Source organism: Neobacillus niacini (genome assembly GCF_036961885.1).
Classification (GTDB): domain Bacteria; phylum Bacillota; class Bacilli; order Bacillales; family Cytobacillaceae; genus Neobacillus; species Neobacillus niacini_H.
The window spans coordinates 1-57,235 of the sequence record NZ_JBALNQ010000030.1 but is presented as its reverse complement, the minus strand read 5'-3'; the positions used below and the strand labels follow the sequence as shown (position 1 = coordinate 57,235).

57 protein-coding genes and 1 pseudogene are annotated in these 57,235 nt (G+C 37.4%); 22 read left to right on the top strand and 36 right to left on the bottom strand.

Annotated features, from left to right (window positions below; all coding sequences use genetic code 11):
• Positions 1 to 58: 58 nt before the first annotated feature.
• Positions 59 to 1,210 carry a glycoside hydrolase family 18 protein gene (locus V7124_RS14650; protein WP_335490282.1) on the bottom strand — a complete coding sequence of 384 codons (1,152 nt, stop codon included), beginning with the start codon at positions 1,208 to 1,210 and terminating at the stop codon, positions 59 to 61.
• 211 nt (positions 1,211 to 1,421) lie between these two features.
• Between V7124_RS14650 and V7124_RS14645 the strand changes: the two genes are divergently transcribed.
• From V7124_RS14645 to V7124_RS14630, 4 genes are all read left to right on the top strand, one after another.
• Positions 1,422 to 2,270, top strand: a complete 849-nt coding sequence (locus V7124_RS14645; RefSeq protein ID WP_335490279.1) for a metallophosphoesterase — start codon at positions 1,422 to 1,424, stop codon at positions 2,268 to 2,270.
• A 35-nt stretch (positions 2,271 to 2,305) separates the two neighbouring features.
• Positions 2,306 to 2,476, top strand: a complete 171-nt coding sequence (locus V7124_RS14640) for a hypothetical protein (RefSeq protein ID WP_335490276.1) — start codon at positions 2,306 to 2,308, stop codon at positions 2,474 to 2,476.
• A gap of 145 nt (positions 2,477 to 2,621) precedes the next feature.
• The gene (locus V7124_RS14635) at positions 2,622 to 3,530 is read left to right on the top strand and encodes a CBASS cGAMP-activated phospholipase (protein ID WP_335490273.1); all 909 of its coding nucleotides are present in this window, start codon (positions 2,622 to 2,624) and stop codon (positions 3,528 to 3,530) included.
• 28 nt (positions 3,531 to 3,558) lie between these two features.
• Positions 3,559 to 4,734, top strand: coding sequence for a DHH family phosphoesterase (locus V7124_RS14630; protein ID WP_335490270.1), 1,176 nt, complete (start codon positions 3,559 to 3,561; stop codon positions 4,732 to 4,734).
• 52 nt (positions 4,735 to 4,786) lie between these two features.
• Here the strand turns inward: V7124_RS14630 and V7124_RS14625 are convergent, their stop codons facing one another.
• The gene (locus V7124_RS14625) at positions 4,787 to 5,152 is read right to left on the bottom strand and encodes a carboxymuconolactone decarboxylase family protein (protein ID WP_335490267.1); all 366 of its coding nucleotides are present in this window, start codon (positions 5,150 to 5,152) and stop codon (positions 4,787 to 4,789) included.
• 172 nt (positions 5,153 to 5,324) lie between these two features.
• On the opposite strand from V7124_RS14625, the gene V7124_RS14620 reads away from it, so the two are divergent.
• The gene (locus V7124_RS14620) at positions 5,325 to 6,119 is read left to right on the top strand and encodes an alpha/beta fold hydrolase (protein ID WP_335490264.1); all 795 of its coding nucleotides are present in this window, start codon (positions 5,325 to 5,327) and stop codon (positions 6,117 to 6,119) included.
• Positions 6,120 to 6,148: 29 nt separating this feature from the next.
• On the opposite strand, the gene V7124_RS14615 is transcribed toward V7124_RS14620, so the two are convergent.
• Entirely contained in the window at positions 6,149 to 6,403 is a 255-nt protein-coding gene (locus tag V7124_RS14615) for a DUF2533 family protein (RefSeq protein ID WP_335490261.1), read from the bottom strand.
• Between the two features lie 45 nt (positions 6,404 to 6,448).
• Positions 6,449 to 6,745, bottom strand: coding sequence for a hypothetical protein (locus V7124_RS14610; protein ID WP_335490258.1), 297 nt, complete (start codon positions 6,743 to 6,745; stop codon positions 6,449 to 6,451).
• A gap of 152 nt (positions 6,746 to 6,897) precedes the next feature.
• On the opposite strand from V7124_RS14610, the gene V7124_RS14605 reads away from it, so the two are divergent.
• Positions 6,898 to 7,116: a DUF5342 family protein gene (locus V7124_RS14605; protein WP_335409820.1), complete on the top strand. Its 219-nt coding sequence runs from the start codon at positions 6,898 to 6,900 to the stop codon at positions 7,114 to 7,116.
• Positions 7,117 to 7,248: 132 nt separating this feature from the next.
• Here the strand turns inward: V7124_RS14605 and V7124_RS14600 are convergent, their stop codons facing one another.
• Positions 7,249 to 8,193, bottom strand: a complete 945-nt coding sequence (locus V7124_RS14600; RefSeq protein ID WP_335409823.1) for an urea transporter — start codon at positions 8,191 to 8,193, stop codon at positions 7,249 to 7,251.
• A gap of 172 nt (positions 8,194 to 8,365) precedes the next feature.
• Here V7124_RS14600 and V7124_RS14595 point away from each other — a divergent pair, with 172 nt between their 5' ends.
• The 9 genes from V7124_RS14595 to xerS all read left to right on the top strand — a co-directional run bounded on the left by V7124_RS14595 (position 8,366) and on the right by xerS (position 15,360).
• Positions 8,366 to 8,668, top strand: a complete 303-nt coding sequence (locus V7124_RS14595) for an urease subunit gamma (protein ID WP_335409825.1) — start codon at positions 8,366 to 8,368, stop codon at positions 8,666 to 8,668.
• A 23-nt stretch (positions 8,669 to 8,691) separates the two neighbouring features.
• Positions 8,692 to 9,015 carry an urease subunit beta gene (gene ureB, locus V7124_RS14590; RefSeq protein ID WP_335490255.1) on the top strand — a complete coding sequence of 108 codons (324 nt, stop codon included), beginning with the start codon at positions 8,692 to 8,694 and terminating at the stop codon, positions 9,013 to 9,015.
• Positions 9,012 to 10,724 (top strand): urease subunit alpha, encoded by a 1,713-nt coding sequence (gene ureC, locus V7124_RS14585; protein ID WP_335490252.1) that lies wholly within the window; start codon positions 9,012 to 9,014, stop codon positions 10,722 to 10,724. The genes ureB and ureC overlap by 4 nt, the downstream gene beginning before the upstream one ends.
• A gap of 10 nt (positions 10,725 to 10,734) precedes the next feature.
• Complete coding sequence (gene ureE, locus V7124_RS14580) at positions 10,735 to 11,190, top strand: urease accessory protein UreE (RefSeq protein ID WP_335490249.1); 456 nt, start codon at positions 10,735 to 10,737, stop codon at positions 11,188 to 11,190.
• Complete coding sequence (locus tag V7124_RS14575; protein ID WP_335490246.1) at positions 11,183 to 11,869, top strand: urease accessory protein UreF; 687 nt, start codon at positions 11,183 to 11,185, stop codon at positions 11,867 to 11,869. The genes ureE and V7124_RS14575 overlap by 8 nt, the downstream gene beginning before the upstream one ends.
• A 23-nt stretch (positions 11,870 to 11,892) precedes the next feature.
• Complete coding sequence (gene ureG, locus V7124_RS14570) at positions 11,893 to 12,504, top strand: urease accessory protein UreG (protein ID WP_335409834.1); 612 nt, start codon at positions 11,893 to 11,895, stop codon at positions 12,502 to 12,504.
• Positions 12,505 to 13,329, top strand: a complete 825-nt coding sequence (locus V7124_RS14565; protein WP_335490244.1) for an urease accessory protein UreD — start codon at positions 12,505 to 12,507, stop codon at positions 13,327 to 13,329.
• 65 nt (positions 13,330 to 13,394) lie between these two features.
• Entirely contained in the window at positions 13,395 to 14,066 is a 672-nt protein-coding gene (locus V7124_RS14560; RefSeq protein WP_335490241.1) for an urease accessory protein UreH domain-containing protein, read from the top strand.
• 205 nt (positions 14,067 to 14,271) lie between these two features.
• Positions 14,272 to 15,360 carry a tyrosine recombinase XerS gene (gene xerS, locus V7124_RS14555; RefSeq protein WP_335490238.1) on the top strand — a complete coding sequence of 363 codons (1,089 nt, stop codon included), beginning with the start codon at positions 14,272 to 14,274 and terminating at the stop codon, positions 15,358 to 15,360.
• Positions 15,361 to 15,516: 156 nt separating this feature from the next.
• Here xerS and V7124_RS14550 read toward each other — a convergent pair whose 3' ends face one another.
• The 7 genes from V7124_RS14550 to V7124_RS14520 all read right to left on the bottom strand — a co-directional run bounded on the left by V7124_RS14550 (position 15,517) and on the right by V7124_RS14520 (position 25,414).
• Positions 15,517 to 16,275, bottom strand: coding sequence for a hypothetical protein (locus tag V7124_RS14550; protein WP_335490235.1), 759 nt, complete (start codon positions 16,273 to 16,275; stop codon positions 15,517 to 15,519).
• A 97-nt stretch (positions 16,276 to 16,372) separates the two neighbouring features.
• Positions 16,373 to 18,811, bottom strand: coding sequence for a DNA topoisomerase IV subunit A (gene parC / locus V7124_RS14545; RefSeq protein ID WP_335490232.1), 2,439 nt, complete (start codon positions 18,809 to 18,811; stop codon positions 16,373 to 16,375).
• Complete coding sequence (gene parE, locus V7124_RS14540; RefSeq protein WP_335409846.1) at positions 18,808 to 20,787, bottom strand: DNA topoisomerase IV subunit B; 1,980 nt, start codon at positions 20,785 to 20,787, stop codon at positions 18,808 to 18,810. Before parE ends, parC begins: the two co-directional genes overlap by 4 nt.
• Positions 20,788 to 21,064: 277 nt before the next feature.
• Positions 21,065 to 21,478, bottom strand: a complete 414-nt coding sequence (locus tag V7124_RS14535; protein WP_335409849.1) for a CoA-binding protein — start codon at positions 21,476 to 21,478, stop codon at positions 21,065 to 21,067.
• Between the two features lie 119 nt (positions 21,479 to 21,597).
• Positions 21,598 to 22,509 carry a sensor histidine kinase gene (locus V7124_RS14530; protein WP_335490229.1) on the bottom strand — a complete coding sequence of 304 codons (912 nt, stop codon included), beginning with the start codon at positions 22,507 to 22,509 and terminating at the stop codon, positions 21,598 to 21,600.
• Positions 22,510 to 23,427, bottom strand: a complete 918-nt coding sequence (locus tag V7124_RS14525) for a GGDEF domain-containing protein (RefSeq protein WP_335490226.1) — start codon at positions 23,425 to 23,427, stop codon at positions 22,510 to 22,512.
• Positions 23,428 to 23,674: 247 nt separating this feature from the next.
• The gene (locus tag V7124_RS14520) at positions 23,675 to 25,414 is read right to left on the bottom strand and encodes a glycosyl hydrolase family 18 protein (RefSeq protein ID WP_335490223.1); all 1,740 of its coding nucleotides are present in this window, start codon (positions 25,412 to 25,414) and stop codon (positions 23,675 to 23,677) included.
• Between the two features lie 156 nt (positions 25,415 to 25,570).
• On the opposite strand from V7124_RS14520, the gene plsY reads away from it, so the two are divergent.
• The 3 genes from plsY to V7124_RS14505 all read left to right on the top strand — a co-directional run bounded on the left by plsY (position 25,571) and on the right by V7124_RS14505 (position 28,588).
• On the top strand, positions 25,571 to 26,155 hold the full coding sequence (gene plsY / locus V7124_RS14515; protein ID WP_335490219.1) for a glycerol-3-phosphate 1-O-acyltransferase PlsY: 585 nt from the start codon (positions 25,571 to 25,573) through the stop codon (positions 26,153 to 26,155).
• 453 nt (positions 26,156 to 26,608) lie between these two features.
• On the top strand, positions 26,609 to 27,760 hold the full coding sequence (locus tag V7124_RS14510) for a CapA family protein (RefSeq protein ID WP_335490216.1): 1,152 nt from the start codon (positions 26,609 to 26,611) through the stop codon (positions 27,758 to 27,760).
• A gap of 42 nt (positions 27,761 to 27,802) precedes the next feature.
• Positions 27,803 to 28,588 (top strand): CPBP family intramembrane glutamic endopeptidase, encoded by a 786-nt coding sequence (locus V7124_RS14505; RefSeq protein ID WP_335490213.1) that lies wholly within the window; start codon positions 27,803 to 27,805, stop codon positions 28,586 to 28,588.
• 523 nt (positions 28,589 to 29,111) lie between these two features.
• Here the strand turns inward: V7124_RS14505 and V7124_RS14500 are convergent.
• The 21 genes from V7124_RS14500 to acnA form a co-directional block, all read right to left on the bottom strand.
• On the bottom strand, positions 29,112 to 29,897 hold the full coding sequence (locus V7124_RS14500) for an SDR family oxidoreductase (protein WP_335409863.1): 786 nt from the start codon (positions 29,895 to 29,897) through the stop codon (positions 29,112 to 29,114).
• 364 nt (positions 29,898 to 30,261) lie between these two features.
• Positions 30,262 to 30,507, bottom strand: a complete 246-nt coding sequence (locus V7124_RS14495) for a hypothetical protein (protein WP_335490210.1) — start codon at positions 30,505 to 30,507, stop codon at positions 30,262 to 30,264.
• A gap of 402 nt (positions 30,508 to 30,909) precedes the next feature.
• Positions 30,910 to 31,200, bottom strand: coding sequence for a hypothetical protein (locus tag V7124_RS14490; RefSeq protein WP_335490207.1), 291 nt, complete (start codon positions 31,198 to 31,200; stop codon positions 30,910 to 30,912).
• Positions 31,201 to 31,230: 30 nt separating this feature from the next.
• Entirely contained in the window at positions 31,231 to 31,659 is a 429-nt protein-coding gene (locus V7124_RS14485) for an acyl-CoA thioesterase (protein WP_335416560.1), read from the bottom strand.
• Positions 31,660 to 31,689: 30 nt separating this feature from the next.
• Positions 31,690 to 34,017, bottom strand: a complete 2,328-nt coding sequence (locus V7124_RS14480; RefSeq protein WP_438825561.1) for an AAA family ATPase — start codon at positions 34,015 to 34,017, stop codon at positions 31,690 to 31,692.
• A gap of 320 nt (positions 34,018 to 34,337) precedes the next feature.
• Positions 34,338 to 34,553 carry a small acid-soluble spore protein Tlp gene (gene tlp / locus V7124_RS14475; RefSeq protein WP_335416556.1) on the bottom strand — a complete coding sequence of 72 codons (216 nt, stop codon included), beginning with the start codon at positions 34,551 to 34,553 and terminating at the stop codon, positions 34,338 to 34,340.
• A gap of 114 nt (positions 34,554 to 34,667) precedes the next feature.
• Positions 34,668 to 35,483 (bottom strand): ABC transporter ATP-binding protein, encoded by an 816-nt coding sequence (locus tag V7124_RS14470; protein WP_335490202.1) that lies wholly within the window; start codon positions 35,481 to 35,483, stop codon positions 34,668 to 34,670.
• A 3-nt stretch (positions 35,484 to 35,486) separates the two neighbouring features.
• Complete coding sequence (locus V7124_RS14465; protein ID WP_335490199.1) at positions 35,487 to 36,515, bottom strand: taurine ABC transporter substrate-binding protein; 1,029 nt, start codon at positions 36,513 to 36,515, stop codon at positions 35,487 to 35,489.
• Positions 36,516 to 36,533: 18 nt separating this feature from the next.
• Positions 36,534 to 37,406 carry an ABC transporter permease gene (locus V7124_RS14460; protein ID WP_335490285.1) on the bottom strand — a complete coding sequence of 291 codons (873 nt, stop codon included), beginning with the start codon at positions 37,404 to 37,406 and terminating at the stop codon, positions 36,534 to 36,536.
• A gap of 306 nt (positions 37,407 to 37,712) precedes the next feature.
• On the bottom strand, positions 37,713 to 39,134 hold the full coding sequence (locus V7124_RS14455) for an amino acid permease (protein ID WP_335416544.1): 1,422 nt from the start codon (positions 39,132 to 39,134) through the stop codon (positions 37,713 to 37,715).
• A gap of 112 nt (positions 39,135 to 39,246) precedes the next feature.
• Positions 39,247 to 41,016, bottom strand: coding sequence for a sulfoacetaldehyde acetyltransferase (xsc, locus tag V7124_RS14450; protein ID WP_335490196.1), 1,770 nt, complete (start codon positions 41,014 to 41,016; stop codon positions 39,247 to 39,249).
• Positions 41,017 to 41,070: 54 nt separating this feature from the next.
• Complete coding sequence (locus tag V7124_RS14445; RefSeq protein WP_335490194.1) at positions 41,071 to 42,432, bottom strand: aminotransferase; 1,362 nt, start codon at positions 42,430 to 42,432, stop codon at positions 41,071 to 41,073.
• A 14-nt stretch (positions 42,433 to 42,446) separates the two neighbouring features.
• The gene (gene ald / locus V7124_RS14440; RefSeq protein ID WP_335490191.1) at positions 42,447 to 43,580 is read right to left on the bottom strand and encodes an alanine dehydrogenase; all 1,134 of its coding nucleotides are present in this window, start codon (positions 43,578 to 43,580) and stop codon (positions 42,447 to 42,449) included.
• Between the two features lie 243 nt (positions 43,581 to 43,823).
• Complete coding sequence (locus tag V7124_RS14435) at positions 43,824 to 44,546, bottom strand: GntR family transcriptional regulator (protein WP_335490188.1); 723 nt, start codon at positions 44,544 to 44,546, stop codon at positions 43,824 to 43,826.
• A gap of 401 nt (positions 44,547 to 44,947) precedes the next feature.
• Positions 44,948 to 45,091 (bottom strand): acid-soluble spore protein N, encoded by a 144-nt coding sequence (locus tag V7124_RS14430; protein ID WP_335416534.1) that lies wholly within the window; start codon positions 45,089 to 45,091, stop codon positions 44,948 to 44,950.
• 67 nt (positions 45,092 to 45,158) lie between these two features.
• On the bottom strand, positions 45,159 to 45,290 hold the full coding sequence (locus V7124_RS14425) for an FbpB family small basic protein (protein WP_034672833.1): 132 nt from the start codon (positions 45,288 to 45,290) through the stop codon (positions 45,159 to 45,161).
• Between the two features lie 135 nt (positions 45,291 to 45,425).
• Entirely contained in the window at positions 45,426 to 45,959 is a 534-nt protein-coding gene (locus V7124_RS14420) for a redoxin domain-containing protein (protein WP_335416527.1), read from the bottom strand.
• Between the two features lie 154 nt (positions 45,960 to 46,113).
• Complete coding sequence (gene abc-f / locus V7124_RS14415) at positions 46,114 to 47,805, bottom strand: ribosomal protection-like ABC-F family protein (protein WP_335490185.1); 1,692 nt, start codon at positions 47,803 to 47,805, stop codon at positions 46,114 to 46,116.
• A 251-nt stretch (positions 47,806 to 48,056) separates the two neighbouring features.
• Entirely contained in the window at positions 48,057 to 49,061 is a 1,005-nt protein-coding gene (locus V7124_RS14410) for a phosphotransferase enzyme family protein (RefSeq protein WP_335490182.1), read from the bottom strand.
• On the bottom strand, positions 49,062 to 49,427 hold the full coding sequence (locus tag V7124_RS14405) for a DUF1992 domain-containing protein (RefSeq protein ID WP_335416521.1): 366 nt from the start codon (positions 49,425 to 49,427) through the stop codon (positions 49,062 to 49,064).
• A 105-nt stretch (positions 49,428 to 49,532) separates the two neighbouring features.
• Positions 49,533 to 52,244, bottom strand: a complete 2,712-nt coding sequence (acnA, locus tag V7124_RS14400) for an aconitate hydratase AcnA (RefSeq protein WP_335490179.1) — start codon at positions 52,242 to 52,244, stop codon at positions 49,533 to 49,535.
• Positions 52,245 to 52,594: 350 nt separating this feature from the next.
• Here acnA and sspO point away from each other — a divergent pair, with 350 nt between their 5' ends.
• On the top strand, positions 52,595 to 52,744 hold the full coding sequence (gene sspO, locus V7124_RS14395; RefSeq protein ID WP_335490176.1) for a small acid-soluble spore protein O: 150 nt from the start codon (positions 52,595 to 52,597) through the stop codon (positions 52,742 to 52,744).
• Between the two features lie 42 nt (positions 52,745 to 52,786).
• Here sspO and V7124_RS14390 read toward each other — a convergent pair whose 3' ends face one another.
• Complete coding sequence (locus tag V7124_RS14390) at positions 52,787 to 53,065, bottom strand: hypothetical protein (protein ID WP_335490173.1); 279 nt, start codon at positions 53,063 to 53,065, stop codon at positions 52,787 to 52,789.
• Between the two features lie 117 nt (positions 53,066 to 53,182).
• Between V7124_RS14390 and V7124_RS14385 the strand changes: the two genes are divergently transcribed.
• Complete coding sequence (locus V7124_RS14385) at positions 53,183 to 53,323, top strand: small acid-soluble spore protein P (protein ID WP_165903014.1); 141 nt, start codon at positions 53,183 to 53,185, stop codon at positions 53,321 to 53,323.
• Positions 53,324 to 53,636: 313 nt separating this feature from the next.
• On the opposite strand, the gene selA is transcribed toward V7124_RS14385, so the two are convergent.
• Positions 53,637 to 55,043 (bottom strand): L-seryl-tRNA(Sec) selenium transferase, encoded by a 1,407-nt coding sequence (gene selA, locus V7124_RS14380; RefSeq protein ID WP_335490171.1) that lies wholly within the window; start codon positions 55,041 to 55,043, stop codon positions 53,637 to 53,639.
• A gap of 98 nt (positions 55,044 to 55,141) precedes the next feature.
• Between selA and V7124_RS14375 the strand changes: the two genes are divergently transcribed.
• Positions 55,142 to 55,534, top strand: coding sequence for an Hsp20/alpha crystallin family protein (locus V7124_RS14375; RefSeq protein ID WP_335490168.1), 393 nt, complete (start codon positions 55,142 to 55,144; stop codon positions 55,532 to 55,534).
• Positions 55,535 to 55,625: 91 nt separating this feature from the next.
• Here the strand turns inward: V7124_RS14375 and V7124_RS14370 are convergent.
• A pseudogene (locus tag V7124_RS14370) lies at positions 55,626 to 55,811 on the bottom strand (Rdx family protein); the annotation flags it as partial.
• Positions 55,812 to 56,021: 210 nt separating this feature from the next.
• On the opposite strand from V7124_RS14370, the gene selD reads away from it, so the two are divergent.
• Entirely contained in the window at positions 56,022 to 57,074 is a 1,053-nt protein-coding gene (gene selD, locus V7124_RS14365) for a selenide, water dikinase SelD (RefSeq protein WP_335490165.1), read from the top strand.
• Positions 57,075 to 57,235: the final 161 nt, after the last annotated feature.

The window sequence follows — 57,235 nt, the reverse complement described above, 5'->3', positions numbered from 1 at the left end:
TTTTAAGAAAAGCACCTCAAAACGGAACCCTTTACTCAAATTAGTGTACAGCCTTTTATTATTTATTTGCTACAGCATCTGTTGATTTAACAAGTTCATTAAATATTACCGAGGTCAAACTGTGCTCGCCTTTACTGTCATGCCCGGCCTCCCACAGCATCATTCCACCAAACCCGTGCTCAAGTGCTAAATTGGTTTTCTTTTGAATGGTAGTAACACCATTGTAATGATAGATGGTTCCATTCATACTTACGGTGTCGTTAGCAGCATTTGCTGGATCCTGGTTAATGATAGCTGCATATGAAACCTGCTTAATCGCTGGGTCTTCTGGCTGTGCATAAAATGGTACACCTAAAACAAGCTTTTCTTTTGGCAAATTATTTTCATCAAAAAGTGTTGCCCAATAGTTTACTATGTTCTCCGTAAAAGGATAAGGAGATAGATTAGCCGCATTGTAGCCGCCATCCCACTGACCATCATAAGCCATAATATTTACATGATCGACATATTGAAACATCGAGGGTTCAAAAACAACAAAGCCCATTTCGGTGCCTGTCACCGCATGAATTTTCGCATAAACAGCAATGGATAGTTCTTTTCCTTTAGGATGAAGCTGACTGCTTAGCTCCGACGTAAATGCAGTTAAGTTAGCAGCGTCTGCTTTTGAACGAGGATGTTCAAAATCGATATCAATGCCATCAAGCTGTTCACGGTCAACAATACTGGTAAGCTCATTTACAAGTCGTGTCCTCGAGTCAGGATTGCTGATGGCAGCTTTAAATGGCTCATAGGATTCCCCGCCATTTATATGAAACCAGCCGCCTACGGCTAACATAACTTTTGTATTGTGCTCCTTAGCATTTGTAACCATGGTTCGTAAATTATTGATGGCAGAATCGCCATTTAGCAGTATACCTCCATCTGAAGTTGGATGAGCAAATGAGAAGATTACGTGTGTTAGCTTGGAATAATCCACGACATTAGGATCCCGAAAATCCTGAACATATCCCATTAATACTTTTGCTTCCTCTATACTTTCTGGAGGTATATCTTTTTCCTCAGGATTTTTTTCCGATCTTGGTGATTCATCTATTTTTATTGGTTTAGAGTTTTGTTCAGATTTACTTTTTGAATATAATACTCCTGTAAAAATCCCCCCAATAAAGGTAAAAAGGACTACTAGGGTTAGGAGGACTGTTCGTTTTTTCATAGATTGTATTCCTCCCTATATTATTGTTATACTATAAAATTGTATCAAAATTGAAAGGACGTGGCGCTGGTAATATCAGCCTTGCGAATTAATGGTAATTTTCGAGTCTCAATTTGTTGTTAATGTCTAATTAGAGTAGGCTATTTTAATGTAAAGGAGATTTACTTCTGTGTGGGCTGTTGGAATAGGAATTATTTTGCTATATAATTTATTGATTTTTTATATTGGCTATAATATTTGGGTTTGGTTTAAAAACATTAGTAGTGATCGAAAGAGTATCAAAATTATTTTCTGGGTAGTATTGGTTATTTTTGCTTATTCCTTTATTTTTTCGCGTTGGTTGGATGAAAGCATATTTTTCACTTGGCTAGGTGCTATCTGGCTATCGTTGTTTTACTTTTTACTATTACTCTTGCCCGTCGCTAATATAGCTGTTTATTTAAGAAGGTTTACAAATATAGAGAAAGAAAAGTTTATTATATGGACCGGTTATACGCTTATTGTTGTAATTATTTGTTCATTCTTCTTCGGAATGTTTAATGCCTATAGTCCTCAAGACAAAACCTATCAGATTCATATACCTAAGCAGGTAGAAGGGAAGAAAAGCTTAAAAATTATTATGGCATCCGATATGCATTTTGGAGATTTATCTGGAGCAGGACAGGCAAAAAAACTGGTAGCTTACATAAATGGTCAGAAGCCTGATCTTGTCCTATTTCCAGGAGATATTATTGATGATGATGTAACTCCTTTTCTTGAAGAAGGAATACCAGATATTCTGAAGCAAATTGATGCACCTGTCTATGCTTCTCTTGGAAATCATGACCGTGATGAAGCAGACCTTGTTAAGATATTTAACAACAGCGGCATGAAAGTTTTAGATGATGATGTTTTGAACCTTCCTGAGGGGATTACTCTGGTCGGTAGAAAAGATAAAGGATATCAAGACGTTTTAAGAGCGGAGTTATCTACATTAATGAAGCAGGTAGATTTATCAAAACCAGTCTTTCTTCTTGAACATCAACCATATGATTTAGATATAGCTGAAAAAACGGGGTAGACCTGATCCTCTCGGGTCACACACATCGAGGACAAGTGGCTCCAGGTAATCTCATAACCAATAGGATCTTCGAAAATGATTGGGGCTACTTAAAAAAAGGTGAGCTGCAGTCGATTGTTTCATCAGGATATGGTGTCTGGGGATTGCCGCTTCGAATAGGTACACGTTCGGAAATTGTAAAAATCAACGTTACGTTTGAACCGTAAAAAGTAAAAAAATCCATCTTATCAGAGATGGATTTTTATTTGATAGTGATAACGAGATGCCTTATTCGTGTTATGGACGCTTTGTATTTAATTAATACTTAGGGGCAAACTTAACAAAATCAAGGTAAAAATTAGGTGAATTTTAATGAAAATACTATGTATAGATGGCGGTGGGATACGAGGGATTTTTGCGATAGCCATCTTACAAGCACTAGAAGAAGAAGTCGGGCATCCAGTAGGTAAATTGTTTGATGTTGTGGCCGGGACAAGTACTGGAGCCATTATCGCTGCTTCCGTTTCACTAAATAAAAAAATGAAGGAAGTTCATGAAAGCTACATGCTATATGGAGAAAAGATTTTTAAAAGACAAGCAAAGGTGGGTCTTTTTAAAAGTGTCTATAGTGATCGTTCCTTAAGACATCTTTTAAAAAAATCATTTGGTGATTTAGAACTGAAGGATATATTCACACCTCTGCTTATCCCAGCTGTAGACATTACACATGGAAAACCTTTTATACACCGCACTAACTTTGGAAACCAAGAAAATGGTGATTTATCGATAAAGCTTTGGGATGCCGTTCTTTCTTCTTGTTCGGCACCTGTCTATTTTCCACCAAACAAAATTGGAGAGGAATACTTATCAATTGATGGGGGATTATGGGCAAATAATCCTTCGTTAGTTGGTCTTACCGAAGCCATTCATTATTTCCAAAAAGGAATGGAAGAAATCCAAATCCTATCAATAGGAACAGGCTTACAAAATATTGATTTCACACTGGACAAGGATAAGTATTGGGGGATTAATCAATGGCTGCCCTTTAATATCCCATCAATGAAGGTTACACCGAAACTACTTGATTTGGCACTTCATCTTTCTTCAGAATCGGTATCCTATCATTGCCAGCTTCTCCTTAAGGAACACTATCTTCGAATTAATGAAGAACTAGGTGAGGAAGTTCCATTTGATGATGTGCGGTACATGGATGTCTTGAGTGAACTAGGAAGAAAAGTATATTACAATCAGAAAGAGAATATCTTGAATTTTATTAGGTAGGAATAGACTATTTTAAGAGGTGGAGAATTTGTACAAGCTGTTGTCTCACAATGATCTAGATGGGGTTGGATGTGGAATTCTAGCAAAACTAGCTTTTGGTGATGATGTGAACGTTCGCTACAATTCAATTACTGGTTTAAATCGTGAGGTTGAATGGTTTCTAGAAAACGATGATAGGAATACATTTTTATTTATCACAGATCTGTCTGTAAATGAAAAAAATGAACGTAGTCTTAATGAGTTTTATGGTAATGGGGGTAAAGTACAGTTGATCGACCATCATAAAACAGCTCTTCATTATAACGAGTATGAGTGGGGTCATGTAGTTGTTGAGGATAAACAAGGAAAATTAACTTCAGCCACATCCTTATTTTATGAATACCTGCTTTCACACCAGCTAATAGAGCCCTCAGAGACAATTACAGAATTTGTCGAGCTGGTTAGACAATATGATACGTGGGAATGGGAAAAAAATGAGAACCAAGAAGCTCAACGTTTGAATGCCTTGTTTTATCTTATTTCCATTGATGAATTTGAAGAAAAAATGATCTCACGCCTTCCAACAATCGAGCATTTTCATTTTGATGAATTTGAAAAGAGAATTTTGGATATGGAAGAAGATAAAATTGATCGCTATATTCGCAGGAAAAGGAGGGAGCTGGTCCAAACACAAATTGATGGACTATTTGCGGGTGTGGTTTATGCCGAATCCTATCATTCTGAACTTGGAAATGAGCTTGGTAAAGAATACCCTCATCTTGATTATATTGCAATTTTAAATATTGGCGGAAAAAGAATGGGATTTCGAACAATCCATGATCATGTTGATGTGTCTGCAGTAGCTAGTCAATATGGCGGGGGCGGACATACAAAAGCCTCTGGCTGTTCTTTAACGGAGGAAGCATATAAACAATTTGTTACTGAAACCTTTCATTTAGAATCAGTCCCGGAGGATGCGAGACGAAACAGATATAATCTAAAGGGCTCTTCGTTCGGAACTTTGTACAAAAATAGAGAGGGAGAGATTTTTCTCCTGTATAAAATTAATGATCAAGAATGGGCTGTTGAACAGAATCATCAAGAATTAGGGGAAACCTTTGCAAGTTTTGAAGAAGGCGAGAGCTTTTTAAAAAGATACCATGAAGTTTGGCTGGTAAAAGACGATGAATTTGTTCAATATTTAATGGACCATATTAAAAAATAAAAATAATCCACCTATAACGTAAGGTTTTAGGTGGATTTATTATGCACGACTATTATTGTTTCAGTTGATTTAGATCCTCGATACATTCCTGCACAAGTGTAACCGCCTGGCTCATTGCAGCACCGCCACCAAATGCTGCTGTTACTCCAACAGCTTCGAGGATTTCCTGCTCAGAACAGCCTTGGTCAAGACAGCCTTTTGTATGATAGATGATACAATATTCATCTTGTGAATAAAGACTAATTCCTAGAGCAATCAACTGCTTTTCTCTTTGTGAAAGTGCACCATCTTTAAAGCATTCCTCGGTAAATGCGTTAAAGTGCTTAGCAAATTCCGGCATCTTCTGAGTAAAAACACCTAAACCCGCTTTATACTCGTGAAGAGCAGCTTCAGTAGAATTTCTTGCCTCGAATTCCATTTATCGTTCAGCTCCATTCCAATATTCATTAAACAAACTTTATTATAAGCAAGTTAAGTGATACTTAACCAAATTAATTCTGAAGTTTTTTTAAATATAGGGCATAATAAAATAAAAAGTGGAAAAGTAATATATATGAGTATTACCTGAGTGAAAGAATGGAGGAGAAAACATGGGGGAAAATACGATTAAATTGAATGGGCTAGCTGTGTCTTATTTGGAAGAAGGCACGGGAAGCCCGATTGTCCTTCTACATGGCTTTTGTGGAAACAAAGAATATTGGGAGAATCTGATTACTACCTTATCAAAATCTTCCCGAGTGATTGCTCTAGACCTTCCAGGACATGGAGAATCCTCTAACCTTGAGGGAAACATCACGATTGAAGATATCGCAGATCATATTAAGATGCTATTAGATTATTTGAATGTAAAACAAGTAACCATGTTCGGGCATTCCCTAGGTGGTTATATTGCCCTTGCTTTTGCAGAGAAGTATAGTCAAATGTTAAACGGATTTTCATTAATTCATTCTACTGCTTTCCCGGATTCAGAAGAAGCGAAAAAGGGAAGGGAGGCAGGTGTTAAAAAGGTTGAGAAGGAAGGGATTCCTGCATTTATTGATGGACTCGTACCAAAACTTTTCTCACCTGAAAACGTAGAGAAAAATCATACTGCTATTCAAACAGCAAAGGAAATAGGTTATAACACATCTTCACAGGGTGCCATGAAAACACTGATTGCGATGAAAAATCGCCCAGATCGTAATTTCGTTTTAGAGAGTGCAATAATTCCAGTCCTTTTAATCGCTGGTGAACATGATCAAATTATCCCTTCTGAAAAGACATTTTCTATTAGCAAACCAACTATTAAACAAGTCCTACTAAAAGATTCAGGGCATATGAGTATGTATGAAAATCCAACTGCGCTAATCAATAACATGAAGGACTTTTTGGATACCTTGAAATAATCATTAAAAAATCCACCCATTGGTGGATTTTATTTATTAGAGTTTACATATTCCTTTACCATTTCAACTGTAACATTTTTTTTGATTGGTATAATTCTTAAGTTAATTTTATTCATTTTATTGGTTACTTCATTTATTTTATCAGTTGAAAAAGGTTTACCTTGTTTACATAATTCAATGGCTTCTTCAATAAATTGCTCACGCTGCTGATCCCAGGCTAAAAATTGCTGATAACTTTTATTTTGGTTTTCAGCATGTTTCATTAAATCTTTATGTACGCTCATGATTTCACTCCTCAAATTGTTAACTGTTATAATAATAACATATTGTTATTTCATTTTTGCGATTTCCTCTGTCACAACAAATGCAAGATCATCATTTCCAAACAAAGATAAAACACCTAGAAGTGTTTCGTCACCAATTTCACCAGCTTCTTCTTTAGGTACAACTAATTCCAATGCTTCTTTTAATGCGCTGTTTGACACCTGAGCAGGGTAGGCACGTAAATACAATTCCTCCGGATTTAAATCATGATTGACGCACCATTGCGCAAATACGAGAATCATCATTTTTTCCTCACCTTGATAGCGTTGAATAATTTTTTCTTCTAATTGTTTTTGATCCATTAAGAATTCTCCTTTAAAAACATCATAATTTTATTATATAGGAAATCTAGGTTAAATTAGGTGTTTAATAACTAAGGGTGCTAAATAAATTATTATATTTAAGACATTTTAGGAGAAACTTTAAAGAGTAAATATGTTAGGGGGGATTCATAGTGTTTCAAGATTTTGAAGTAAAACAGATGTTTGAGGATCAGATTCATGAACGTCAGCAGTTTACGCTTAATATTCAAGGTGAAAACTATCAAGGGATTTTCCATGACGGCGAAATCCACTGGTTTAATCCACATCCTAAAGACGATTTAGACGATGGTCATTTAAGAGCTGTAGAATCAAAGGTTCAAGAGTTAATGTCAAATTACGTACAACCGTGAAACAAAGAAAACACAAGTGTTAACTAAAAAAACGACTTATAAATTCAGATTGTGAATTTTAAGTCGTTTTTTTGTGGATGAGTAGAATAGTAACCGAGGTTTTTCTTTGTAATTGAAATTCCATCCAACTCTTTACATTTTAGTGAAAACCTTTCTCGCTCCTAGGAAAAGCCAGGTACAGAGCACGAACGGCATTGTGAGGGTCGGAATTCCATATGGCAAAAGCCAGGTACTTATGCTGGCTGTAAGCGGGACTGTCAAACAAGCAGCAAGGATTCCGGTTAAAAGGGCATATCGATTATCATTCGTCTTATATACCAGGGCTACAGCTAACGCAGTTAAAATGGCATTGTAGCCATAGAGCCCCATTAATATTAAAGAATGTTCTCCTCCAAGTCCGTATGACGTAAATAAAGCAACAGCATTTCCTATAACTGCATAAAGGCCAAATCTCCATCCAGCCCAAAAAACAGCAATGAAAAGCAAAATTCCGGATAAGATATTATCCAGGAAGAATATTTGCCCAATGCCATTAAAGATCCCCTCTGTCCAATTTACCTTACCCGCAATATTTAGCTCCCATTGCCTCAGGCTTTGAGGTATTAGAGTGTTACTTAACTGGAATGCTTTTAATCGATAAGAACTCAGGAGCATAAACCAGGTAAGGATGATAAAAGGAAATGTTAGGATTGGTATTGCTGTGTTTTTTAAAAAATGCACCATAGCAGCTGAAAATATGGCCGCAATAGCTGCTCCAAATAAAGCGATGATCCACTTTGAGGGTCCGGTTAAAAACAAAGTTAATGCCATACCAGTTAACACGGAGTTATAACCGTATAGACCAGTACTTACACTATTTTCATGTGCACCTCCTATTTTTCCGATAAGCGTCCCGATAACGGAAGATAACAGCGTAATGATTCCCAAAGAATAAGAGGAAATGGAAATCGCTAGTAAAATAATGGCTCCAGAAACGGCACGATCTATAAAAATAACTTGAGAAATCCCTTTAAGGGAAGCCAAAATCAATGAAAAAAATGCACTTTTTGACTTAGAAGTATCTTTGCTTATTTCCATGAAAATCTCCTCTCTTTAATGTGGTAAATAGAATATTAGTGGGAATAGGTTGTTTAAAGGTAAGGAAAATGGGAAGGCTAGATGTGTTCGATTTATTTCAAGAATCTATTTTAGTTTTACCTATTCAACTAAAGAACCAGTTGGTAATTACATGAAAATGAGGAGGCTTATGATGCAATTATTACCACGTGAAATTGATAAGCTAATAATTGTCGTAGCAGCGGATCTTGCTAAACGACGAAAAGAAAGAGGCTTAAAATTAAATCATCCAGAAGCCGTTGCACTTATTACCTATGAAGTCTTAGAAGGTGCAAGGGATGGAAGAACAGTTGCTGAATTAATGGAATATGGTGCAACTATTTTAACGAGGGATGATGTTATGGAAGGTATTCCAGAGATGATAGATGATATTCAGGTAGAAGCCACTTTTCCTGATGGAACAAAATTAGTAACGGTACATAGTCCAGTTAGATAAAATGCGATTGGGGGCATGAAAAAATGGAGCCAGGTCAACAATTTTTAAAGGAAGAAGAAATTGTTTGTAATGCAGGTAAAATCGTTTCGACTATTTCAGTAACAAATACCGGGGATCGTCCTGTCCAAATAGGATCTCACTTTCACTTTTATGAAGTAAATGAAGCCCTTCAATTTAGTAGAGAAGAGGCCTTCGGGAAACGGTTGAATATTCCAGCGGGTGCTGCGGTTCGATTTGAGCCTGGGGATGAAAAAAAGATTGATTTAATTGATTTTGGCGGAGAACGTCGTGTTTATGGATTTAACAATAAAACAGATGGTTCCGTGGAAAGAGGGGGTAACCAATGAGTTTTAAAATGCCAAGAAAGCAATATTCCCAAATGTATGGACCAACGACAGGCGATTCCATCCGATTGGCGGATACAGATTTAATTATTCAAATTGAAAAGGATTATACAACCTATGGTGAGGAAGTCGTTTTTGGCGGCGGGAAAGTGATTCGTGATGGAATGGGACAACATCCACTTGTAACCAGAGGAGACGGAATACCAGATGTGGTAATCACGAATGCGATCATTTTGGATTACACAGGAATTTTTAAAGCCGATATTGGGATCCGTGACGGTAAAATTGCCGCAATTGGGAAAGCCGGGAATCCTTTAGTGATGGATGGAGTCGACATTGTTATCGGGGCCTCTACAGAAATTATTGCTGGTGAAGGAATGATTGTGACAGCCGGTGGAATTGATACGCATGTTCATTTTATTAATCCAGCTCAAATTGATGTAGCACTTACTGCTGGTCTAACCACTCTCATTGGAGGGGGAACGGGTCCTACTGCGGGATCAAGGGCCACAACGGTAACCCCAGGAGAGTGGAATATCCATCGAATGCTAGAAGCGGCAGAGGGACTGCCGATTAACGTTGGTTTCACTGGGAAAGGACATGCGGCAGCTGAAGAGCCGTTGGCGGAACAAGTAAGAGCAGGGGTAATCGGGTTAAAGGTTCATGAAGACTGGGGGGCTACTGCTTCGGCTATCGACCACGCACTCCGGGTGGCTGATCAATATGATGTACAGGTTGCCCTTCATGCAGACACCTTAAATGAAGGTGGATTTGTGGAAAATACGATGGCAGCTATAAAAGATCGAGTGATACATATGTATCATACAGAGGGTGCAGGGGGAGGGCATGCCCCGGATTTAATTAAATCGGCCAGTTACATGAATGTTCTTCCATCCTCCACGAACCCAACATTGCCATATACCATAAATACGATCGATGAACATTTAGATATGCTCATGGTTTGTCATCATTTAAACCCATCGGTACCAGAAGATATTGCCTTTGCTGATTCTAGAATTAGACGTGAAACCATTGCTGCTGAAGATATTCTGCAGGACATGGGCGTATTTAGCATGGTCAGCTCAGATGCACAGGCAATGGGACGAATTGGGGAGGTCGTATTACGCACTTGGCAAACGGCAGATAAAATGAAAAAACAAAGAGGATCGATGCAAGGGGACAGCAAGCTTTCTGATAATAATCGTGTGAAGCGTTTTGTGGCTAAATATACGATTAATCCTGCCATTACCCATGGGATTTCTGATCATGTTGGTTCGGTGGAAGTAGGGAAAATTGCAGATCTTGTCTTGTGGTCACCTGCTTTCTTTGGGGTAAAGCCTGAACTTGTTCTTAAGAATGGATTTGTTGTGCAAGGCTTAATGGGAGATGCCAATGCCTCCATTCCGACACCACAGCCGATCATTTATCGTCCGATGTATGCGACCATGGGAAAAGCTTTACTGAAGAGTTCCATTACGTTTATCTCTCAAGCTGCCTTTGATGGGAAAGTTCATGAGAAATTAGGCTTAGAAAAAATGATTCTTCCTGTTCATGGCATCCGGAAATTAACAAAAAAAGATATGAAGCTTAATTCAGAAACCCCGGAAATAACCGTTGATCCGCAAACATATGAGGTAAGAGTAAACGGAGAACATATAACTTGTGACCCTGTCGACAAAGTTCCGATGGGACAACGCTATTTCTTATTTTGAGGTGAATTTTATGATCATTGAAAATATAGTAACGAATATTGAACAGATGGAGAAGGAGGAACTAATTAAGCGTCATAAGGAAAAAGTTTACTTGGAAAGTGCCGATTTAGTAAAAAGGATTCAAAGGGTGACTACCGACCATGGCAAAGAAATTGGTATCCGGTTAAAAAATCCGCGTGACCTAGTAGCGGGTGATGTTTTATTTATGGATGATAAAAATATGATTATAATTGATGTCGTATCGGATGATCTACTCGTGATCAGTCCACGCTCGTTAAAAGAAATGGGGACCATTGCCCATCAATTGGGAAACCGTCATCTACCGGCCCAATTCGAAGAAGATGAGATGCTCGTCCAATATGATTACCTTGTCGAGGAATTATTACAGGAATTGCAAATTCCTTTTAAACGAGAGGATCGGAAAGTGAAACAAGCATTTCGTCATATTGGGCATAGTCATGTCTAATCAAATTTTATCTTTATTCCAATTATGTGATTCTAACTTTCCAACCGGTGCTTTTAGCCATTCGTATGGATTAGAAAGCTATATTCAAGAAAACAAAGTGTATGATCAAGCAACATTTGCACAATGGCTTCATGTGTATTTAAATGAGCAGCTCGTCTATTCAGATGGGCTTGCTTCTCGTCTTGTGTATGAAGCATTAGAAGATGAAGCGTTTGAAAAGTTATGGAGAGTAGATCGTATGCTGATGGTCCAAAGTTTGCCGCGCGAAACGAGGGAAGGTTCACAAAGAATGGGTGAGCGCATGTTAAATCTTGTGGAATCTTTATATGATTTTCCGGTCCTAACTTTATATAGGGAACGAATTAAAAAGAAGAAATCTTTTGGACACCCATCTATTGTTTTTACCATGGTTGGGCACCATCTTGGAGTTTCTAAATCAACTACCACCCTCTATTATTTGTATTCTACCGTTTCCAGTTTAGTTCAAAATGCCGTTCGGGCGATCCCATTAGGCCAGACAGCCGGGCAAAAAACGATACAGGAATTTCAGGGTTATTTAGTTCAAGCGATGGAAAAAATTCAAGGATTAGATGAAGAGGATTTTGGAATTACGTCACCAGGGCTTGAGTTAGCTCAAATGAAGCATGAGCGTGTGAATATTCGTATTTTCATGTCCTAGTATATTGGAAAGGAAGTGTCATGATGGAACCGATTAAGATTGGTGTAGGCGGACCGGTTGGGGCCGGAAAAACAATGCTAATTGAAAAGCTGACGCGTCATTTAGAAGATGAAATCAGCATGGCAGTTGTTACGAATGATATTTACACGAAAGAAGATGCAAAGTTTTTAATTCAGAATGGTGTTTTGCCTGCAGACCGTATCATTGGTGTTGAAACAGGGGGCTGCCCTCATACAGCGATTCGTGAAGATGCCTCGATGAATTTTGCGGCTATCGATGAATTAATAGAGAAGCATTCAGATGTTGAACTTATTTTTGTTGAAAGCGGCGGGGATAATCTTGCGGCTACATTCAGCCCAGAGCTTGTTGATTTCTCTATTTATATTATTGATGTGGCGCAAGGTGAAAAAATTCCGCGTAAAGGTGGGCAGGGGATGATTAAATCAGATTTATTCATTATTAATAAAACCGATTTAGCCCCTTATGTTGGTGCAAGTTTAGAAGTGATGGAGTCGGACACAAAGGTTTTTCGTGGGAATAAACCATTTGTTTTTACCAATTTAAAAGATAATACGGGACTTGATCAGGTAATTGACTGGATTAAGAGAAATGCACTCTTAAAAGGATTGGATTAAATGAAAGACTGGACAGGAGTCTTGAAGTTAGACGTAGAAAATAGAAAAGGTAAGACTGTCGCAAAGAATGTATATTTTCAGGGCGCATTAAAAGTTATGCGTCCGGTTTATCATGACGAATCCGGACAAGCGTGTTTTTATATTTTAAACCCTGGGGGAGGATATTTAGACGGAGACCGCTATTCTCTGCGTATTTCATTGGAAAACCAGGCCAGATTAACCTTAACCACACAATCCGCGACAAAGGTATATAAAACACCTACTACTCATGCATATCAGGAAACAGAAATTTTTCTTCAGGAGGGCTGTTATCTTGAGTATTTGCCGGATCCGCTTATTGCTTATCAACAAGCGAGGTATAAACAAAAAAATGTCATCCACATGGTTAAAGGTGCTACGTTACTTTATTCCGATATTATTACCCCAGGGTGGTCTGCTGATGGAAAAAGGTTCAGCTATGAAAATCTTCAATTAATCAATGAAATCTATATGGATGATGAACTTGTGGTATATGATCATATTAGATTGAACCCGGGTGCTCAAAATATTGAGGGTATTGGTTTTATGCAAGGCTATACGCATCTGGGTTCCATGCTAGTCGTTGAGGAACGAACAACCCCAGATCTTTTGGATCGGTTATATCATGCCCTAAATTTAAATACACATGCATGTGATATTGGACTGTCCTTACTGCCTGTAAAAGGATTCACCTTAAGAGTATTAGCAAATTCTACGCAAACAATTGAACGAATATTTACGGAGTGTCATCATATCATTAGTGAAGAATGGTTTAAAATAAGCCCAAGTTTTCTTCGAAAATATTAATGTTCAAAGACAGAAGGTAATGTAGGCTGTATTAACAAGAAGAGAGAGAAGGCAGGGGGAGTTAGATGGAGGTTTCATTGATCACAATATTGGCGCTAGGATTCATATTGGGAATTAAACATGCAATTGAACCTGATCACGTAATTGCAGTATCTACGATAGCGTCTAAAAGCAAAAATTTATGGCATTCTTCACTTGCGGGAGTGTATTGGGGAATTGGGCATACTGCTACTCTTTTTATCATTGGTTTTATTTTCATAGTAATGAAAAATGAAATTTCCGACAAATGGTCGATGTCGTTGGAATTTTTAGTAGGCATCATGCTTGCGTATTTAGGAACAACCAGTATTCTAAGGTATAGTGGAAACAAAAAACATTCTCATCTGGAGCCATCTGAAGCAACTAATTTGAATAAAAGGGAGGTATCCTATTTCAAATCCTTATTCATTGGCATTGTTCATGGACTAGCAGGGAGCGCAGCCATGGTTTTACTAACCATGAGCTCAGTTAATTCCCTCTGGCAGGGCGGTGTATATCTTTTGATATTTGGTCTAGGAACGATTACTGGTATGTTACTTTTTACAACCGTTTTGGGCCTTCCATTTGTACTAAGTAAGAATCGCTTTACATTAAATCGCTCACTTATCATGACAACGGGCGTAATTAGTATCGTGTTTGGAATCTACTATATGTATAATTTAGGATTTAGTGAAGGGTTATTTAAACTATGGATTTAAGCATGTAATATTATTTACTAAAAGGTGCCATACTTCAGACAGGAGTATGGCTTTTTTGTTAACTTTAAAATAGCGGTGGGATAAGGGGGAGTTTAATGAACAATTAGAGCTATAATTATTTTAAATCTTCATCTGAACAAAACTGCGTAAAATATAAATTTGACGCAATTAAGTTGAAATAGTAATATAGTAGTGAGGTGTTTATATGGTAAATAAGGCAAACCAAACAAATTATAAAAAACTCCAGGTCTTACTTCAAGAACTACCCTGGTATGTTGATGAATACATTAATCATAAATTACGAAAGCTTTCCATAGCATCACTTTATAATTACTGCCATGATTATAAAATTTTTTTCAATTGGATGATCAGCGAACAATTATGGGATGGCAACATCAAAGATATCCCCATGGAGCGTTTGGAGCAATTAACAGTTATAGAGGTTGATGGCTTTTTAAACTTTCTTCACTACCAATTAGATAATAAAGAACTTACTATTAATCGGAAATTATCCGCTTTGAAATCACTTTTCAATTACTTACAAAATATTGCTGAAACTTCTGATTTTAAACCATATATTAATCGGAATGTAATGGCGAAAATTGAATTTAATGAAGTTAAAGATAGTATAGAAACGAAAGCAACAAAAATGGAAGGAAAAATTCTGCTTGGTGATGAATATGAGAAATTCCGCTTATTTATTGCCAATGATTATGGTGAATTAAACAAAAAAAACAAGCGGTTGTATAATTTTTATCAATTAAATAGAGAACGTGATACAGCAATTGTATCGTTAATCCTAGGATCGGGCCTCCGGCTTTCGGAATTGGTGGGGATTGATTTAGACGATATTGATTTTAGTAAGTATTGTGTGCGCGTTATCCGTAAAGGAAATAAAGAACAATTCGTTTATTTTAGCCAGGTGGCCATGGCAGATTTACAAGATTATTTAGCTGTAAGAACCGCCAAATATAACGTTGATAAAAATGAAAAGGCATTATTTGTTGGTGGACCGACTGGCCCAAAAGTAACCTCACAAAGACTAAAAGCTCGAGCCGTTGAATATTTGATTGAAAAATACGCTACAGCGTTTGGAAAGCCATCGTTATCCGTACATAAACTAAGACATTCCTTTGCAACCAGATACCACGCTGAGATTAACGATGTACCAAAATTACGAAGACAACTAGGTCATTCATCCATTCAAACAACGATGATTTATACACATATTAAGAATGATGATTTAAAAATTGCTGTCGATAAAATGGATATGCCAAAGGAACAGACAGAATAAGGATGAAGGCTGCCCTTGGGTAGCTTCTTTTTAATCATTTAGTTTACATAATATAATTATGGTCAAAAAAATAATAAAAATTCCATTCTGTCTCAAATACTAAGTATACTTAAGATAATGAGACGGAATGGAATTTTCTATTCAAACTGTCTGTCTCTAGCTTTCCTTATTCGTCTTAACATTTACCGTACTGAAATTCCATTTTCCATTGCCATATTTCCAGATAGTCTCAACCAAAGCAATATGATCGGCATTGGCAATTCCATTTATTTTTTGGACCCCTTTTAAAATGATCTCTCCAGTGGATATTTTAACTGGCTTAAGCGAGTTAAATGAATTTACAGTTAATTCCATCGGTTCATTTAACTTTCCTTTATAGTATAATCCTAGTTTTTTATAATATTTTTTCCGATCCTTTAAATCAAATAAATAGGTTTTTCCTGTTTGACCGATTGTTATTTTCGCTTTATATCCGTCTTCGTACGTGCTCTCTATTTCTAAAGGGTCAGGGATTGCTAACTTTTTGCTGATGAAATCCTTAAATGTATATAAATAATTTTGTGTGATCCCCCCACTTTCACCTGTTAGAACATTAGCAAATATATCCTTCACACCGTCCTGGTTTAAGTCCACCAGCTTAAGTGAAGCTTTAGAACCGCTCTCAAGTGGCATGGTGTACTGTTTTTCATCAGTTGAAGAGATATCAATATATATTTCTTTTAAATAATCATCATTACCTTCATAAGGAACACCTTTTAGCTCAATACTCTCGGTGATTCCATCTCCAGTCACATCACTTTCATGTTTAGAAATCGTAACAATTTTGTCTCTTTCTTCGAAAGCATGAACACCGGTTATAGCAGTTACAGACATGAGAAAAAATACAATACCAACTAGTAGTAATTCTTTTTTCATCCTATTCCCCTCCAAAATCTGATACAGGTAGTATGCCCAAATTTTAGTAAAAACATGAAAAAGACTCCCATCATTTCGGGAGTCTTTAAAAAATATTTTATTCAGTCTCTTTCTTTGGACCTTCTACCTTCCAAATATTCGTTACTTTACCATTTACAGTTTCATCTAGGACGAAAGAACCGTTCGAGTAACGGTCATTTAAGCGAATATCAGAAGTTTGAAGTGTTTCAACTTGACCTTTTTCACTTTGAATCAATACTGTATCTTGGTCATGCGCAACCACAAAACCGATAACACGATGCGGATTTGATTTAAGCTCTCGTAATATAACTACCCCACGCTTGGCACGAGTTGTTTTTTCGAATTCCTTAAGTCTCATACGCTTTACTGAACCACGTTGTGTAGCAATCACAATGGTTTCCTTACTATCTGGAGTTATAAGTTTCCCACCGACGACAACATCGCCATCCTTTAAATTGATACCTTTAACACCTGCTGCCCGAACACCGACAATACTTATTTCTTCTTCATGAAACCATAATGCATAACCAAAATGGGAGATTAGGAATATATCTTTTGTACCATCTGTTAAATGAACCTGAATAACCTGATCATCATCTTTCAGATTAACACCCACTAATGGCTTCGAATATCGTTGTGCCTTGTATTGTTTTAGTTCTGTTTTCTTAACCATTCCATTTTTCGTTACAAAAACGAGATAAGCATTTATCTCAAAATCCTTCACAGGAATTACTTGAATAATATCTTCATCACGTTCAATTGGAATGATATTTGCAATATGCTGCCCTAGGTCCTTCCAGCGGATATCAGGTAATTCGTGAACTGGACAGTATAAGTAATTACCTTTATTAGTAAAGAGCAATACAACATCCTTAGTATTCACATCAAGCTGTGATAGTAAGCGGTCGGAATCCTTCATTGCTAGGTCTTGACCATTAGAAGCTGCAAAAGAACGCTGGCTTGTCCGCTTGACATAGCCCTCTTTTGTGACCGTTACAATGACATCTTCACTTGGGACCGTCACTTCAAGATTAATTTTCAATTCTTCAATCTCTGCCTCAATTTTTGAACGACGCTCATCTGCGAAACGCTTTTTTACATCTTTTAAATCTTTTTTTATGGTAGAAATAAGCTTCTTTTCACTTAATAAAATGGCGGTCCACTCTTCAATTTTTGAAGCTAATTCTGCCGCCTCATTCTGTAATGCAGTAATATCTGTATTGGTTAAGCGGTAAAGCTGCAAAGAAACAATTGCTTCTGCTTGGGCTTCAGTAAATGCAAACTTTGCAATTAAATTGTCCTTTGCATTTCTTTTATCCTTGGAAGCCCGAATCGTCGTAATAACTTGATCGAGGATTGAAAGTGCCTTCATTAACCCTTCAACGATATGCTGACGTTCCTTTGCTTTGTTGAGCTCAAACTGGGTCCTTCTCGTAATAACTTCCTTTTGGTGTTCAATATAAGCATCCAATAATTCACGAATACCTAATAATTTGGGACGTTTTTGAGAGATTGCGACCATATTAAAATTGTATGTCACTTGCAAATCACTATTTTTATATAAGAAATTTAAGACACCTTGTGCATCCGCATCTTTCTTTAATTCAATAACAATTCTTAGTCCTGTTCGGTCTGTTTCATCACGGACCTCTGACATACCTTCAACCTTGCGATCAAAGCGGAATTCATCAATTTTTTTAACAAGATTTGCTTTATTGATTTCATATGGGATTTCCGTAATGACAATCTGCTGTTTGCCCCCACGTACATCCTCTATATTTGCTTTACTGCGAACAATAATTTTTCCTTTACCCGTTTCATACGCCTTTTTTATCCCATCGATTCCTTGGATAATCCCTCCAGTCGGAAAATCAGGTCCCTTAATAACGGTCATGATATCATCTACTGATGAGTTAGGATGGTCCATTCTCAAGATAACACCGTCAATAACCTCCCCAAGATGGTGAGGTGGAATATCAGTTGCATATCCTGCTGATATTCCGGTTGAGCCATTTACCAACAAGTTCGGGAACATGGCTGGTAAAACGGTTGGTTCCTTTGATGTATCATCGAAGTTTGGAATAAAATCTACTGTTTGCTTTTCAATATCGCGAAGTAATTCAGAGGAAATTGCCGATAACCGTGCTTCTGTATAACGCATCGCTGCAGGAGGATCTCCATCAACACTACCGTTATTTCCATGCATTTGTATCAGTACATTTCTAACCTTCCAATCCTGGCTCATCCGCACCATTGCTTCATATACGGATGAATCTCCATGTGGATGGTAGTTACCAATTACATTACCAACCGTTTTTGCTGCTTTTCTAAAACCTTTTTCAAAGGTATTACCTTCAACATGCATCGCATACAATATTCTTCGTTGTACTGGTTTTAAGCCGTCCCTTGCATCTGGAAGGGCACGTTCTTGAATAATATACTTACTATATCTTCCAAAACGATCACCGATTACATCCTCTAGAGGTAAGTCACGGAATTTCTCATTTGTGCTCATTCTTCAGATACCTCCCCGGAAATCGTAATATTTTCATTTGCAAGGATCGTGTCATCTTCCTCTAAACCAAATGCTACATTACCTTCAATCCATTTTCTTCGCGGTTCAACTTTATCACCCATTAAAGTGGTAATCCGGCGTTCTGCTCTAGCTGCATCATCTATTTTTACACGGATTAACGTTCGTGTCTCAGGGTTCATCGTTGTATCCCATAGCTGGTCTGCATTCATCTCACCAAGACCTTTATAGCGTTGAATAATATAGCCTTTGCCGACCTTCTGAATGGCACCCTGAAGTTCATCATCATTCCAAGCATATTCAATGATTTCCTTTTTCCCCGAACCTTTACTTACTTTATATAAAGGCGGTAATGCGATAAACACTTTACCAGCTTCAATAAGCGGCTTCATATAACGATAGAAGAACGTTAACAGTAACACTTGAATATGAGCACCATCTGTATCAGCATCGGTCATAATGATAACTTTATCATAATTACAATCTTCCACATTAAAATCAGATCCGACTCCAGCGCCAACGGTATGAATGATCGTATTGATTTCTTCATTCTTAAAAATATCGGCTAGCTTCGCTTTTTCAGTATTAATCACTTTACCACGTAGTGGCAGGACTGCTTGAAAACGACGGTCACGCCCTTGCTTAGCAGAGCCTCCTGCAGAGTCACCCTCAACTAAATAGATCTCATTTCTTTGCGGATTTCTTGATTGTGCAGGTGTTAGCTTCCCAGATAAAAGAGCATCTGAGCGCTTTCGCTTTTTACCGCTTCTTGCGTCCTCGCGTGCTTTCCGTGCAGCTTCTCGGGCCTGATAAGCTTTAATGGATTTTTTAATCAACAGCGAGCTAATATTGGGGTTCTCTTCAAGGAAATAGGTAAGGTGTTCAGAGACGACTGCGTCTACGGAAGACCTGGCTTCACTCGTTCCTAATTTACTCTTTGTTTGACCTTCAAACTGTAATAAATCCTCTGGTATTCTAACAGAAATAATCGCAGATAAGCCTTCTCGGATATCTGCCCCTTCAAGATTCTTTTCCTTTTCTTTTAAAAGAGCGACCTTCCGTGCGTATTCATTGATAACACGAGTCATTGCTGTTCGTGACCCAACTTCATGTGTGCCCCCATCTTTCGTGCGGACATTGTTTACAAATGAAAGCATGTTTTCTGAATAGCCATCATTAAATTGAAAGGCAAATTCAACTTCCATCCCATTATGAGTTCCTTCGAAACTAATTACTGGGTGAAGCACCTCTTTATCTTCATTTAAGTATGAAACAAAGGCTTCAATTCCATTTTGATAATAAAAAACCTCATGAAAATCATTTCGGTCATCGATGATTTCAATTTTTAATCCTTTTAAAAGAAAGGCAGATTCTCTTAACCTTTCACATAAGGTTTCAAAATTATAGGTTGTGCTAGAAAAGATGGTTGTATCTGGTTTAAAGTGAATCGTTGTACCTGTTTGATTGGTTTTACCGATTTTCTCTAATGTAGTAACCGGTTTACCTCCGTTTTCAAATCGTTGTTCATAAACAAAGCCATCTCTTTTTATGGTTACAGTTAACCACTCAGATAAAGCATTAACAACAGAGGCACCAACACCATGTAAACCACCGCTGGTTTTATAGCCGCCTTGACCGAATTTACCACCAGCATGGAGTATCGTTAAAATGACTTCTGGAGTCGGTTTGCCCATTTTATGCATGCCAGTTGGCATTCCGCGTCCTCTATCCATTACGCTGATTGAATTATCTTTATGGATTTTAACGATGATTTGGTCCCCGAATCCACCTAGAGCCTCATCGACAGAGTTGTCAACAATCTCGAATACAAGATGGTGTAATCCGCGCGTATCAGTGCTCCCGATGTACATTCCTGGTCGCTTCCTGACGGCCTCCAGTCCCTCTAGTACCTGTATGGCATCATCATTGTATTCAAAAGCCTTTTGATTACTTGCCACTAAAATACCCCTTTCATTCCCTACAAAAAGAAAAAAACATTCTTATTTGCTATCTTTTAAGTATATTTATCATTCGTATCAAAGTATATTCTATATTTAGAACGAATGTTTGCCGCTTATAATTGTACCACATAAAATCGCAGGCCTATGCTTTATTTTAGCGATTTATTTAGATTTGGCAAATGTCTAATTTAAAACAACCTATATTTGTAACACAATTTTGAGTGAAAAAATAAAAAAAAACTGCCAACCTTTAGCAGCTTTTTTCACTATATTATTATTTTGTTAAAGAGTGAGCGACTTTTATACAAAGATCCATAATGACTGTATATCCTTTATCCTTCAGGAACGTATAAGCTTCCTCGTTCACTAAACCCTGCTGAGCCCAAAAAACATCAGCATCAATTTCATCAAATTCTTTCGCGACATCAAACAATTGCTCTGAACGACGGAAAACATTGACGATATCAATATGCCCCTCGATATCTTTTAAAGAAGCAACCGCTTTCACTCCAAGGACTTCATCAATCACTGGATTAACTGGGATGATTTCATATCCGGCTTTTTGCATAACCTCTGAAACCATATAAGAGGTTCTGTCTGGTTTGTCACTTAAACCAACTACTGCAATACGTTTAGCTTTTTTTAAAATAGCGCCTATTTCTTCCAGGGTTGGATTTTCAACTGCCATGAAACGAACACTTCCTTTATTTCCTTAATTTTACTTCCCCTTTACTATACCATATTTTAATTGGCAGTAAAAAAAAATGCTCCCGATTTTCGGGAGCAAAGTTTATAGGTAAATTTATATTAGGGATATATATGTTCAACTTTAGGGACTGCTAGACTGAGCCTTGCACCTTCATCTGTATTTTCAACTTCAACCCTGCCATTCATATTTTCTATAATCATTTTTGTCATGTACAAACCAATCCCAGTTCCATTGTGCTTGGTTGTAAAATACGGTTCGAACAATTTTGGCAGTGAATCTGGAGCAATTCCGCCAGCATTATCAATAAAGTCCACGACTAAAAGGCTATCCTTTGAACGGATCATAATATCTATACTTCGATTTTTGATTTTGTTCGAAACAAAGGCGTCTCGTGCATTCATTAAAATATTTAGAACAACTTGACTATATTCATTTGGAAAACCAAAGGCCAAATGCTGTTCTCGAATCTCAAAATTAACATGGATGTTATGCTCCTTGAGGCTTGGGGAAAAAATCATCAGCGCATCTTCGATCGAATCAGAAACAGAAAAGCTGCTTTTCTCATTGTTTGGTTGATAAAATTTTCGAAAATCTTTGATCGTTCGTGACATTTGTTTAATCTGAATCATGCTTTCATGTGTGAACTGATCAATATATTGGTCGTTAATCTCTCCAAACTGTATTGCTTCTTTAACGTCTTGGATTAAGAGCGATAGACTATTGAGCGGCTGTTGCCAAAGATGGCCAATACTAGTGATCAATTCGCCCATTGCCGCAAGTTTTGAATGTTGAAAAAGGGTATGATCCTTCTGTCTATTTTTTGCTACTTCTTCATTAACTCTGTGTTCTAATGAACTTATCGCAGTCTCAAATTTTTCTTCTAATTCCCGGTAGTTCTCTTCACTTTTTTTAAGCTGTTTCACAAGTTGACTACTTTTACTACTATACTTTAATAAAAAAATAATGAGGATCCCAATAACGAGGACGATGGAAAAATAAAAACCTATCACTTATTTACCACCTTTTTCTTCCGAAAAAACTGTTACACAGTTATTTCCATTTTGTTTAGATTTAAAAAGCGCTTCTTCTGCTTCCAAAATAAGCTCTGCTTTCTTCTTATCAGGAGAAAACTCAGTTATACCAAAACTACAGGTTACAGTACCTATTTTAGGAAAAGCAAAACTATTTATTAAAGATAGGATCGATTCACCAAGTACAGATGCTCCTCGACTATTTGTTTCTGGTGTCAAAAGAATAAACTCTTCCCCACCCCAGCGCGCAAAGATATCACTTTCACGAATCCTTTGTTGAACGATTGTTGAAATGGTAGCGAGAACTTCATCACCTTTTTGGTGTCCAAGATAAGTATTAATCTTTTTAAAACAGTCAACCTCAAAAAGAAGAATTGAAAATGGACGACTATATCGTTCTGATCTACTTATCTCTCTCGACAATATCTCCTCAAATATAAACCGATTTATACATTTTGTTAAAGGATCAATATTCGATAACTTCTTATTCAATTGAATCTGATAAACAGATTTTTGGATGGCTAGTAAAAACTGTTCAAGATCAATAGGTTTTAAGATAAAATGATTGACGCTATTTTCAATTGATTGAATAAAAATTTGATTATCATCATGAACCGTAGTAACAATAATTTGCACCTTGTCACTAAGCATCCGAATCTTTTCAATCATGGCTAAACCGTCCATTTGATTCATTTTAATATCTACGATAATTAAATCTGGGAAATGCTGATTATATAACTGAAAGCCTTCTTCACCGTCAATAGCAACATGAACATCTGAAAAACGGCGTTTTAGAACCCGTAATAATTTTTCGCGTGTAAACATTTCATCTTCTACATATAAGACCTTTACATCTTGGTATTGATAGCTTTCGGATTGTGGTACCGTTATGGCCATGATTCTCACCTCTTTAATATAGTTTTTTTTAAATAGAACAGAACATAGCCGACCAATACTACAATCAACGTCGGAATTTGTTTCGGTTTATTAAATTATATTTCCTCGGGGCAATTTTTTTCAATCGATAAAACAAGGATTTGAAAATTCTACATATCTTTGTAATAAATTAGACTTTAATTGTTCTTAAATTTGACAGAATATTAAAATGAAAGCGAATCCAATAAAAATAGACCAGGAAACTGGTCTATTTCTGTGTTACTGCCTTGTTAGGGTCCATATTTATTGCTGTCCAAGCAGACTGATCTCCGAAAAACCTTGACCAGGAAGCCACTCCAGCTAATTGGTAATTAGCTGCAAGAGTCGCACGTTTATTCAATGACAATTCATCCTCTATCCAAACTTTATAGGTTGCCTTCTCATCGTCTGCATAATATTCAGTATAGTTTTGACCGCTTTCTTCATCATAAATCGGCTGCAGACCTTTTTCAGAAAGCCACTCTTTCATTTTAGCCATTGACATAGACTGTGAGCTTACCTCAGTCGTTCCATCTTCTTTTAGTTGCTCTTTCCAAAGCCTTGTATATAGGGGAACACCGAGTATCAGTTTTTCTTTCGGAACTTCTTTTAACAAGTTTTGCAGGTTCGTTTCTACCCACGGAAGACTTGAAACACTTCCAGCTACGGGAGATGAGCCCGGATGTTCATCATAAGCCATAATGATAAGGTAATCCACAATGCCTGCAAGCTTGTTTCTTTCATAAAAGGATGACCAATTATTGTTGTCGCCCGCATAAAAGGTAATGTCCATCGAAACAACTAATCCCGCTTCATGTAAATATGGTGTTGCTTCTCTCATGAGTTGAGTAACGAGTGGTCCATCTTCTGGATAGACATTTTCAATATCAAAGTTTATCCCTTGTAATTGATACATTTGACTGAAATGAAGCAGCTGTCTAATGATGGTTTGACGTGTTTCAAAGTCTTTTAATGCCTCATGCGTCATGATAGGGTCGAAGGAATTTGAAAATAATCCCCATACCTGATACCCCTTTGACTGTGCCCATTTACTATAATCTAGTGATGCTAAATTTTTAATGCTTCCATCATTTCCTGACAAAGAGAACCAAGTTGGTGAAACGACATTCACACCCAGCATATCTGGTATTTGGGTATGGTCTGGATTTTTTGTATAAACCGCCTCCCAGGTAAGTTGAACCGGTCCATTAATCTTTGGAACAGCGACTGTATTACTTTGATGTGAAATCGAAATCGATATTTCATTGTTTTTCTCAACATATTTCTTGTTGATGTACCCACTAATTCCATTTTCTTTTCTTACTAAATAAAAATCCGCTTTCTCACCTTCAATCATCACAGCTTCGCGGTTTGACATCTCCGCTGTATAAGGTGCTTTCAGGGATGGCTCCGTTCGTAATCTCAGGTTCTCTGGATGTACTTCTTCCTCGATTATTGTACCTTTAGTATAGCGATCTCCGTCCTTTTGAATCCAAACGGCTCCTGTTTCTTCTAAAATCTTAAATTGAATCGGATAATAGGCCAGCAGTGGGTCAATTGCTACAAATAGTTGCCCTTCTTTTAAAATAATTGGTGAAATCTGCAGTTGCACTGGCTTTTGATTCACAAAGAACGTTAGGGAGTCTGTAGGCATTTGGATTACTTTATCTGCTGTGGTAATAATGATAGACTTGGATTTTTCATCAAAAATAATCGTCTTATCTATGTGTTGTTGCATAAATGATAGCGGCAGAAATATCGTATTCCCATCGAGTAATGCATTCCCTTGCTGTGTTCCTTCAAAAAGAATCGGATTTTTATCATTGAAATAAGTTATTTTTTCCTTAGAGGCAAACGGATATAATAAAAAAAGAATAGAGGATGCAATGATTATAATGCCTATCATCAATCCTCCTAGGATCCATTTTGGTGATAAAGATTTATTTTTATAGTGTTCAATTTGGGCCATTGTTCTTCCTCCTCTTCTCTATCGTACGGTATCAACGAAAAATTGAGAAGGTATTTTTTATCAGATTTTGGATTAGATAAAAGCAGTAGTAGTGTTTTTTCACGATTACATGGTAAAATAGAGGACGTGCATTATTTATAAAAGGAGAAATCATTGATGGTTCAAATTATTTTAGTCTTGTTCGCAGCCTACTTGCTTGGCTCGATCCCTTCAGGTTTAATCATTGGAAAAGTTTTTTATAAAACAGATATACGACAGCATGGGAGTGGAAATTTAGGGGGAACGAACACTTTTCGAACACTGGGAGTAAAAGCTGGAATTGCTGTAACCTTGGCTGATATTCTAAAAGGAACATTAGCTGCTTCTTTACCGGTAATTTTTGGGCTTGATATCAATCCTTTACTAGCTGGAGTATTGGCCGTTATCGGACACACCTATCCCATCTTTGCAGGATTTAGAGGTGGTAAAGCAGTGGCTACATCTGGAGGCGTTTTATTATTTTGTGCCCCACTCATGTTCCTTACAGTTTTCCTAGTCTTTTTTGCCAGTCTTTACGTAACAAAATATGTATCTTTGTCTTCGATGCTTGGAGGTATTTGTGCAGTCATTTATGCTGCCATTGACGGAGACATTCCGCTCCTCATAGCAGTCACACTGTTGGCTTCATTTGTGATTTATCGTCATCGAGCGAATATAAACCGGATCATGAATAAAACTGAACCAAAAATTAAATGGCTTTAAGGAATCCTACTGGGTTCTCTTAAAGCCATTTTTATATCTTTATTAGCTTAAATGCCCCTTTTCCCTGCAGGTCTCTTGTATAATCAAGCTTTGTTTTTTCAAAGTATGAATAATCCTGTTCATGTATAATGATCTTAATCCCATTAAATTCAAATAGCTGATCCCCAGTAATTTTCCGCTCTTCCAGAGACAGATTAAGTTTTGGACCGCCTCAACCAATCCCCATACTTAAACGTAAGAATAGTTCTTCAGTTGGATACTGCTTCTCTCTTGTAATTATATCCATTAAAATTCCATTAGCATTCTCTGTTATTTGGAACATAAAACTACACCCCTAATATATTTTTTACAAAAACTGTAGGAAAAAGTCGAAAAATAGTACATATATATATTATAGTAAAAGTAGCGGTGTTTGAAATATTTTGCCTTATACTTGAACATGAAGGAGAAGCTATGAAAAAGAAATTCATTATTCCATCTTTAGTTATCATTACTATTTGTTTAGTTGTTACTGCCGTACTCCTAATCCAGCAGCAGAAAAACAAGGTTACAGCAGCAAAAATACATTCCACAAAGGACCATGCTGAAAGAGTGCAGCCTGTTTTAACCAGGACATTAACTGAGAAGCTGACGATCGGTGCCATTGGCGACATCCTAATCCATGATACTGTGTATCAAGATGCCTTTGATGGAACAACATATAATTTCAATCCCATTTTTGAAAATGTTAAGAGTAAATTGGAATCTCCTGATGTACTAACTGCCAATCAGGAAAGCATGCTAGGTGGGATAGATATTGGTGTTTCTAGCTACCCTATGTTTAATAGTCCCCATGAAGTAGCAGATGCGCTGGTTAATACAGGGGTTGATATTGTTTCTCTTGCTAACAATCATACATTAGACAAGGGTGAAAGAGGAATTTTATCGGCAACAGATTATTTAAATAGCATTGGACTTCCACATGTCGGGAGTTTCTTAAATAAAGAAGATCGGCAAAAACTAAGAATTATTAATAAAAATGGAATAAAATTAGCCTTTTTATCCTATACATACGGTACCAATGGGATCCCTATTCCTGATGGTAAAGACTTTCTCGTAAATCTAATAAATCGTGATATCATGAGTGAAGAGGTAAAACGTGCTAAAAAAGAAGCTGACGTGGTAGTTATGAGTATTCATTGGGGGAATGAGTATCAGCGTATTCCTACCAACGACCAAAAGGACTTGGCCACTTTTCTTGCCAATGAAGGAGTAGATATTATCTTTGGGTCTCATCCACACGTCCTGCAGCCTATGGAATGGATTAAAACAGAAGATGGCCGAAAGTCATTCGTTATTTATTCTTTGGGTAACTTCATCTCCGGGCAAGTAAGGGACTTTAAGGATATCGGCGGCATGGCAACAGTTGAAATCACCAAAAATATTACTCAATCAGGCAAGACCATTGAGCTGTCCAATCCGGCTTTTTATCCTACCTATGTTTCAAGTCAGAGGTCTAGAAATTATCAAGTTGTACCTCTGGAAAATGCCAGTTCCTTTGGACTCACAAATGCCTCAACAAAATACCAGGAAATTCAAGATCATATGACCCAATGGCTCCGTTAATTCGGGGCCTTTTTATCGCGACTTTTGGAAGGATGTTTCGGTATGAAACAAAAGAATAATCAAGGTTTCTATTTATCATTACTATTTATCGTCTTAATCTATCTTTTTACGAGAAGTTATTATAGTCCTTTCTTTTTGATTCTGCTGGGCTTATTCCTGTACCTAGCTTTTCTAAAGGAAGAAAATCGACTTTTTGCATGGGTGATGATTTCTTTCTTTGGAGGGAATATGATCCTTGTTTATCTCGATAAATTCATTCAAGGCATTCAAGTTGATCCCTTTTTAAACGTTATCATTTATCAGCTTTTATTTATCATCCCTATCCTTCTGATCTGTTATGTAATCAGAAAGTTTAATAAAAAAATTAGCTTGTTTTTAAAAAAACCCGAACTTATTAAAAGGATTCAATTGCCTTTTGCAGTAAATACAATCTATTTATCTATCATCATTATTGGAATTATTTCTGTGCTCCTCCTATTAATGTTGATAACAATGGATGTTAGAATGGATGTCTCGCATATTCTTTCGCTTTTTTTATTCGCGCTTATTCATGCCCTCCTACAGGAAGTGATATGGAGAGGGATACTTTTAACACAAATGATTAAGATAACCAATGAAACTTATGCAATTCTATTCACAAGCATTGCCTTTGCCTTTAATACAACGATATTTGGTTTTTCTGTAGCTCTCATTCTGTTATACCTAGTTTTAGGAATTTTATTTGGCTTTTTAACAACTAAATATAAAAGTGTGCTACCAGCTATTCTTGCACACACATTCGTGTTAATCTTGTTTTTCTTCATGGGCTTGCTTCAACTTCCTATTTAAATGATAAAAAGCACACCTAGAAAAATAATAACGGGTTTACTTGTGAGGTGTAAAACGTCAAATTACCGACCTAATCACGCAGTAAATAGCATAACTTTCACAACACAAATCACAGTATATTTCACAATCAAAAAGGCTCAGAGTCATTTCCAACTCTAAGCCTTTTTTTGTATTATCTTATTTCACTAAAGTACCCTTTACTTTAATAATATTTCTTCACAATCTTGCAGGTGATAAACATTTGGGAGATTTTATGTTGGCTCATATAAAAAAATATCGTCTTTATTATATTCAACACTACTGAAGAACATTTTTAATTCAATTTCTCTCTTTTCGGTGAAGGTTCTTTTGAGAGAAAAATAAAACTTAGCAGTTGAAGGATATTTCAATGTGGGTAATAAAATTTGATTAAATTAGTCATCCTCTGCTAACACCAAATGCAAAAAGGAGAAAAGGGCTTTCTCTCTTTTCCCTTTTTTTCAACAGCACCATTCCACAGGTTAAAAGAACTGGATGAAGTGTCCTATATATCCATCTCCCACCACTTTTGTTCTTCTTGCTTCATCTGTTTCTCCGTTTGTTGAGGATAGGCGGTTCGGAATTTATGTTGGTCAGCTGGGATGATTTCTACCAGTTTTGCAATTAAATCTTCCGGATCATACTGGTCCTTTAACCCCTCTTCCGCCTTTTTAATATCCTCTTTTTTCGTGAAGCTTTTCCCTTCATCGTACCATTTCCATAACTCTTCTGCCGCCCGATCATTAAAGCCTGTCTTGAAGGCACCAGGGTTAATAGTAGCAACTTTTACTCCGAATCCTTGAAGTTCCAACATTAAGGTATGGGCAATTGCTTCAATCGCGTGCTTTGTAGCGGCATATGTACCGTTGTATGGAGCTGCCAATATTCCAGAAATTGAACTCATAAAAACGATTTTCCCGCTTCCCTTTTCAACCATCTTCCGTGCAGCTATCTGTACTGTTTCCAAGGTTGCGAAAACATTTACCTCAAAAAGTGCCCGAAAACGGTCCATCGGCACTTCCCCAAGTGGCCCTCGTTCATTGATGGCAGCATTTGCAACAAATACGTCAAAATCATACTTCTCCATCTGTTCCAAATCTAAAGGATTCGTAATGTCCACTTTAATCACATCTATATTCAGTCCTAGATCATTTGCTTCCCGCAGAAGGTCTGTCTTTTGAGAAGTCAGTTCTGTAGTTGCAATCACACGATGTCCTTTTTTGGAAAGACCTATAGCTGCACCTCGGCCAAGCCCGGTGCCTGCACCAGTAATGAATATTGTTTTGCCCATGTTAAATTCCTCCATTTGAAATAGCATGCCAATTTATTTTTCCCAATAGCAGTAAGGGCATACCAAACATGGGCAGCTATACCTATTCTTACAGGATCAATGATGTCGTGACTGCCTCGTTAGTGGGAACAAAAAAAAGCAGCTAACGCAGCCATATTATATTCACACATAAATTATTTGCTGGGCTCTTCCACAACAGTGAACAAGCATAGATGCAATATGATTTAACTAAACTGCACTGTACTTCAATTAGAAAAGCCACCGAAAAAGGCAGCCAGTTCTTTAGTAAAAGCACCCGTTTAATAACCTTTCCTTTTTTAAAGGCACGATAATAAAGACATTTTAAAATACTTACTGCTTTATTTTAACCAGCTATTCCCTTAGCTAATAATAATAAATATACAAAGACTAGCACCATTCCATTAGCTAAAACACCAATTATACTTGATAACCATCTCTTAGAAATAACAGCAAAAATTATTCCGAGTAACGAAAAAGAACCTAGAAGTATAATTGCTAAAGACAAATTTGCATTTGGTCCTCTAACAATAAAAAATGTAATTATGCTAATCAATGCCATTAGGATGGATAAAACTCCAAACTTATTCATACATAATTCCCCCTATCCCTATTTTAAAATATTAGAACGATTGGAAACACTTTAAGTTTCGATTTTTATTGAACTAACGTTAGCGTAAGAACATCTTTTCACAAACTTTCCAATATCTATAATATGATTTTAACATAAATATCCAATAGCCTTCGTGATTGCAACACAATTCACTCACTAAATCACAAAGAATTCGCACACCCTCCAATAATTATTTCATACCCTGTGATTTACTATGTGAATTAGGGGGGACGGACGAAAGAAACTCGTCGAAATGTTGATAAAGCAATAAAAAACGCACTGTGAATTATATTGTGAATTCAAGTGCGTTTTCCTATGTGTTTTACTATGTTTGCACCTATGAAGTAAACCCGTTAGAAAAATAATAGGTGTGCTTTGCACTTACCAAATATGATGCTGTAAACCTTCTTTATGTAAAATTTCTTTTTGATTTTCACCAATTAAATCAAAATGGGAGTAGCCGTCAAGGCGGTGATGAATCCATTCCTTTTTCAACCCATATTTACTTCCCCATTCAGCCAATTTTTCAAGGTCTTGACAGCCCACCTTTGTCACTGTTTTGCAGCCTGGAAAGCGGTCATCTAGCCAATAATGGGTTAGGAATGCTATTTCACCATCATCTATTTTTTGTTTCCACACTTTTACTTCCTGCCTTTTAATTCCAAAAGCCATCCAAATCACCCCACTAGCATTAACGTATTGCTACTTCTTCTTTATTTCCTCGTATCGCAAGAACCATTCTGGGAACGCTTTTTTAAAGGCGATTGGTCTAAAGTTGTCCTTTTTGACCACAATATGTGTCGATGTCCCTTCTGCACATAATTCCTCATCCCCATTTACGATGGAATATCCATAAATCGTTTTAATCCCATCATTTTTATCAATCCAAGTCTTCACAAACCCCTTATCACCATAGCGTAAAGGTTTTTTATAGGTAGCTTGGATGTCATAAACAGGTGCAAAATAGCCTGCATTTTCCATATCTACATAGCTGTATCCCAAGTCCTCAATTAATCCACTTCGCCCTAGCTCAAAATATTTTAAATAGTTAGCGTGATAGATAACGCCCATCATGTCCGTATCGGCATACAATAGTTGAATTTCTCTCACCGATATAAATTCTTTATCCATCTGTACATTTCCCCTTTTTCCGCTGATGTGTCAATGCGGCATTTTTTCAAGTGCTTTTTCCACATCTTCACTTTCAATATAAATAGCTTTTTCTAATAAATCTTTTTCTCCTACTTTTCCCATTAGCCTCATTGCTTGTGCTTGTATCATTTCATCCGCTAAATTGGTTGCGAATCTGCCATTTCCTTTAAAGCTATTATTTTCAATTGCTTGTTTCAAAGGAGCTTTTGCACGATCCGTTAAGTGGTATTGAAAGCTTTCAACATAAGCCTCAATAATTGAAAGCAATTCGTCCGCTGAATAATTAGGAAACAAAAAGAACTTTTTAAACCTTGAACGCAAACCAGGATTGCTTTCTAATAACTGGTCCATTTCATTAGGATAGCCTGCAAGGACAACAACAAGATTTTCATTATGTTTGGTCATCTCATCTACTAGGGTATCAACCACTTCTTTACCAAAGTCACCAGCAGTTTGACTTAAGAGAGAGTACGCCTCATCAATAAATAAGACTCCTCCTAGTGCTTCTCGAATCTTTTTCTTTGTTTTACCTGCCGTTTGCCCAACATATCCTGCGACGAAATCAGACCTGCTAGCAACGATTAAGTGACCTCTTTTTAACATACCGCACTCACAAAGGAGTTGTGCGTAAATCTTAGCAACCGTTGTTTTACCTGTACCTGGATTCCCTGTGAAAACGGAATGCAATTGAAGTGGGACAGTGGGAAGACCTTTGTCCTTTCTAAACTGCTGCATTTTAACAAAGGAAACAAGCGTTTCTAATTCACCCTTTAGTTCGGTCAATCCCACTAATCGTTCTAGTTTTTCAAAAGGGGAATCTCGAAGTTCATCCTTTTCAACTAAAAAGTCATCTTTTTCTAAAAACGTGTATTTGAGAACATCATCTTTCGAATCGGGATGATCCGATCCTTTTTTGAAAATTGCATCCAACACAATATTGCGAACAGATCTCGCATTACCGAAAGTATCATCCACACGTTCCTGGTCGAGACGATGATCAATTTCCAACTTTGCATCTTCTGTAATAATATAATCGTTTTCGGAAGCGATTTTTTCAGCAATTGATATTAATTCCTCATTTGAATAATTAGGTAAATGAATGAGATTTGATTGCGGAAACCTGCTCCTTAGACCTGGATTCGCATCTAAAAAGATACGCATTTCGTCTGGATAACCTGCTAAAATTACAGCGAATTTTCCTCCGTACTCATTACCAGTCATAAGTGATACAAGGGTATCTATGGCCGTTTGCCCATAATCATTACCTGTTTGCCCTTCACGTTTTAAACTATAGGCTTCATCAATAAATAAAACCCCGCCAATTGCTTTTTCAACAACCGCACGAACTTTTTCCTCTGTCTGCCCAACATAGGCACCTACCAGCTGCGATCTGTCAGTCTCAATCACTTCAGGACGTGGCAGTACCTCAAGCTCGTTATAGATTTTAGCTAATAACCTGGCAATCGTTGTTTTCCCGGTCCCAGGATTCCCCGTTAAAACCATATTAAGACTTAGCGCATCTTTTACTTGAAATCCAATTTCTTTTCTGTTTTTTTGGTATTTTAAAAATTTGTAAAAATCATTGACTCGATTTTTGACTACACCCATTCCAATCATTTCATTTAATTGGTCCAGTGCTTTTTCTGATGGCTGCTCTAATTCTTCTTGGACCTCAAATAACTTCAGCCAGTCTTTCTTTATTTCCTCAAGGCTGGACAAATGTAGTTTTAAGTCCTCAAAATAGGTGGCAGTGTGGAATACACCCTTTATCGACTCCTCATACTCCTCAGCAGCTTTTAGCAGGTTCCCGCATACCTCAATAGAAGTAGTCAGCAAATCAACGATGTTTTTATATTGATTATAAAGCAGTTTGTTTTCTAATTCCTCTGCCAGTTTCATTTTTTCGGTTAAATCCTCTTGATGTTCGTCTGCTTCAGATAAGAAACTTTGGCAAATTTGTATGTATTGTTCAGCAACCTTTTTCTTTGCTGTCCGATTATCTGTTTCCCGAATCGCAGGGAAAATAAGTGCATCTAATATACTTCTTTTCTTTTTCCAATCGTACTGAATGAAATAGGTCTTAGCCTTCTGATTTTCAGGAAATACCTCTAACGCCTTTGTAAGCCAAACTAAGGCTAAGGAGTCATGCGAATGACGATTAAGACGCGAAAGAGCGGCTATTGTTAACATTTTTGATAACACAATTGGGTTTGACTGGTGACGAATAGAAGCTAGCAGCTCATTTTCATCGCCAATAAACCCTTTTTCATCAAGTTCTTTTTCCCACTGGCTTAAACGATCGATGCTGTTTTTATGTTGATTTGACTGTTGTTGAATCAATAATATCACTTCTTCTTCTTAAAAAATTTCCCCTTTATCTTACCACAACCCGTCCCATGAAATGAAATCCAAAGGTTTATAAAGGCTCTTTTCTTAAACCTTGTTGCTTTTTGTATCAAAAATTAATAATTGTGCAGTGTTTTCGCAGGAAACAGGATAAATTTAAAATAAGAAAAGAGCTAGCAAACTAAATTCAAAGGTACAAAATAACAATTTCCACGTTAAAATCGGCTTTAAGATTTTAACATCAATCATTACGAAAACAGCCTTTATAATAGAAAAGGACCTGTATGAATCAACAGGTCCTGGTAAGTGGTTTAAACTTCATCCTTGATTTCTGAACGAAATGCATCAATGCTTTCACGGCGTCTTTCATTTTTAGCCTTAATCTGCTGACGCTGTGTTTCACTATCTGTAAATGCAAGTGATTCTTCTGCTGCTTCAATGTTTTCAAGAGTATCGTGGATCATTGATTGAAGCTTCTCTGCGTTATCGCTGCGATCATCTGGTTTGGGTTTATTATTATTGTTCATCGAAAAATTTTCCTCCTCAGTGTTGTCATAGTACAGATATAGTTTGTATCGAAGTACAAAAAATATCACAATTTTTTTTGGGTGGAGGAACAAAAAAGATCCGCTGGCGATTGCCTATAAAGAAATGAGGCTAAGGATCTCTTCGCGTTTTTTAACGAAATCCGGTTCTACCCTATACATTCGGCTTTTTCCTTCTTCGATTTTATAGGGTAAATTACTGTACATTTCTTTAAGGATCCGCCCAGGCCTTGCAGATAAGACAATAATATGCGTTCCTAACAACAAGGCTTCTTCCACATCATGTGTAATAAAGAAAATCGTTTTATGAGTTTCCTTCCATATCTTTCTAATATTATCTTGCATTTGTTCTTTGGTCATTGCATCTAAAGCGCCAAATGGTTCATCCATTAATACAATACGCGGATCATTTGCTAATACACGGGCAATAGAAGCTCTTTGCTTCATACCTCCTGAAAGCTCATAAGATTTTGATTTTTTAAACTGAGAAAGACCAACCATATCTAAATAATGATCGACAATTTCAGACCGCTCTTTCACCGGAACCTTCCTCATTTTTAATCCAAACCCAACATTTTCTTCAATATTCAACCATGGATACAGCATTTGCTGCTGGAAAACAACTCCACGATGCCGATCAGGTTTAGGTGAAATAGGTACGTTATCTAGAAGAACCTCCCCGGATGTAGCTTGATGGAAGCCTGCTAAAATACGTAATAATGTTGTTTTTCCGCATCCGGAGGGACCTAATACACAGACAAAACTACCTTCTTTAATTTGTAAATTAATATTCTGTAATGCCGTAACTATTTGTTTATCAGTTTGATATGTTAATTCTACATTATTTATTTGAATGACTATAGATTCAGATGAGGTTTCTGCAAGAGCATTACTATTATTAATGGGGACCACCTCCTAATCTTGTTGAAGAAATTTTGGTTCAATGGCATCTTCATATGCCTTAAGATCAGGTACGGAATTAATTGCTTTTTGCGTTTTTAAAAATTCTGCCGTATCTTTTAACGTTTTTGCAAATGCTCCTTTTTTATCTTCTGTTCCTAAATACTTGTCTGAGGCCTGCTCTTTCGGATCTAGCCAGATTAATTGATCCATGAAAAATTTCGCGTCTTCCTTTGAAACGTTTAACTCATTTTTCATCGCTTCTGCCGCTTCGTCTTTCGATGATCGATATAATTGGACAGATTCATCTAATATACTTATATATTGTTTAAGTACATCCGGATGTTTCTTAATAAAGTCCTTTGATGCAATCCCTACATCTGCGGTGAGAATTCCATCTTTTGCGAGGTCACGGCTTGTTAAAATAATGTTGCCGTCAGAAAGCATTTCTCCTAGTGTTGGATACCAAACATATCCACCATCAATCTGTCCTTGTTTCCACGCTGCTAACATGTCAGCTGGTTTCATGTCTAATATAGTTACTTTATTTTCATCAATTCCTTTTAATTTTAGTGCAGATAACAAACTGTAATGTGTTGTTGAACCGAAAGAAACGGCAATTTTTTTACCCACAACATCCTCAATCGATTTGATTCCACTATCTTTCTTTACGGCCAATGCCTCATTATCTCCAATTACATCGTGAAGCCAAATAACTTTGTATGGTAAATTTTGTGCTATCCCTGATGCAACAGAACTAGAACCAATCAAACCAGCATCAATTTCCCCAGCAGCCATAGCCGTATTCACATCAACCGCTGCCTCGAACGGAAGCAATTTGACTTTCACACCATCAAACTTCTCCTCAAACATATTCTTTGCTTTTGCAAGTAACTCTGCATTCGGAATAACTTGATACCCAATCCGAAACTCAATAGTATCATTAGCGGGTTTTGATGTTGTTTTATTCCCACAGGCGCTAATCATCAATAGTGCAATAACTACTATCAAACTCATGAACCATCTGCTTTTGAAATTTTTCATCCTTTTACCCCCATTTTTTTAATCTTTCCCCTTCCATGGAATCGCCTTTACTTCGATTTTTCGAAGGATTCGATCAAGCAGGATCCCTGTTACGCCCATCAGAATAATGCCAACATACATGATATCACTTCGTAAATATTTGCTTGCATCAAGCACTAGCCAGCCGATGCCTGAGACAGCGGCAACCATTTCAGAGGCGACTAAAGTTGTATAAGCAAATCCAATCGCTGTTCGCATTCCGGTAAATATTTCTGGTAAACACGACGGGAATATAACATAGCGGAACGTTTGCCAGTTATTTGCACCCAAAGAGGTAGCGGAATGGATACGATCTTCCAAAACACCTTTTACTCCGGATACTGCAGCAATATACATTGGAGCAAAGGCAGCAAGATATAATAATGCAACCTTTGATAGATCTCCTATTCCAAACCATAATATTAAAAGTGTGTAGTATGACAGCGGTGGCAGGGGTCGATAGAATTCTAAGATGGGGTCTAATGCAGCTCTCACTTTTGAAGAATAACCGCTAATTAATCCTAATGGAACTGCTGTAATTAATGCGGCGAAAAAGGCCATCGACAATCTGTATAGACTATCAAGCAGATGAAATATTAAACTATTTCCTTTATAGCCATTTATAAGTAAATCGGTAAAAGCAGCCCAGGTCTTTGCTGGGGATGGGATAAAGACTTCAGAGAAGATATTAAGTTTAGTAACTGTATACCATAGTAAAAATATGATAAGTACCGAACTCCACATAATCCCTGTTTCCTGTGAGATCTTCCACTTTCGCTTTTTTTGTATAATGACTGGTTTCTCCAGTGGTGTAAGGATGTCATACGGTTGAAAGCCATTTTGTTCCACATTTTTATTCGTGTTCTCATTCATCAAATGTACTTCACACTCCCTTTACTTTAAGCTAAAATGGTTTTGTTTCAATTCACTATTTCATGCTTACAATCTTTTCTTTGAAACCGCTCCCATTTAAGTTGAGGAAAAGCATTGGATGTAAAATGAATTATGATGATCCAACTAGCGATGGTTATAAAACTGTACCTCTATTATTTCCAATATTTTTTACACTTTTTACATTTCCACTCTTTTCTGGATAAAAAGTAAAATGATTTTATTTCCCCAAATATAAAAGCCTTTTACTTTTTTATGTTTCATCAACACCAACTGTTGAAGTATTAATTAAATCTCTTGATCATCTGCTTTTAGAATACGAGAATTCATTGCAAATTCTTGGCTTTGAACACTTTCCTTTTTTCGCCGATTTACAAAGTAGGATGAAATAACGATCAAGCTAAACAACGATGTGAATATAAACTGTGGACGCTGTGATTCAATAAATGCCATTAAAATTAGCACGGAAATCATGGCAACAATGGTAGCATAGGTTAAGTACGGGAAAAACCACATTTTAATTTTGAAAATTCCTGGATTTTCTTTTTCCATTCTTTTTCTTAAGCGCAGATGTGAAATCGCAATGGCTAAGTAAACCAGAATTCCAACCCCACCTGAAGAGTTTACTAAAAAGAAAAATATTTTATCTGGGGAAACATAACTAAAAATCGTGCTGATAAAGGCAAATAATGTACTAGCGATTACGGAAAAAACAGGAACACCATTCTTGCTCAACTTTGATAAGATCTTTGGGGCATCCCCTTTTTGTGCGAGAGAAAATAGCATACGAGAGCTCGTATAGAGTCCTGAATTTAGACATGAGAGCAATGCTGTCAAAACTACTATGTTCATGAAAACAGCTGCGGAAGGAATCCCGATCATTTCAAGAACTGAAACAAATGGACTTTTTAATAATGTTGCTGAATCCCATGGTAAGAGAGTCACAAGTACAGCAATGGAACCAATATAAAAAATCAAAATCCGCCAAACGACACTATTTAATGCCTTTCTTACAGAACTCACCGGATCAGCGGTTTCACCAGCTGCAATCGCCGGAATTTCTACTCCTACAAAAGCATGAAAAACAATCGCAATACCCACAACAACTGAACCCACTCCGTTAGGTATGAACCCCCCGAAGTTTGTAAGATTAGATACGCCAGGTGACTTAATACCTGGTACAAATCCAAATATAACCGCTAATCCCAAGACTAAAAACAGAATAATGCTGACTATTTTAATAATAGAAAACCAATATTCAAATTCCCCAAATGATTTAACTGAAAAAATATTAGTTAGTTTTAATAAGACAATTAAGGAAAGACTTATTGCCCAGACAGGAATCAAAGGTATCCATTCATGGATGATTGCTGCCCCTGCGACAGCTTCCAGTGCAATGACAATAACCCAGAAAAACCAATATAACCAGCCTGTAGTATAGCCAGCCCACTCGCCAATGCCTTCTCTTGCATACACAGCAAAGGAACCTGTATTCGGATTAACGGTTGCCATTTCCCCAAGCATCCGCATGACAAGAACAACTATTAAGCCAGCAAATATGTAAGATAATATAGCCCCTGGCCCTGTTTTTCCGATGATTATTCCGCTTCCTACAAACAATCCAGCGCCAATAACACCACTTAAAGAGATCATGGTCAAATGTCTTTGTTTAAGTCCAGCTTTTAGTTTTTCGGGTTGATGCTCCAACATATCCACCAACTTTCGGTTCTTTTTTGCTAACATGCTGTTTAATAATCAACAAAAAGTTTTCTGGAAAAAAAGAAAGGCGATCTTCATTAGATTGCCCCTCTTTTCAAGTGTTCTACCAGTTCCTGTGATCTAAGTGGGAATATTTAGGTAAAAGCCTTGTTGGCATTTTCAATGCATCTTTTCTAAATGGCGGCGCTAATTGGGTTCCGTCCACTTGGATGTCAATAACTGTTGGTTTATTTGACTCAATAGCACTTTGGATAGCTGGTCCCAAATCCTCAGGTCTATCGACATTTATTCCTACCGCACCCATCGATCTTGCTACTTCAGCAAAGTCAGGATTTTGAATATCCGCACCTACGAAACGGTTATTATAAAAATCAACCTGGTTTTTCTTTTCTGCACACCATGCATTATTATTAAACACACAAGCGACTACAGGAATATTTTCCTCCACTGCCGTACTTACTTCATGCAAACTCATCCCCCATGCACCGTCACCGACAATTGCAAGCACTGGACTATTTGGATTAGCAAGCTTTGCACCTAAAGCGGATGGATAGGCAAATCCAGTATTACCAAATGTTAAGGCCGCAATATGCTGACGCCCATGATTGAATTTTAGGTAGGCATTTGCCGTAGATGAAACATTTCCGATATCTGAGGTAACAATAGCGTTATCTGGTAAAACCTTTGTCATCTCTAGTAGTGCACGGCGTGGATTAATTGGAGTTCCGTCTACCATGGCAAGGTCAACTAGCTCTTTTTCCCAATTTACTTTTTCATCCGTTACTTTGCGAAGTTTTTCTTGATTCAACTCTAAATTTGGAGCTTTTTCTTTCAAGCGTTTAGCGATTTCAACACCGGCAGCCTTCGCATCCCCGATAATTCCAATTTCCACTGGATGGGTACGCGCAATATTACGCGGATTAATATCGACTTGAATAATCTTTGCATTTTTCGGAAAATAATCGATATCATAACAAGGCAGTGTTCCAAATACAGATAAACGAGTACCTAAGGCTAACACTACGTCAGCATCCTTTAGCGTATTCATTGCCGCCTTTGATCCCATATAGCCAATTGGTCCCACGGATAAGACATGATTAGCTGGGAATGCATCATTATGCATGTAAGAAACAGCAACAGGAGCTGTAAGATGATCGGCGATTTCCTTGACTGCTTCAATTCCATCAGAGTCAACTATGCCCCGTCCTGAAATGATAACTGGGTTTTTAGCTTTAATTAACAATTCTACGGCTTGGTCAATTTGCTCTAATGATCCACATCCGCGATTATCAACACGGTATTGATGCGGCTCTAGAATTGTATCTACTACTTCCCCATAGAAATAGTCTCTTGGTATATCGAATAAAACAGGACCCCGCTCGGCATAGGCGATCCGGAAGGCTGTTCGTAAGCAATCAGCTACACGGCCTGGATGTGTTACTCTTACTGTTTCTTTTGTAATCGCTTTAAATACGGATACTTGGTCACACTCCTGAAATCCGTCCCACCCAACTGTTGGTGTTCCAGCGGATGGTGAAATAACCACCATTGGCGTGTGTGCTTGATTAGCAGCAGCAACGGAAGTAACCATGTTTGTTATACCGGGCCCATTTTGGCCAATAACTACTCCGGCTACCCCGCTTACTCTCGTATAGGCATCTGCCATATGTGCCGCACTTTGTTCATGACGAACCCCTATAAAACGGATACCAGCTGTTGGCAGAAGATCAAGTAAATCCATAAAAGCAGATCCTAATATACCTGAAATATGCTTTACTCCTTCCGCAACAAGTGTTTCGACAATTGCCTCACTTGGTGTCATTTTTACTTTCTTTGTTTTTATTTCTGTTAATTCCTCTTCTAATTTCGACATTAAAATTGCACATCCTTCCAAATTTTTAGAAAATTGAAATATTTTTTGATTTAATTATAGTTCAGACAATACAGTGGAAACAGTTTCTACCACAAAAATTAAATCATCTTCTGTTGAGACAAGAGGTGGAGCAATAATTAGGACATTGTTAAATCCAGGTACCGTGTCACCATTTCTGCCAATAATAAGTCCCTTCTCTTTACATCGGCTGATAATTTTTCCCATTATTTCTTCAGAAGCTGGTGTTTTGGTTTGTTTATCCTCTACCATTTCAATTCCATATAAGAAGCCAGTATTACGTACTTCGCCAACATTTTTATGGGAGATCAAATCTTTTAATCTACCAAGAATAGATTCACCGAGTGTGGCAACTCTCGCAACAATATTTTCTCTTTCAATGATCTCGATATTTTTTAGTGCAACAGCACAGCTCGCCGGGTGTCCCCCATACGTTGACACATGACGGAAATGATTAGCCACCCCCTGCTCTTTAAATTTTTCATATATTCGGGAATGAACCGCTGTTGCCCCAAGAGGCAGGTATCCGCTTGTCAAACCTTTTGCCATTGTGATGATATCAGGCTGAACACCATCAGAGTGCATAAAGCCAAACATCTTTCCAGTCCGTCCGAACCCTGATACGACTTCGTCCATAATTAATAGGACATCATGCTTTTTGCAAATTTCCTGTACCCGCTGCAAGTAGCTCGGAGATGGTACGATGACACCACCACCGGAGATAAATGGCTCCATTATAACTGCAGCTACCGTTTCAGCACCTTCCCAAGTAATCACCTGATCAATAAAATCAGCTGCTGTTTTATCCATGTCCGTTACTTCTTCACCGAATGGGCTTCGGTAGTTATAAGGTGGTGGAACATGTAAGAATCCAGGCGCGCTTGGACCGTATTTGAATCTTCTGTTTGCTTGGGCAGTTGCACTTAGCGCACCCATAGTACTACCATGATAGGCACGGTAGCGGGAAATGATTTTTTGTTTTTCTGGATTTCCATTTTGATAATGGTACTGCCTAGCAATTTTGAATGCGGTTTCATTTGCTTCCGAACCACTATTAGAGAAGAAAGTTTTGTATGAATCACCGAGGAGTTCACTAATTTTGGCCGAAAGTTGAATGGCCGGCGCGTGACTTAACGTCAGAGGAGAATAACTTAGCCTCATCATTTGTTCAGCTGCAGCTTCAACAATTTCCTTTTGACCATGTCCTAAATTCAAACACCATAGTCCAGAAACTCCATCAAAATAGCGGTTCCCATTGATATCATAAAACCAGGCACCTTCACCCCTTTCTGCAATCATCGGGTTACCGCCTTCAATATGGCGGCTCATCGCATGCCATAGATGGTCCTGGTCTTGTTTAACTAATTGTTCATTTTCCTGAATTTTAAGTTTAGACATGTAGGAATCCCCCTTTATGAAGTTGTTAATGTTTTTTGATAGATAGAATGTATTGGTGTGAATGAATACTTGTGAGTCTCAGCGATGGCTTTATGGGTTACTTTACCATTGACTGTATTAAAACCTTTTGCTAAAGGCGGATGTAATTCTATTGATTTTTGGATTCCTTTATTAGCGATGATTAAGGCATATGGTAAAGTTGTATTTGCAAGGGCGTATGTGGCTGTTTTTGATACAGCGCCCGGTATATTTGGTACGGCGTAATGTAAAATGCCATGTTTTAGATAGGTAGGTGAATCATGGGATGTAGTGTGGTTGCACGTTTCGATTGAGCCGCCTTGATCAATCGCGACATCGATTATGACAGAATTTTTTTCCATTTGTTTAACCATTTCTTCTGTAACGAGTTGAGGTGCTTTTGCACCTGGAATTAATACTGCTCCAATAACTAAATCTGCATCTTTCACTTCCTGTGCAATATTAAAATGATTTGACATGATTGTTTTTATACTGCCAGCGAATTGGTCATCCAATTGGCGAAGCCTTTCTGGGCTAATATCAATAATCGTAACATCTGCACCGAGTCCGATGGCCATCTTAGCAGCATTCGTACCAACAATTCCGCCGCCGATGATCACAACCTTCCCTGGTTTTACACCTGGAACACCGCCTAGAAGGATTCCTTTACCGCCATTTATCTTTTCCAAGAATTGTGCACCGAGCTGAACAGACATTCTTCCGGCTACTTCACTCATCGGAGTTAATAGTGGAAGGGATCCGTTATCAAGCTGGATTGTTTCGTAGGCAATAGCGATGACTTCATTTTCGACTAATGCCTTTGTTAACTCTGGCTCAGCCGCTAAGTGTAAATACGTAAAGAGAATGAGGTCTTTCCGAAAATATTGATATTCTTCAGGCTGAGGCTCCTTCACTTTCATTACCATATCCGCTTCCCATGCATCCTTTGCATGTGGAACGATACTTGCCCCAGCTTGTTTATACTCTTCATCCGTAATACCGCTGCCAATTCCGGCACCTTGTTCGATTAAAACCGAATGACCAAATTGGACAAACGCTCTGACGCTGGCTGGAATCAAGGAAACACGGTTTTCATTGTTTTTTATTTCTTTAGGTACTCCAATAATCATTTAACCCTTCCTTTCTCTGGGAGAAAATACTCTGATTTACAAAAAATGTAAAAGTAGTTTTCTATCCATTTTTCTTTTGAGATAATGACATCAGGTCATCCGTACCAGTTGATGGATGATGTGATAACTTGATTAAACCATAGAATTTAATATTATTCAATATTTTCTAAAAATAAAATATATTTAGATTATTCATAATAGTAAATGTGACTCTAAATAATTATTTTTCCCTTTTATTTTCAATCAATTGTATTTTTTTGACAGATTAATTCGAAATGAATACAAATCAGCCCGGAAGGAGGCAATATAGTATTCAATTAGATTATCATCAATATCAAATAATAACCTCTCAGTATTTAAAACATTTATCGATCCTGTTACACCTAGTAATTTTGCATCTTCTTCAGATAAGTAACTGCTTGTAATTATTTGCTCTGCCTCAGCAAGCTTAATTTGTAATTTTTGTTCAAGCAGGTCATACAGTGTTCCTTTTTCAATATCGTATTTCGCTAACCTTTCTCCAATTCCAACAGGGTAATATTGAATCTCAATTGCCAGCGGCTGATCATCTGCGAAGCGGATTCTCTTAATATAATAGGCTTCCTCAAATCCTGTCGCAGCGATAATTTCTTTTGAGGGCTTTACTTTCCCGTGGTCTATTAATTTTGCATCTGGTTTCATGCCCATTTTTCTAATGGTATCCGTTGTAGTGCTAAGGTTCCCCAACCATTCCTCAATCGGCTTCATTGAAATAAAGGTGCCTTTTCCATGGATCTTTTCTAATACCCCTTCCTGAACTAAGTGGGACACTGCTTCTCTTACGGTACTTCTGCTTACCTTATACCTATCCATTAATTCCCTTTCACTTGGGATTTTCTCATTAAACGAGCCTTCATTAATTAAATTTTTAATTCGGTCTTTTAACTGAATATGAAGTGGCATTGGGCTTTTATGATCTAATTCCATTTTCTACGTACCTCCAAATTATTTTTCTATAAAATAATTCCAATTACCTATTTTCTAAATATACTCTTAATTTTATTATATGTTATGACCACAGAAGTTTAAAGCAAATAAGGTTTTTATCTCAGTTTTATAATAACTGAGAGAGGTTCTTTAAAGTATACTCCCTCTCCTTATATGACTAAAAGTGAATGTGTTTCTTAAAAGAGAGTATGTTTTAGGACAGTGTTGTAACACCTGTATTTTTAATCAAAAAATGTACAGAGTAATTTTTATTAATTTTTTTCATAAATCTTCGGAAAATGAAAAATTGGTAAAAAAAATAAGATAAAACATAACTCTATACCGCTGCCGAAAAAAAAAAGACTCGCTGGCTGCACCTGACGAGTCTTTTACCATATTATTTATTCACCTTTTGTTTGCATGACTTGCGCATGCTTGCCTGAAGTATCTTGGTATTTTTTTCCTTTGTTGCCGCCATAGCGCTGGGACTTATTTCCTAACTCATCGGTACTAAAGGCCTGCTGTCCTCTTTTTGGATTACTCATTTAACATCCCTCCTCCTTAACATTCTGCCCGTTTTAAAGAGGGAACATAATTGGTAATCTATGTGAGTTACTCAGCTTTTCCAAGACGTTTTTCTTCTAATCGCATTTCAATTTTTTCCATCGCAGCTCTATCTTTCAAAAGTTGACTTTTATTTTCGGATACAAGTTCTGCAAAAGAACGTTTTCTAGGCTTTCTCATATATATCACCTTCCTTATTTCCTATTCTAACAGTTATTATGCCCGGAAACGGTTTCAATTATTACAACTTTTTGAAAATTAAAAAGAAAACCTCCCTTAAACGAAAAAAAGACATTGGATTTTGTGTCCAATGTCTTATTTCAGTTCCTTCGTATATTGTTTCATGGTATCGTGATTCATAGCACCGATATACTTGAAACCGATATTTCCCTTCGTATCAATAAAATACGTGGTTGGGATTGATAAAATTTGATACATTTCATTTACCTTATCTTCTTCATCTAGTGGAATCGGGAAAGTAATTCCATTTTCATCAACAAATGCTTTTACATCTAAATGTGGGTCAATGTTAACGGCTAGAATAACTACCTCATCGCCAGCTTCTTTGTGAAATTGCTCCATTGCCGGCATTTCTGCTTTACATGGTGGACACCAGGTTGCCCAGAAATTTAGCATGACTTTTTTTCCTTTTAAATCAGATAATTTTACAGTCTCTCCTGCTAATGTTTTTAGTTCAAAATCTGGTGCTTTTGTACCTACTTTCAAACCACCCATATTGGAAGCTTCTTGACTTGTATTCTCGGGTTCAGCCTTTTTGTCCATAGCCTGAACAATTGCAACTCCAAGTAGTGCAATTAACACTACAATAGCAATTACTTTTTTTACCATACCCCGAACCCCCGTTTCAATACTATTCTACATTGATTTTACACTATATCCTTAGGTGAAATGATGGATGTGTGTGCCAAATGTGTGACATTCTTTAGACTAGTTTATAAAAAGTATTTGAGAAAAGCAAATATAGGAATTTACTGTAGAAATATTAAATTAACTTCCGTTTTTGCTTCAAGAGTTCGTTAAACTCTCTATCTAATTGCATGTATTTAGAATCCTTTTGATCAATCATTGATAATTCCCCCAAGATTGTTGCAATTCTATTTTCGATCACCATTAAAGCTTCCTTATTATCAGTAGGTTCCACAATCTCTTTATTCAAGTATTCTTTAGGGGTTATTTCCAATCTTTTTATCCTTTGGTTTTCAAATACCAGCAGCTTATCGCAAAGCTTATTCAAGAAATAATAATCATGAGAAACAGTAATGATGGTACCGTTGAATTCATCCAAGGTTTTCTCCAGCTGCTCTCTGCTCGGTAGGTCAAGATGATTGGTTGGTTCATCTAAAATAAGCACATCATATTCCTTCATAAGCATGTCGACTAACTTCACTCTTGTTCGCTCACCGAGACTTAATGTACCAATTGGCTTCGTAATCAGTTGTTCCTTTAGTCCGAGATTTGCAAATAATGTTCTCGCTCGGAGACTGTTTTCCCGGTCGATAAAACCTAACGCTTCTAAGGCAGTTTTATCAGAAGGTAAATTGTCAACATCCTGGCTAAGATAGGCAATATTTAAGGAATCACTTATCCATAGCTCGCCACCAGAGTTAGATGATTCACCCAAGATCATTTTTATTAAGGTCGTTTTGCCGCAACCATTCTCTCCTAATAAACCAATCCGTTCTCTGTGATTAATATAAAAATGAGAATCAAGGAAAAGTGGGCGACCGGGAAACGACTTCGTTACCCCATTTGCCTCTATAATCCTTTTTCCTCTATTACCTTTCGTATCGAATTGAAATTTGACTTTTGTCTCCTCAAGAGGTTTGTCAATTTGATTTTTTTCAAGCTCGTTCTGAAGGCGCTTCATTTTCGATTTTACTTGCTTGTCACGATTCTTTGCTTTTGCACGATGATATTCTTTATTGCCAAAATCTCTGCCTTGTTTAGTTGATGTTCTGTGAGCCTTCTCAGACCATGATGTTAACTGCCCCATTTTTGTTTCAATCTCTTCCTTTTTACGCTGCTGTACTTCAAAATGGTGTAAATGTGTCTCCTTACGGTGTTGCTTTTCCTTCTGATAATCACTGTAGTTACCTTTATAGAAATTGATCTTAGTATTCTCTATTTCAAAAATGCGTGTTACAGTTTCATCTAAGAAATGACGGTCGTGAGAAATAATCATCACTGGACCTTTAAATTTCTTTAATTCTTCTACCAACCACTCTATCCCTTTAAAATCAAGGTGGTTGGTTGGCTCATCAAGAATTAAGAAACCTGGATTTGATGCCCAGACATTGGATAATGCAAGTTTTAGCTTTTCACCGCCACTCAGATGATTTAGCCGATTCTCCCCCCATTCAAATACTTTTTTAAGTCCTAACTCACTTGAATGCTGAAGTATGTTTCCCTCTGTTGTGGAAAGGAGTTCACTACCTTGATAATCAATGGATTGTGTAAGGTATCCAATTTGAAGTTTGGGTGATTTCTCAATGAATCCCTTGTCAGGGGTTAGTTTTCCTGCAATGATATTGGCTAATGTTGTTTTACCGGTGCCATTATATCCAACGAGACCAATTCGTTCCCCTTGTTTAATATCAAATGATACGTTATCTAATATTTTTCGAAATTTAAAGCTCTTTTCTAAAGAGGTTATTTTAATAATATTTTTGTTCATAAAAAAACTCCCTTCCATTGAACCTGAAGAGAGTGTTTGAGTCATGTAGTTTAGGCTTTCAAAAATAGCATAGGCTAAATAAACCTAAAAGGCTTACCGTAACCATGTTTTCATTGAAATATAAACGTTCAGGACTTAAAAAAGGATAGACTAATCCTACTCTTCAGGTTCACCATTTTTCGCTATTCGAATAAATGTACTGAAAAAATAAGATTATAACTTCATTCCTCTTTACCATTCCTTTTCGTTTGTTATTTTAAGTTTATTTTACCGATACTAAGATTGTCAATCATTTCCGCAAAATTAACATTTGCATATGGCTCGCCCGTTTCGATATTGTTTTTTAAATTAGTAAGAGTATACTCCTGCCAATCCTCTATATTTCCGATGTCCCACTTCTCCAAAAATAAAGTATACAAGAATATCTCTCTAATTTTTAAAAAGATTGGAATTTGTTGAATTAGTTCTGCGCTGAGTGTGTGTTCCTGCTTATATCCTTTTATGAAGTTCTCCCAAAAGACACTGCTGAACTCATTGTCTTCTGGCGTAAAAGATGTTGCTTGCCAAAAAGCATGATAAAAGGAAACTGCTAAATCATATGCAAACCAATGATAAGCGGAATCATCAAAATCAAATACTGTAATTTGTCCCTCGTTTACAAAGAAATTTCCCTGGTGAAAATCATTATGTATAAGCCCAAAGAGGTCTGGAGTTAGTGGAAACTTGACTAACTGATTTAATAGCTGACTGTACATTTCAGCAACAGGTTTTGATGAGATTTTTGGGAATAGATTTAAAATATCAGGTTGATGTACTGTCCAAGTTGGCCGAGCTACCTTTATTTCTTTCCCAGCACTGTGCATCTTCCCCATTAGACTTCCCCAATGATAAAATAGTTCTTTGTTCCATATAACAGGATTGGTGATATCGATTGAAGTTCCCAATGCTTTTTCGAATGCTACTACAAAAAGATGTTCGCCGATTGTCTCCACCATCCTCTTTCGAATTGATGCTACCGGTAATGCCACAGGTACACCTTTCTTCCATAGCCCCTTTATAAATGCCAATTCATTCATAATATCTAATTGACTTCGTCTACTGGAAGGCGAAACTCTGAATATAAGATCACCATTGGTATAGACGGTATTATTAAACCCATCATTGATTGGAACAAGTTCTCGCTCTAAGGGGAGGTCATATAAATGTAATAAAGAATCAGTAATCATTTTTTTGATCTCTCTTTCTAAATTGAGCACCTATTTTAATCTGTTATAAATTTTTTCCGCATAACTCCCAAAACGGGAATTTGTAGCTGTTCCTCTTTTTTCGAGAAGCCTATCCATTTCCAACCTTTTTTTCTTTAATTTTGCTTGGAGACGTCTTTTCTCATTTTCGTCTGTTGTACTATCTAGCAATTCTTCAATTCTAAAAATTTCTTTTTTTACATCCTCAGGTGAATACCCTGCATTTTTTAACACTCGATACGCCATTTTCCATTCCTCAGACATTCCGGGAAAGTCATCTTTTAATTCCAGCGGTTGCCCCATTCCAGGGAGATTTTCGAGATCATTCCTCTGTATTGCTTCCTTAATTTTATCTTCAGTGATTTTCGCAAAATCCATTTACATCGCACCCTTCGCTCTACAAGTAAATAGTTTATTTTTCTTTAAATTATATGTTATTACCGGTAAAAAACCACCATGCAACGTTACATGGTGGTTTGAGTATTAAGCTTCTTGTAATTTTTCGCGTAGTACCATTGGAAGGATACCGCCGTGACGGTAGTAATCCACTTCAACTTCAGAATCGAAGCGAACAAGTACTTCAAATTCTTTCTTGTTACCAGCTTCATCAGTAGCAGTAACTTTTAGGAAGTCACGTGGCTTAACCTTTTCATCTACTTGAACATCGATTGTTTCTTTACCAGTTAAACCAAGTGTTTCAGCGCTTTCCCCAGCTTTAAATTGAAGTGGAAGAACGCCCATTAACACTAGGTTAGAACGGTGGATACGCTCGAAGCTTTCAGCTAGAACTGTTTTAATACCTAAAAGGTTCGTACCTTTTGCAGCCCAGTCACGTGAAGAGCCCATTCCATAATCTTTACCAGCAAGAACAATAAGTCCAGTGCTGTTTTCTTTGTACTTCATGCAAGCATCATAAATAGATGTAACTTCACCAGTTGGCCAGTAAGTAGTGAAGCCGCCCTCTGTGCCTGGTGCGATTTGGTTTCGTATACGAATGTTTGCAAATGTTCCACGCATCATCACTTCGTGGTTACCACGACGAGAACCGTAAGAGTTGAAGTCACGTGGCTGTACGCCTTTTTCTAATAGATATTTACCAGCTGGAGTATTTTTACCAATTGCTCCTGCAGGAGAGATATGGTCAGTTGTTACTGAATCTCCGAATTTACCTACCACACGTAATCCTGATAATGGCTCAACTGTACCTGGTTCAGGTGATAAACCTTCAAAGAATGGTGGGTTTGCAATGTAAGTGGAATCCTCATCCCAAGTGTATAATGGCTCATTGCTGGTCTGAATTTCGTTCCAACGCTCGTTATCACCGAACACATTCGCATATTCTCTGCGGAATAGTTCTGGAGTAACAGTGCGTTTAACAACGTCATTAACCTCAGCAGTTGATGGCCAAATATCCTTGAAGAATACATCGTTACCATCTTTATCTTTACCTATTGCTTCAGCAGCAAAATCAATATTCACTGTTCCAGCAAGTGCATAAGCAACTACAAGTGGTGGTGAAGCAAGATAGTTAGCTTTTACCAATGGGTGAATACGTCCTTCAAAGTTACGGTTACCTGAAAGAACAGATGTAACTAAAAGATCGTTTTCAGCGATTGTTTTTTCAATTTCTTCTTTTAATGGACCAGAGTTACCAATACATGTTGTACAGCCATAACCAACAAGGTTGAAGCCGATTTGCTCTAGATATGGAAGTAATCCAGAATCACGAAGGTATCCAGTTACAACCTTTGAACCTGGTGCTAAAGAAGTTTTAACGAACTTAGGGACTTCCATTCCTAGTTCAACAGCTTTCTTCGCAACAAGTCCTGCCCCAACTAATACATATGGGTTTGATGTATTCGTACAACTAGTGATAGAAGCAATCGCAACTGAACCAGTTTTAATGGTTGTTTCATCACCATTTTTGAAATTTACCACTGCTGACTTTTCAAGCTCATCCGCTTGTAAGCCGAAGCCTTGGTTTCCTTGTGGTGCAGAAACTGCCTTTACGAACTCTTCTTTCATTTTTGAAAGTGGAATTAAATCTTGTGGACGTTTAGGACCTGAAAGATTTGCTTCAATCACGGAAAGGTCAATTTCAACAACGTCTGTATAAACTGGCTCTAAAGCTGGATCAAAGAATAATCCATTTGCTTTGCAGTATTGTTCAACTACATTGATTTGTTCTTCTTCACGGCCAGTTAAACGCATATATGCAAGTGATTCATCATCAATTGGGAAGAATCCACAAGTAGCACCATATTCAGGAGCCATGTTGGCAATTGTTGCCCGGTCTGCTAATGGTAATACTGATACGCCAGGACCGAAGAATTCAACAAATTTCCCAACAACACCATGGCTGCGAAGAACTTGAGTTACTTTTAAAGCTAGGTCAGTTGCAGTTGCACCGTTTGGAAGCACACCTGTTAATTTAACTCCCACTACTTCAGGAACTGGGAAGTATGAAGGCTGACCAAGCATTCCTGCTTCTGCTTCGATACCGCCAACGCCCCAACCAAGAACGCCAAGACCGTTGATCATAGTAGTATGTGAGTCAGTACCAACTAATGTATCTGGATACGCTTCGAATTCACCGTCAGCTGTTTCCGCTACGTGAACTACGTCTGCTAGGTACTCAAGGTTAACTTGGTGTACGATACCAGTTGCTGGCGGAACAGCACGATAGTTATTGAATGATTTTTGAGCCCAGCTTAGGAACTGGTAACGCTCAGCATTACGTTCAAATTCTAAATCCATGTTAACACGTAAAGAGTCAGCAGAACCGTAAGCATCAACCTGTACAGAGTGGTCGATAACAAGGTCAACTGTTTTCTCTGGATTAATCTTATCTGGATCTCCACCAAGGTCCGCCATTGCTTTTCTTAAAGAAGCAAGGTCAACGACAGCTGGAACACCAGTAAAATCTTGTAGGATGACACGTGATGGCTTGAATGGAACGTCCACTTCTTTTAGCTCATCTGTTCCCCATTTTGCTAAATTTTCAACATGCTCCTTCGCGATGACACGGCCATCGTATTGGCGAAGCACAGATTCAAGTAATACTTTTACGGAATATGGTAATTTCGAAACCTTGCCAATTCCTGCCTCTTCAAGTGCACTTAAACGGTAATAGTGATAACGTTTACCGTTTGCTTCAAAGGAAGTCCGTGCATTAAATACATCATTTTTCACCATTGTAAAACCCCCTCATTCGTTCATTAATTAAATTAACGAAAAGTCGAAAAGTTTGAATATTCCTATCCATCCCTACTTTTCTCACAATTCAATTTTAATACAACCATCTGCATAAGTAAATATCGAGAAAGTTATTGTGGTTGATAAGTTTTCCTTATGACATTTATGTATAATGTTCAAAATATTTAGATAAATCTTATTGGAATGTAAACAGAATTATCATAAAGATTTGAATTGCGTACACATTTATTATCTCAAAAAACTTTTTTATTGTCATTTTTTAAGCATTAAAGGAAAGATTAACACTATCAGTGAGAATTCTTCCAGAATTCTCTTAGGAGGTGAATGGGATGCAAAGAAAAAAATCAAATCACGTTATTCCGGGTGCTAATGCAGCAAAAGGGCAAGGGCAAGGTGCAGGATACAACGAGGAAATAGCAAATGAACCATTAACCATAAAGGAAAAAATGAATAATAAAAAGAGAAAAAAGAATCAATAATCACATAAAAAAGCAGGGATCTCCTGCTTTTTTATGTTCTACCTATTCTGGCAGATTGACTTCCGCTACAATCCTCTGCAAATCCTGTTGAAAACGCTCAAGTTGTGCTCGCTGGTGTTCCGAAGCAACTTCTAACGCATTTTCAATTTGTTGATAGGCTTCGTTGACTTCTTCCTTTAAATGTTTCAACTGATGCCCGTAGCTTGCACTATCACTAATAATAGTGGCAGCTAGTCCTTGGGCCTCTTCATATCCTTGCTGCGCAGCTTGAAAAGCTTGCTGTTTGTCCTTATTATATGGAAAACGATCAATTTCTGGCATTGACTGTTTCACTCCCCTCTATTTTCTATACCGTTAAATTGCACAGCACTATAACAAATTATTCAGCATAAAAAGTCTTCTGCATTGCATCCTAACACTATAGGAGGAGGGATGAAAATGGTGAACAAAAACGATGGCAAAGATATGAGACGAAACCAACCAAAAACATCAGGACAGCCTGAACCTTTAAGTGGATCTAAAAAAGTAAAAAACCGTAACCATACACGCCAAAAACATAATTCCCATCATGATATGTAGAAAAGCGGAAGCGCCCGTTTTGCGACGTACACTAGTCGCTGGGCGCTGGAGCTGGACAATTCTCAAAGATTCTAGGACCATTAAAATAGTTCAACCCCCCTCTAGACCGAAGAGGGGGTTAAATTTATAAAGCTCTTTTCTTAAACTTATTTGCTTATTATAACAAAAATTAATGACTATACTGTGCTCTTACAGAAAACAGCAAAATATAATAAGAAAAGAGCCTGCAAACAAAATTCAAAGATGCAAAATAACTATTGCCACGTTAAAATCGGCTTTAAGATTTTAACACCAATTTTTAGTAAAACAACCTTTATAATTGGAGTAGGGCTTGAAGTAAAAGGTGTTCTTCTTCCTGTGAGACGGTTCGTAAATCGATAATAAATTCATCTTTTTGAATTCGGCCTACAATCGCTGGTTTAAATTGAGTTCTTAATTTCCTCCCAACCTGTTCAGCTGTAAGTGAATGATGTTTCAGAGAAATGACCCTTGTTGGCAGTTGCACATCTGGCATCGTTCCCCCGCCTACTTGACTGGTACTAGAAAAAATTTTCGTTTGAAAATGCTCTGAACCTTGTAACAAGTTGGTAACAAATTTCTTCGTTCTTTCGTCTAATTCATCAATAGAAGCTAACAAATTACGGATTGTTGGAATGTTTTGTATGCCCTTTTCCCCTCGAGCATAATCAATTAACGTACCTTCAAGTGCTGCTAATGTCATTTTATCTACCCTAACCACACGTGCTAATTGGTGTTTTTTTAATCGATCAATGATCTTCTTTTTTCCAGCAATGATACCCGCTTGAGGCCCTCCCAGCAGCTTATCTCCACTAAATGACACAATATCTGCACCCATTTCAATGACCTCTTTTACGACGGGTTCATCTCCGATTCCATGTTTTCTAAAGTCAAAAAGGGCACCACTGCCAAGGTCTTCATAAAAAATAACATCTTCTAATTTTTGTGTCAGCCCAATGAGATCTTCTGTTTCAACTGATTTAGTAAAGCCAATCACTTTAAAATTACTTGTATGTACTTTCATGACAATCGCCGTTTCAACATTGAGGGCTTTTTCATAATCATATAAATGGGTTTTATTTGTTGTCCCGACTTCAACTAATTTTGCTCCGCTTTCTTCCATGATCGAAGAGATTCGGAATGAGCCACCAATCTCCACTAACTGTCCCCGAGAAACAATGACTTCTTTATTTTCTGCAAGCGCTCTTAGAACAAGATAAACCGCGGCAGCATTGTTATTGACGACCATCGCTGCTTCTGCACCGGTGATTTCCTTAAGAAGTGCTTCTACATGGCTATGGCGAGAACCCCGTTCTCCTTCTTCCAGTTTATACTCTAGATTTGAGTAATTTTGTGCTGTTTCCACCACATGATTTATGGCACTATCGCTAAGCCTGGCTCTTCCGAGGTTTGTATGTAGGATGGTACCTGTCGCATTTATTACTTTTTCAATTGTATATGAAAATTGTTTCTTAATGTTTACTCCTAAGTGTTGAAAAACTTCATCGATGAAGTGATTTGTGCCTGGCGTTGCACCATGCCAGTCTCCTTGTACGATTAAGGACCTAATTTGGTCCAGGGCTTCCTTTAATTGATTTGTCAGCTGGGTTACATCTAGTTGATTTTCTCTCAGGAGAACTTCGAACTGTTCATGATTTTGCAGTTCATGTACAGCCGGGATTGAGCGTAGCCATTCTTTCACTATTAACAAACTCCTTTACTAATCCTACTTTATTCCTATTATAACATTTCACGTTTTCATTCTGAATGAATAAAATACATCGAGCAAGGGGGATTGTTATGAAATCCAAAAAAAATATTCAGCCAATCGATTTTGACCTAGTGGAAAAATGGTTGGAAAACTACTGCCTTGATCCTCTAACGACACAAGATGACTTGATTCAATTTCGCATTGATCTGTACGAAACAGATCAAGAATGGATTGTCGAAGCGTTACTTAGCGAATTTGACAGCTCGGAAATCAAGGTTTATATAGAAGAAAAGCAACTCGTTATAACGGCTGATAAAGTTTCCACTCCCTCTAAACTTCAAAAAAGAGTTCGCACAATCCAGTTCCCCTTTGAAGTTATTAATCAAAAAGTAACAGCAAATTATATTAACGGAATATTAGAGGTCCATATATCAAAGTCTGAAAAAGGATTAGGAAAAAACTGCTATATAACACTGCCATAAGATAATTTTAAGACATTATTTTTATACATTGATTGACATAATGGAATGACAGAAAACAATCAACCCTCATATGTTGATGAGGGTTGATTGTTTATTTTTGTGAAATTATATTTATGATATCGTCTGTGTCAGGAAAAACACCGGTATCTAATTTGGAATAAATCTTCTCACCATTAACCGTTATTTCAAATGCCCCACCTGAAACAGGGATTAATTCCATTTTTCCAATCTTGCGATTAAAGTGTGTAAATAACTCTTCCGCGAAACTCGCGGCTTTTGGCGCGTAGTTTCATTGCATGCAAAATTCAACCGTTATTTGATAAATGTTCATTTTCACCCTCCATTCAGCCTAAATCCAGTTACCTACATGGCTATAGTAAAAATAGTTTAACCCACTACTAATTATTCAAGCAACTCTTTTGCTTTCATACTATGTGCGTATTTTTAGATAAACAGTTATACTAGTAAATGGAGGTGGAACTATTACATGAGTGAGCAAGAAAAAATTCGCCTTACCTCTTTTTCAACTAAAGCTGGTTGAGGCTGCAAAATTGGTCCTGAGGACCTGGCGCACGTGTTGCGTCTTTTACCTAAGCAAGAACCAGTTCCTGAATTATTGGTGGGACATGAAACATCAGATGATGCGGGTGTTTATCAGTTAACTGACTCAATTGCACTTATTCAAACGGTCGATTTCTTTACACCAATCGTTGACGACCCATATATGTTTGGTCAAATTACAGCAGCAAACGCTTTAAGCGATGTTTATGCAATGGGTGGTAAACCGAAAACAGTCTTAAATATTGTTGCTTATCCAATAAAGAAGCTTGGTGCAGAAGTGCTTTCAGATATTCTCCGTGGTGCAGCTGATAAAGTAAAGGAAGCTGGAGCATTAACTGTTGGAGGTCATTCTATTGATGACCAAGAGCCAAAGTTTGGTCTTTCTGTAACAGGAATTGTTCATCCTGATCAGGTTTGGAAAAACGTTGGTGCGATGCCAGGCGATGTCTTGGTGATAACGAAGCCAATCGGGGTAGGTATTATTACCACTGGCATTAAACGCAGTGTTGTTACAGAGCAACAAGAACAAACCGTCACAGAAACGATGGCAGAGTTAAATAAAACAGCTGCTGAATTGTTAATGAATTATAACCCACATGCTGTAACGGATGTAACCGGATTTGGATTGTTAGGACATAGCAGCGAGATGGCACGCGGAAGTAATGTCAGCTTTGAAATCTCCTACTCTAAGGTTCCGATTCTTGAAGGTGCATTAGAGTTAGCGAGAGATGGAGTTGTTCCGGGTGGATCAAAATCCAATCATAAATGGTTAATGGATGATGTTGCCTATGAAGACCTACTCCCTGAGGAACAGTTAGTTTTGTGTGATGCCATTACTTCTGGTGGACTGCTCGTTTCGATGAGTGAAGAAGAAGCTGTTCAATATGTGGACAACCTTCATTCTGCTGGAAAACACCATGCTGCTATCGTTGGCAGGGTTGTTGAGAAGAAAGACAAATTACTATATGCAGTGAAATAACAGCGTGGCATGTGCCACGCTGTTTTAATTTCTGGAATTTTGTTGGTTATGTTTGAGTACGTGTACGGTTTTTGCGAAGAAGTGTACAGCTTCTACAAAAAACCATACAGTTTCTACAAAAAAGTGTACAGTTTCTACAAAGAACCGTACACCTTCTACAA

What these genes read in the sequence shown, in the direction of transcription:
- V7124_RS14650 (WP_335490282.1), bottom strand. Translation starts at nt 1,210, where the DNA reads ATGAAAAAACGAACAGTCCTCCTAACCCTAGTAGTCCTTTTTACCTTT.
- V7124_RS14635 (WP_335490273.1), top strand. Translation starts at nt 2,622, where the DNA reads ATGAAAATACTATGTATAGATGGCGGTGGGATACGAGGGATTTTTGCG.
- V7124_RS14625 (WP_335490267.1), bottom strand. Translation starts at nt 5,152, where the DNA reads ATGGAATTCGAGGCAAGAAATTCTACTGAAGCTGCTCTTCACGAGTAT.
- V7124_RS14620 (WP_335490264.1), top strand. Translation starts at nt 5,325, where the DNA reads ATGGGGGAAAATACGATTAAATTGAATGGGCTAGCTGTGTCTTATTTG.
- V7124_RS14615 (WP_335490261.1), bottom strand. Translation starts at nt 6,403, where the DNA reads ATGAGCGTACATAAAGATTTAATGAAACATGCTGAAAACCAAAATAAA.
- V7124_RS14610 (WP_335490258.1), bottom strand. Translation starts at nt 6,745, where the DNA reads ATGGATCAAAAACAATTAGAAGAAAAAATTATTCAACGCTATCAAGGT.
- V7124_RS14600 (WP_335409823.1), bottom strand. Translation starts at nt 8,193, where the DNA reads ATGGAAATAAGCAAAGATACTTCTAAGTCAAAAAGTGCATTTTTTTCA.
- V7124_RS14595 (WP_335409825.1), top strand. Translation starts at nt 8,366, where the DNA reads ATGCAATTATTACCACGTGAAATTGATAAGCTAATAATTGTCGTAGCA.
- ureB (WP_335490255.1), top strand. Translation starts at nt 8,692, where the DNA reads ATGGAGCCAGGTCAACAATTTTTAAAGGAAGAAGAAATTGTTTGTAAT.
- ureC (WP_335490252.1), top strand. Translation starts at nt 9,012, where the DNA reads ATGAGTTTTAAAATGCCAAGAAAGCAATATTCCCAAATGTATGGACCA.
- ureE (WP_335490249.1), top strand. Translation starts at nt 10,735, where the DNA reads ATGATCATTGAAAATATAGTAACGAATATTGAACAGATGGAGAAGGAG.
- V7124_RS14575 (WP_335490246.1), top strand. Translation starts at nt 11,183, where the DNA reads ATGTCTAATCAAATTTTATCTTTATTCCAATTATGTGATTCTAACTTT.
- ureG (WP_335409834.1), top strand. Translation starts at nt 11,893, where the DNA reads ATGGAACCGATTAAGATTGGTGTAGGCGGACCGGTTGGGGCCGGAAAA.
- V7124_RS14565 (WP_335490244.1), top strand. Translation starts at nt 12,505, where the DNA reads ATGAAAGACTGGACAGGAGTCTTGAAGTTAGACGTAGAAAATAGAAAA.
- V7124_RS14560 (WP_335490241.1), top strand. Translation starts at nt 13,395, where the DNA reads ATGGAGGTTTCATTGATCACAATATTGGCGCTAGGATTCATATTGGGA.
- xerS (WP_335490238.1), top strand. Translation starts at nt 14,272, where the DNA reads ATGGTAAATAAGGCAAACCAAACAAATTATAAAAAACTCCAGGTCTTA.
- V7124_RS14550 (WP_335490235.1), bottom strand. Translation starts at nt 16,275, where the DNA reads ATGAAAAAAGAATTACTACTAGTTGGTATTGTATTTTTTCTCATGTCT.
- parC (WP_335490232.1), bottom strand. Translation starts at nt 18,811, where the DNA reads ATGAGCACAAATGAGAAATTCCGTGACTTACCTCTAGAGGATGTAATC.
- V7124_RS14535 (WP_335409849.1), bottom strand. Translation starts at nt 21,478, where the DNA reads ATGGCAGTTGAAAATCCAACCCTGGAAGAAATAGGCGCTATTTTAAAA.
- V7124_RS14525 (WP_335490226.1), bottom strand. Translation starts at nt 23,427, where the DNA reads ATGGCCATAACGGTACCACAATCCGAAAGCTATCAATACCAAGATGTA.
- V7124_RS14520 (WP_335490223.1), bottom strand. Translation starts at nt 25,414, where the DNA reads ATGGCCCAAATTGAACACTATAAAAATAAATCTTTATCACCAAAATGG.
- plsY (WP_335490219.1), top strand. Translation starts at nt 25,571, where the DNA reads ATGGTTCAAATTATTTTAGTCTTGTTCGCAGCCTACTTGCTTGGCTCG.
- V7124_RS14510 (WP_335490216.1), top strand. Translation starts at nt 26,609, where the DNA reads ATGAAAAAGAAATTCATTATTCCATCTTTAGTTATCATTACTATTTGT.
- V7124_RS14505 (WP_335490213.1), top strand. Translation starts at nt 27,803, where the DNA reads ATGAAACAAAAGAATAATCAAGGTTTCTATTTATCATTACTATTTATC.
- V7124_RS14500 (WP_335409863.1), bottom strand. Translation starts at nt 29,897, where the DNA reads ATGGGCAAAACAATATTCATTACTGGTGCAGGCACCGGGCTTGGCCGA.
- V7124_RS14495 (WP_335490210.1), bottom strand. Translation starts at nt 30,507, where the DNA reads ATGAATAAGTTTGGAGTTTTATCCATCCTAATGGCATTGATTAGCATA.
- V7124_RS14490 (WP_335490207.1), bottom strand. Translation starts at nt 31,200, where the DNA reads ATGGCTTTTGGAATTAAAAGGCAGGAAGTAAAAGTGTGGAAACAAAAA.
- V7124_RS14485 (WP_335416560.1), bottom strand. Translation starts at nt 31,659, where the DNA reads ATGGATAAAGAATTTATATCGGTGAGAGAAATTCAACTATTGTATGCC.
- tlp (WP_335416556.1), bottom strand. Translation starts at nt 34,553, where the DNA reads ATGAACAATAATAATAAACCCAAACCAGATGATCGCAGCGATAACGCA.
- V7124_RS14465 (WP_335490199.1), bottom strand. Translation starts at nt 36,515, where the DNA reads ATGAAAAATTTCAAAAGCAGATGGTTCATGAGTTTGATAGTAGTTATT.
- V7124_RS14460 (WP_335490285.1), bottom strand. Translation starts at nt 37,406, where the DNA reads ATGAATGAGAACACGAATAAAAATGTGGAACAAAATGGCTTTCAACCG.
- V7124_RS14455 (WP_335416544.1), bottom strand. Translation starts at nt 39,134, where the DNA reads ATGTTGGAGCATCAACCCGAAAAACTAAAAGCTGGACTTAAACAAAGA.
- xsc (WP_335490196.1), bottom strand. Translation starts at nt 41,016, where the DNA reads ATGTCGAAATTAGAAGAGGAATTAACAGAAATAAAAACAAAGAAAGTA.
- V7124_RS14445 (WP_335490194.1), bottom strand. Translation starts at nt 42,432, where the DNA reads ATGTCTAAACTTAAAATTCAGGAAAATGAACAATTAGTTAAACAAGAC.
- ald (WP_335490191.1), bottom strand. Translation starts at nt 43,580, where the DNA reads ATGATTATTGGAGTACCTAAAGAAATAAAAAACAATGAAAACCGTGTT.
- V7124_RS14435 (WP_335490188.1), bottom strand. Translation starts at nt 44,546, where the DNA reads ATGGAATTAGATCATAAAAGCCCAATGCCACTTCATATTCAGTTAAAA.
- V7124_RS14430 (WP_335416534.1), bottom strand. Translation starts at nt 45,091, where the DNA reads ATGAGTAATCCAAAAAGAGGACAGCAGGCCTTTAGTACCGATGAGTTA.
- V7124_RS14425 (WP_034672833.1), bottom strand. Translation starts at nt 45,290, where the DNA reads ATGAGAAAGCCTAGAAAACGTTCTTTTGCAGAACTTGTATCCGAAAAT.
- V7124_RS14420 (WP_335416527.1), bottom strand. Translation starts at nt 45,959, where the DNA reads ATGGTAAAAAAAGTAATTGCTATTGTAGTGTTAATTGCACTACTTGGA.
- abc-f (WP_335490185.1), bottom strand. Translation starts at nt 47,805, where the DNA reads ATGAACAAAAATATTATTAAAATAACCTCTTTAGAAAAGAGCTTTAAA.
- V7124_RS14405 (WP_335416521.1), bottom strand. Translation starts at nt 49,427, where the DNA reads ATGGATTTTGCGAAAATCACTGAAGATAAAATTAAGGAAGCAATACAG.
- acnA (WP_335490179.1), bottom strand. Translation starts at nt 52,244, where the DNA reads ATGGTGAAAAATGATGTATTTAATGCACGGACTTCCTTTGAAGCAAAC.
- sspO (WP_335490176.1), top strand. Translation starts at nt 52,595, where the DNA reads ATGCAAAGAAAAAAATCAAATCACGTTATTCCGGGTGCTAATGCAGCA.
- V7124_RS14390 (WP_335490173.1), bottom strand. Translation starts at nt 53,065, where the DNA reads ATGCCAGAAATTGATCGTTTTCCATATAATAAGGACAAACAGCAAGCT.
- V7124_RS14385 (WP_165903014.1), top strand. Translation starts at nt 53,183, where the DNA reads ATGGTGAACAAAAACGATGGCAAAGATATGAGACGAAACCAACCAAAA.
- V7124_RS14375 (WP_335490168.1), top strand. Translation starts at nt 55,142, where the DNA reads ATGAAATCCAAAAAAAATATTCAGCCAATCGATTTTGACCTAGTGGAA.